Source organism: Streptomyces sp. NPDC039424, from assembly GCF_055639495.1.
In genome coordinates this window covers 114,740-160,075 of the sequence record NZ_JBVKAI010000021.1, presented here as the reverse complement: position 1 = coordinate 160,075, position 45,336 = coordinate 114,740, and the positions used below count along the sequence as shown (strand labels likewise).

The 45,336-nt window shown below is 72.4% G+C and carries 43 protein-coding genes and 1 pseudogene; 22 read left to right on the top strand and 22 right to left on the bottom strand.

Annotated features, from left to right (window positions below; genetic code table 11):
- The coding region (locus ACZ7L0_RS36375) for a maltotransferase domain-containing protein (RefSeq protein WP_471246839.1) at window positions 1-821 on the bottom strand (821 nt) is incomplete at its 3' end.
- A gap of 71 nt (window positions 822-892) precedes the next feature.
- Window positions 893-1,192: a DUF5133 domain-containing protein gene (locus tag ACZ7L0_RS36370; RefSeq protein WP_471246838.1), complete on the bottom strand. Its 300-nt coding sequence runs from the start codon at window positions 1,190-1,192 to the stop codon at window positions 893-895.
- A 303-nt stretch (window positions 1,193-1,495) separates the two neighbouring features.
- On the opposite strand from ACZ7L0_RS36370, the gene ACZ7L0_RS36365 reads away from it, so the two are divergent.
- Both ACZ7L0_RS36365 and glgX read left to right on the top strand, forming a co-directional pair.
- Window positions 1,496-1,999, top strand: coding sequence for a pep a2 (locus ACZ7L0_RS36365; RefSeq protein WP_471246837.1), 504 nt, complete (start codon window positions 1,496-1,498; stop codon window positions 1,997-1,999).
- A complete protein-coding gene (gene glgX / locus ACZ7L0_RS36360; protein WP_471246836.1) occupies window positions 1,996-4,158 on the top strand; it encodes a glycogen debranching protein GlgX in 2,163 nt (720 codons plus the stop codon). The genes ACZ7L0_RS36365 and glgX overlap by 4 nt, the downstream gene beginning before the upstream one ends.
- A 24-nt stretch (window positions 4,159-4,182) precedes the next feature.
- Here the strand turns inward: glgX and ACZ7L0_RS36355 are convergent, their stop codons facing one another.
- Complete coding sequence (locus tag ACZ7L0_RS36355; RefSeq protein ID WP_471246835.1) at window positions 4,183-5,004, bottom strand: VOC family protein; 822 nt, start codon at window positions 5,002-5,004, stop codon at window positions 4,183-4,185.
- 247 nt (window positions 5,005-5,251) lie between these two features.
- Between ACZ7L0_RS36355 and ACZ7L0_RS36350 the strand changes: the two genes are divergently transcribed.
- Entirely contained in the window at window positions 5,252-5,584 is a 333-nt protein-coding gene (locus tag ACZ7L0_RS36350; protein WP_471246834.1) for an ANTAR domain-containing protein, read from the top strand.
- Window positions 5,585-5,597: 13 nt separating this feature from the next.
- Here the strand turns inward: ACZ7L0_RS36350 and ACZ7L0_RS36345 are convergent, their stop codons facing one another.
- On the bottom strand, window positions 5,598-6,389 hold the full coding sequence (locus ACZ7L0_RS36345) for an RNA polymerase sigma factor SigF (protein WP_471246833.1): 792 nt from the start codon (window positions 6,387-6,389) through the stop codon (window positions 5,598-5,600).
- A gap of 256 nt (window positions 6,390-6,645) precedes the next feature.
- Here ACZ7L0_RS36345 and ACZ7L0_RS36340 point away from each other — a divergent pair, with 256 nt between their 5' ends.
- From ACZ7L0_RS36340 to ACZ7L0_RS36325, 4 genes are all read left to right on the top strand, one after another.
- Window positions 6,646-7,101 (top strand): MarR family winged helix-turn-helix transcriptional regulator, encoded by a 456-nt coding sequence (locus ACZ7L0_RS36340; RefSeq protein WP_471246832.1) that lies wholly within the window; start codon window positions 6,646-6,648, stop codon window positions 7,099-7,101.
- Window positions 7,098-7,985 (top strand): ATP-binding cassette domain-containing protein, encoded by an 888-nt coding sequence (locus ACZ7L0_RS36335; RefSeq protein ID WP_471246831.1) that lies wholly within the window; start codon window positions 7,098-7,100, stop codon window positions 7,983-7,985. Before ACZ7L0_RS36340 ends, ACZ7L0_RS36335 begins: the two co-directional genes overlap by 4 nt.
- Entirely contained in the window at window positions 7,945-8,805 is an 861-nt protein-coding gene (locus ACZ7L0_RS36330) for an ABC transporter permease (RefSeq protein ID WP_471246830.1), read from the top strand. The genes ACZ7L0_RS36335 and ACZ7L0_RS36330 overlap by 41 nt, the downstream gene beginning before the upstream one ends.
- A 191-nt stretch (window positions 8,806-8,996) precedes the next feature.
- On the top strand, window positions 8,997-9,524 hold the full coding sequence (locus tag ACZ7L0_RS36325) for a hypothetical protein (protein ID WP_471246829.1): 528 nt from the start codon (window positions 8,997-8,999) through the stop codon (window positions 9,522-9,524).
- 18 nt (window positions 9,525-9,542) lie between these two features.
- On the opposite strand, the gene hemC is transcribed toward ACZ7L0_RS36325, so the two are convergent.
- From hemC to ACZ7L0_RS36290, 7 genes and pseudogenes are all read right to left on the bottom strand, one after another.
- On the bottom strand, window positions 9,543-10,478 hold the full coding sequence (hemC, locus tag ACZ7L0_RS36320; protein ID WP_471246828.1) for a hydroxymethylbilane synthase: 936 nt from the start codon (window positions 10,476-10,478) through the stop codon (window positions 9,543-9,545).
- A gap of 79 nt (window positions 10,479-10,557) precedes the next feature.
- A complete protein-coding gene (locus tag ACZ7L0_RS36315) occupies window positions 10,558-11,337 on the bottom strand; it encodes an NPP1 family protein (RefSeq protein ID WP_471246827.1) in 780 nt (259 codons plus the stop codon).
- A 124-nt stretch (window positions 11,338-11,461) separates the two neighbouring features.
- Complete coding sequence (locus tag ACZ7L0_RS36310; protein ID WP_471246844.1) at window positions 11,462-12,421, bottom strand: ATP-dependent DNA ligase; 960 nt, start codon at window positions 12,419-12,421, stop codon at window positions 11,462-11,464.
- Window positions 12,422-12,531: 110 nt separating this feature from the next.
- Window positions 12,532-13,176, bottom strand: coding sequence for a response regulator transcription factor (locus tag ACZ7L0_RS36305; RefSeq protein ID WP_471246826.1), 645 nt, complete (start codon window positions 13,174-13,176; stop codon window positions 12,532-12,534).
- Window positions 13,164-14,325, bottom strand: a pseudogene (locus ACZ7L0_RS36300) (sensor histidine kinase). The gene ACZ7L0_RS36305 and the pseudogene ACZ7L0_RS36300 overlap by 13 nt, the downstream one beginning before the upstream one ends.
- Window positions 14,326-14,600: 275 nt before the next feature.
- On the bottom strand, window positions 14,601-15,656 hold the full coding sequence (locus tag ACZ7L0_RS36295) for a zinc-dependent alcohol dehydrogenase (RefSeq protein ID WP_471246825.1): 1,056 nt from the start codon (window positions 15,654-15,656) through the stop codon (window positions 14,601-14,603).
- Between the two features lie 181 nt (window positions 15,657-15,837).
- On the bottom strand, window positions 15,838-16,650 hold the full coding sequence (locus ACZ7L0_RS36290; protein ID WP_471246843.1) for an EamA family transporter: 813 nt from the start codon (window positions 16,648-16,650) through the stop codon (window positions 15,838-15,840).
- Between the two features lie 152 nt (window positions 16,651-16,802).
- On the opposite strand from ACZ7L0_RS36290, the gene ACZ7L0_RS36285 reads away from it, so the two are divergent.
- The 7 genes from ACZ7L0_RS36285 to ACZ7L0_RS36255 all read left to right on the top strand — a co-directional run bounded on the left by ACZ7L0_RS36285 (window position 16,803) and on the right by ACZ7L0_RS36255 (window position 23,545).
- Window positions 16,803-17,660: a LysR family transcriptional regulator gene (locus ACZ7L0_RS36285; RefSeq protein ID WP_471246824.1), complete on the top strand. Its 858-nt coding sequence runs from the start codon at window positions 16,803-16,805 to the stop codon at window positions 17,658-17,660.
- Window positions 17,661-17,759: 99 nt separating this feature from the next.
- Window positions 17,760-18,410: a GntR family transcriptional regulator gene (locus tag ACZ7L0_RS36280; protein ID WP_471246823.1), complete on the top strand. Its 651-nt coding sequence runs from the start codon at window positions 17,760-17,762 to the stop codon at window positions 18,408-18,410.
- A gap of 60 nt (window positions 18,411-18,470) precedes the next feature.
- Window positions 18,471-19,223 carry a PIG-L deacetylase family protein gene (locus ACZ7L0_RS36275; protein WP_471246822.1) on the top strand — a complete coding sequence of 251 codons (753 nt, stop codon included), beginning with the start codon at window positions 18,471-18,473 and terminating at the stop codon, window positions 19,221-19,223.
- Window positions 19,220-19,933 carry a 4-carboxy-4-hydroxy-2-oxoadipate aldolase/oxaloacetate decarboxylase gene (locus tag ACZ7L0_RS36270; protein ID WP_471246821.1) on the top strand — a complete coding sequence of 238 codons (714 nt, stop codon included), beginning with the start codon at window positions 19,220-19,222 and terminating at the stop codon, window positions 19,931-19,933. Before ACZ7L0_RS36275 ends, ACZ7L0_RS36270 begins: the two co-directional genes overlap by 4 nt.
- Complete coding sequence (locus ACZ7L0_RS36265) at window positions 19,930-21,060, top strand: 4-oxalomesaconate tautomerase (RefSeq protein WP_471246820.1); 1,131 nt, start codon at window positions 19,930-19,932, stop codon at window positions 21,058-21,060. The genes ACZ7L0_RS36270 and ACZ7L0_RS36265 overlap by 4 nt, the downstream gene beginning before the upstream one ends.
- Window positions 21,041-21,991, top strand: a complete 951-nt coding sequence (locus tag ACZ7L0_RS36260; RefSeq protein ID WP_471246819.1) for a catechol 2,3-dioxygenase — start codon at window positions 21,041-21,043, stop codon at window positions 21,989-21,991. The genes ACZ7L0_RS36265 and ACZ7L0_RS36260 overlap by 20 nt, the downstream gene beginning before the upstream one ends.
- Before the next feature lie 228 nt (window positions 21,992-22,219).
- Window positions 22,220-23,545 carry an MFS transporter gene (locus ACZ7L0_RS36255; RefSeq protein ID WP_471246818.1) on the top strand — a complete coding sequence of 442 codons (1,326 nt, stop codon included), beginning with the start codon at window positions 22,220-22,222 and terminating at the stop codon, window positions 23,543-23,545.
- A 26-nt stretch (window positions 23,546-23,571) separates the two neighbouring features.
- Here ACZ7L0_RS36255 and ACZ7L0_RS36250 read toward each other — a convergent pair whose 3' ends face one another.
- Complete coding sequence (locus ACZ7L0_RS36250; protein ID WP_471246817.1) at window positions 23,572-24,525, bottom strand: alpha/beta hydrolase fold domain-containing protein; 954 nt, start codon at window positions 24,523-24,525, stop codon at window positions 23,572-23,574.
- Window positions 24,526-24,627: 102 nt separating this feature from the next.
- On the opposite strand from ACZ7L0_RS36250, the gene ACZ7L0_RS36245 reads away from it, so the two are divergent.
- Complete coding sequence (locus tag ACZ7L0_RS36245) at window positions 24,628-25,143, top strand: MarR family winged helix-turn-helix transcriptional regulator (protein WP_471246816.1); 516 nt, start codon at window positions 24,628-24,630, stop codon at window positions 25,141-25,143.
- Between the two features lie 136 nt (window positions 25,144-25,279).
- Here ACZ7L0_RS36245 and ACZ7L0_RS36240 read toward each other — a convergent pair whose 3' ends face one another.
- A complete protein-coding gene (locus ACZ7L0_RS36240) occupies window positions 25,280-25,699 on the bottom strand; it encodes a MarR family winged helix-turn-helix transcriptional regulator (protein WP_471246815.1) in 420 nt (139 codons plus the stop codon).
- 127 nt (window positions 25,700-25,826) lie between these two features.
- On the opposite strand from ACZ7L0_RS36240, the gene ACZ7L0_RS36235 reads away from it, so the two are divergent.
- From ACZ7L0_RS36235 to ACZ7L0_RS36220, 4 genes are all read left to right on the top strand, one after another.
- A complete protein-coding gene (locus tag ACZ7L0_RS36235; protein WP_471246814.1) occupies window positions 25,827-26,810 on the top strand; it encodes an aldo/keto reductase in 984 nt (327 codons plus the stop codon).
- Between the two features lie 99 nt (window positions 26,811-26,909).
- Window positions 26,910-27,290 (top strand): DoxX family protein, encoded by a 381-nt coding sequence (locus ACZ7L0_RS36230; protein WP_471246813.1) that lies wholly within the window; start codon window positions 26,910-26,912, stop codon window positions 27,288-27,290.
- Window positions 27,287-27,754: a peroxiredoxin gene (locus ACZ7L0_RS36225; RefSeq protein ID WP_471246812.1), complete on the top strand. Its 468-nt coding sequence runs from the start codon at window positions 27,287-27,289 to the stop codon at window positions 27,752-27,754. Before ACZ7L0_RS36230 ends, ACZ7L0_RS36225 begins: the two co-directional genes overlap by 4 nt.
- A 54-nt stretch (window positions 27,755-27,808) precedes the next feature.
- Window positions 27,809-30,145 carry an ATP-binding SpoIIE family protein phosphatase gene (locus tag ACZ7L0_RS36220; protein ID WP_471246811.1) on the top strand — a complete coding sequence of 779 codons (2,337 nt, stop codon included), beginning with the start codon at window positions 27,809-27,811 and terminating at the stop codon, window positions 30,143-30,145.
- A gap of 8 nt (window positions 30,146-30,153) precedes the next feature.
- On the opposite strand, the gene ACZ7L0_RS36215 is transcribed toward ACZ7L0_RS36220, so the two are convergent.
- From ACZ7L0_RS36215 to ACZ7L0_RS36205, 3 genes are all read right to left on the bottom strand, one after another.
- Window positions 30,154-30,588 (bottom strand): cupin domain-containing protein, encoded by a 435-nt coding sequence (locus ACZ7L0_RS36215; protein ID WP_471246810.1) that lies wholly within the window; start codon window positions 30,586-30,588, stop codon window positions 30,154-30,156.
- An 88-nt stretch (window positions 30,589-30,676) separates the two neighbouring features.
- Window positions 30,677-31,687, bottom strand: coding sequence for a non-homologous end-joining DNA ligase (ligD, locus tag ACZ7L0_RS36210; RefSeq protein WP_471246809.1), 1,011 nt, complete (start codon window positions 31,685-31,687; stop codon window positions 30,677-30,679).
- Window positions 31,688-31,693: 6 nt separating this feature from the next.
- Entirely contained in the window at window positions 31,694-32,302 is a 609-nt protein-coding gene (locus ACZ7L0_RS36205) for a DNA polymerase ligase N-terminal domain-containing protein (protein ID WP_471246808.1), read from the bottom strand.
- 175 nt (window positions 32,303-32,477) lie between these two features.
- Between ACZ7L0_RS36205 and ACZ7L0_RS36200 the strand changes: the two genes are divergently transcribed.
- Entirely contained in the window at window positions 32,478-33,458 is a 981-nt protein-coding gene (locus ACZ7L0_RS36200) for a TauD/TfdA dioxygenase family protein (RefSeq protein WP_471246807.1), read from the top strand.
- A gap of 1 nt (window position 33,459) precedes the next feature.
- Here the strand turns inward: ACZ7L0_RS36200 and ACZ7L0_RS36195 are convergent, their stop codons facing one another.
- Together ACZ7L0_RS36195 and ACZ7L0_RS36190 are read right to left on the bottom strand one after the other, a co-directional pair.
- Window positions 33,460-34,488 (bottom strand): LLM class flavin-dependent oxidoreductase, encoded by a 1,029-nt coding sequence (locus ACZ7L0_RS36195; protein ID WP_471246806.1) that lies wholly within the window; start codon window positions 34,486-34,488, stop codon window positions 33,460-33,462.
- 68 nt (window positions 34,489-34,556) lie between these two features.
- Window positions 34,557-36,059: a metallophosphoesterase family protein gene (locus ACZ7L0_RS36190; protein ID WP_471246805.1), complete on the bottom strand. Its 1,503-nt coding sequence runs from the start codon at window positions 36,057-36,059 to the stop codon at window positions 34,557-34,559.
- A 277-nt stretch (window positions 36,060-36,336) separates the two neighbouring features.
- On the opposite strand from ACZ7L0_RS36190, the gene ACZ7L0_RS36185 reads away from it, so the two are divergent.
- The gene (locus ACZ7L0_RS36185; protein WP_471246804.1) at window positions 36,337-38,736 is read left to right on the top strand and encodes a M4 family metallopeptidase; all 2,400 of its coding nucleotides are present in this window, start codon (window positions 36,337-36,339) and stop codon (window positions 38,734-38,736) included.
- A gap of 68 nt (window positions 38,737-38,804) precedes the next feature.
- Here the strand turns inward: ACZ7L0_RS36185 and ACZ7L0_RS36180 are convergent, their stop codons facing one another.
- From ACZ7L0_RS36180 to ACZ7L0_RS36170, 3 genes are all read right to left on the bottom strand, one after another.
- The gene (locus tag ACZ7L0_RS36180; RefSeq protein WP_471246803.1) at window positions 38,805-40,004 is read right to left on the bottom strand and encodes a glycoside hydrolase family 64 protein; all 1,200 of its coding nucleotides are present in this window, start codon (window positions 40,002-40,004) and stop codon (window positions 38,805-38,807) included.
- A gap of 176 nt (window positions 40,005-40,180) precedes the next feature.
- A complete protein-coding gene (locus ACZ7L0_RS36175; protein WP_471246802.1) occupies window positions 40,181-40,936 on the bottom strand; it encodes a dienelactone hydrolase family protein in 756 nt (251 codons plus the stop codon).
- A 442-nt stretch (window positions 40,937-41,378) separates the two neighbouring features.
- The gene (locus ACZ7L0_RS36170) at window positions 41,379-41,999 is read right to left on the bottom strand and encodes an L-threonylcarbamoyladenylate synthase (RefSeq protein WP_471246801.1); all 621 of its coding nucleotides are present in this window, start codon (window positions 41,997-41,999) and stop codon (window positions 41,379-41,381) included.
- A 330-nt stretch (window positions 42,000-42,329) separates the two neighbouring features.
- On the opposite strand from ACZ7L0_RS36170, the gene ACZ7L0_RS36165 reads away from it, so the two are divergent.
- The gene (locus tag ACZ7L0_RS36165; protein WP_471246800.1) at window positions 42,330-43,865 is read left to right on the top strand and encodes a helix-turn-helix domain-containing protein; all 1,536 of its coding nucleotides are present in this window, start codon (window positions 42,330-42,332) and stop codon (window positions 43,863-43,865) included.
- Between the two features lie 118 nt (window positions 43,866-43,983).
- On the opposite strand, the gene ACZ7L0_RS36160 is transcribed toward ACZ7L0_RS36165, so the two are convergent.
- Window positions 43,984-45,225: a cytochrome P450 family protein gene (locus tag ACZ7L0_RS36160; protein WP_471246799.1), complete on the bottom strand. Its 1,242-nt coding sequence runs from the start codon at window positions 45,223-45,225 to the stop codon at window positions 43,984-43,986.
- Window positions 45,226-45,336 lie beyond the last annotated feature (111 nt).

The following is a 45,336-nucleotide window of genomic DNA, read 5'->3' as shown; positions in this document are numbered from 1 at the left end:
GAGCCGATCGCCCAGGGCACGCCGACGTCGTCGGGGCCGGCGGTGAGGGTGTTGTTGCGTCCCTTGCGGAAGGTGTGGCCGATGGGGTGGACCGGCGGGAGGTAGACCACGTCGAAGCCCATCGCGGCGATGGCGTCCAGGCGGCGGGCGGCGGTGCGGAAAGTGCCGTGGGGATGCTCGGGGATGCCCTCGGAGCGGGGGAAGAACTCGTACCAGGAGCCGTACAGCGCCCGTTCGCGCTCCACCAGCAGCGGCAGCGGGTCGGAGGCGGTGACCAGCTCCCGCAGCGGATGGCGGGCCAGCACCTCCTCCACCTCCGGCGCCAGCGCCGCCGCCAGCCGGGACCGCGGGGGAAGGGAGTCGTCGCCGAGGGCGCGCGCGGCCGTCAGCACGAGGGCGCGCTCCCGGCCCGCGGGCACCCCGGCCGCCGCCCGGGTGAGCAGTCCGGCGCCCTCCTCCAGCACAGGGCCGGCGTCGATCCCCGCCGGGACCTTGATCCGCGCGTGCTGCCGCCAGGTGGTCACGGGATCGCGCCAGGCCTCCACGGAGTACGTCCATCGGCCCGTCGCGTCCGGGGTGACCTCGGCGCCCCACCGGTCGGTACCCGGGGCCAGTTCGCGCATCGGCGTCCACGGGCCGGGGCGGCCCTCGGGGTCGCGCAGCACCACATTGGCACCGACGGCGTCATGGCCCTCGCCGAAGACGGTCGCGGTGACCTGGAAGGTCTCGCCGACCACCGCCTTCGCCGGGCGCCTGCCGTACTCCACGGCAGGCCGGACGTCCCGTACCGGGATGCGGCCGATGGCCTCAGTCGAGCTCATGGGTGTCACCTCCGCCGTGCGCGAAGCCGGGCCCGGGGCCCGGCTCGGAATCCGATGGGTGCCGGAAAGGGTCAGCGCCTTCCCGCCGTTGGACGCCGGTCCGGCGGGGGAGCCCGCCTGGCCCGGCCCTTCACATGCGGCCGTCCGGCCTGCTCCCGCAGGTAGACGGCGAGTGTGGTGCGCAGATAGCGTTCCGCGGCGTCCGCGGCCTCCCGGGCGCAGCGCTTCCCCATCAGCACGCACAGGGTGTATCCCGAGTCCTCGAAGGCGGCCCGTACGGCGCGATCGGAGGGCGAGGCGAGCATCAGGCGTTCCCACGCCCGGTACCGCCGCAACAGCCGGGCCACTTCGGCCTTGGCGGGTAGCAGCATGGCCCTGTCACCTTCCGACGCTCTCGACTGCGGCACGCTTCCCGACGGTCGGGTGGTCTCCGTGCACGGAGAGGCACGGATCCGTTACGGCGATCGAGGCTTTCACCTATGGTGCACGGACGGCCACGGAGCGTCTTGTTGGCTCTTCAACCACCTCAGTGGTGCGCTCGTGTTGCACGAATGGCGTAGTGCCCGCACTGTGGATCTGACTCAGAAGCGATCAGTGCTCACGCTCCGTGTCCGGGCAGTGGGTCCGGACGGGGCGAGGGGAGCGAGAGCTTCGCCGGTGAGGAGCAAGCGACGATGAAGACCGCAGTGCCCTGCTACTACCACCTCGACGTGGAAGTCAGCCCCGAACGGGTGGGACAGGTCAGCCGCATCCTGGCCGCCCATCTCCGCTACTGGGATCTCGAGAACCTCGTCGATCCCGTCCAGCGCGGCAGCGAACTGCTGCTGCGGGCCATCGACGAGCACGCGACCGACAAGCACATCTCGATCGAGATGTGGTGGAACGGCCAGCACCTCATCACCGCGGTCGGCGGCGACGACCGCGACCTGCGCCCCGACCAGGACCTGCGCGTCTGCCTGGTCCACATCGCCGCGATGAGCGACGGCTGGGGCTGCTGCGCCACGGACACCGGCAGCAAGATCATCTGGTTCTCGCAGCGCGCCCGTGCCGGCCAGCGCGAACCGCTGGTACCGACCGCTCCCGCGCCCAGCCTGACCGAGGGGCTGACGGTGCCCCGCGAACTGCCGCTGACCGTCCTGGCCGGCCCGGCGGACGGCGCCCTGGAGGGGGCGCGGTGACCGCGCGGCGACCTCGGAAAGGGGCGCCCGTGTGGAGCGGGCACCCCTACCCGTTGGGCGCCGGCTTCGACGGGCAGGGCACCAACTTCGCCCTGTTCAGCGAGGTCGCCGAACGCGTGGACCTGATTCTCCTCGACGACGCCGGCACCGAGACCCCCGTTCAGCTCAACGAGGTCGACGGTTTCGTCTGGCACGGCTACCTGCCCGGCATCGGGCCCGGGCAGCGCTACGGCTACCGGGTCCACGGCCCCTGGGACCCCGCTCTCGGCCACCGGTGCAACCCCGCCAAACTGCTCCTCGATCCGTACGCGCGGGCCGTCGACGGGCAGATCGACAACCACGCCTCGCTCTACGAACGCGCGCCGAGCGGTCCCTCCCCGGCCGACAGCGCCGGGCACTCCATGCTCGGCGTGGTCACCGACCCGCACTTCGACTGGGGCGACGACCGCCCGCCCCGGCGGCCGTACGCGGACTCCGTGATCTACGAGGCGCACGTACGGGGACTGACCCGCGCCCACCCCGACGTCCCGGAGCGGCTGCGCGGCACCTACGCCGGCCTCGCGCACCCGGCGGTCGTCGAGCACCTGACCTCGCTGGGTGTGACCGCCATCGAGCTGATGCCGGTGCACCAGTTCGTGCACGACGGTGTGCTCCAGGACCGCGGCCTGTCCAACTACTGGGGCTACAACACCATCGGCTTCTTCGCCCCGCACAACGCCTACGCCGCCCACGGCACCAGGGGCGAGCAGGTCGACGAGTTCAAGGCGATGGTGAAGTCGCTGCACGAGGCCGGGCTCGAAGTGATCCTCGACGTGGTCTACAACCACACCGCCGAGGGCAACGAGCGCGGCCCCACCCTCTCCTTCCGGGGCATCGACAACGCCTCGTACTACCGCCTCGTCGACGGCGACTGGGCGCACTACTACGACACCACCGGCACCGGCAACAGCCTGCTGATGCGGCACCCGTACGTACTGCAGCTGATCATGGACTCGCTGCGGTACTGGGTCACCGAGATGCACGTCGACGGCTTCCGCTTCGACCTCGCGGCCACCCTGGCCCGGCAGTTCCACGAGGTGGACCGGCTGTCGGCGTTCTTCGACCTGATCCAGCAGGATCCGGTGATCAGCCGCGTCAAGCTGATCGCCGAGCCCTGGGACGTCGGCGAGGGCGGCTACCAGGTGGGCAACTTCCCGCCGCTGTGGTCGGAGTGGAACGGCCCCTACCGGGACGCCGTACGGGACTTCTGGCGGACCGAACCCGGCTCGCTAGGCGAGTTCGCCTCCCGGCTGACCGGCTCCTCCGACCTCTACGGACACAGCCGGCGCCGGCCGCGCGCCAGCGTCAACTTCGTGACCGCGCACGACGGTTTCACCCTGCGCGACCTCGTGTCGTACAACGACAAGCACAACGAGGCCAACGGCGAGGACAACAGGGACGGCGAGAGCGTCAACCGGTCCTGGAACTGCGGCGCCGAGGGCGAGAGCGACGATCCGGCCGTGCTGGAACTGCGCGCCCGCCAGCAGCGCAACCTGCTGGCCACGCTGCTGCTGTCGCAGGGCATCCCGATGCTCTGCCACGGCGACGAACTGGGCCGCACCCAGCGCGGCAACAACAACGCCTACTGCCAGGACAACGAGGTCTCCTGGGTCGACTGGCGGCTGACGCGGGAGCAGCGCACGCTCGCGGACTTCACGCGGTACGTCATCGGGCTGCGCGCCGCCCATCCCGTACTGCGCCGCCGCCGGTTCTTCCGCGGCGAGACGGTCACCAACTCCGCGCAGCCGCTGCCGGACCTGGTGTGGCTGCGCTCCGACGCGCGCGAGATGACCGACCGGGACTGGCAGCGCGACGACGCGCACTCGGTCGGCGTGTTCCTCAACGGCGACGCCATCGCCGAACGGGACGCGTACGGGCGGCCCGTGGTCGACGACTCGTTCCTGCTGCTCCTCAACGGCTACTGGGAGACGGTGGACTTCCGCCTGCCCGACCACACCTACGGGGAGCGCTGGACCACCCTGATCGACACCTCCGACCCCGAAGGCGTCCCCGACGAACGCGAGCGCAAGGCGGGCACCCGGCTGCGCGTCGAGCCGCGCAGCCTGATCCTGCTGTCCCGCCCGTCGCGCACGGCCGACCGGGCCACCGGGGACGCCTGAACGCCCCGGCCCCGCCGCGGGAGATCAGCGCTCGCGGCGGGCCGTCACCGTGAACTGCGCCCCGTCGGGGTCGCGCAGGATGGCCTCGTCCTCGTCCTCCCGCAGCACACTCCCGCCGTGCTTCTCCGCGGCCCGGGCGCAGTCCGTGACGTCGGCCACGGCGAAGTGGACCTGCCAGTGCGGCCGGATCGACGGATCGGGGGCCGCCTCCACCGCACCCGAGTCGATGCGCGCCACCACGTCGCCCCGGCTGCGCAGCACGACCTCGCCCCCTTCGTACTCCACCTCGCAGCAGCCGCTGCGGCTGGAGGCCCATTCGAAGATCTCGCCGTAGAAGATGGCGGAGTCGAAGGCGTTTCTGGTGTGCAGCCGGATGAAGGTCGGCGCCGCGCGCCGCCAGGTCTCCCAGTTGGAGACGAGCTTGCCCTCCCAGATCCCGAAGGTGGCGCCGTCCCGGTCGGCGAGCAGCGCCGCCCGTCCGGGCGGGAAGGACAGCGGGCCGACGGCCACCGTGCCGCCGCGTTCCCGCGCCCGCGCCGCGGCCTCGTCGGCGTTCGGGACCGCGAAGTACGGCGTCCAGGCCACCGCCATCTGCCACATGGTGGCGACCGCGGCGATCCCCGCGACCGGAACACCGCCCGCCAGGGCGATCCGGAAGTGGTCGCCGAGCCGGGCGTCGCGCCATCGCCAGCCCAGGACGGCGCTGTAGAAGTCCTGTGTGGCCCCTAGGTCGCGGCTGGTCAGACTCACCCAGCAGGGCGCACCGAACACGGAGTGTGTGGAGACGACGTTCTTCGGATTCCGCGGGTTCGTCGTACCGCCGGGGAGGGTGGTGTCGTGGTTCATGGCAGTCGCGTCCTGGTCTCGGCGACCGGCAGCCACCGGTCTCCCACCAGTGTCCAGCCGGAAGCGGTACGGGCGCCTGCGGAGTACCCCGTCCGCGTGTCGCCAAACGGCTCCGCGCACCGTGCGCCGGGCCGGGGAGGCCAGGGCCCCGCTGTCCGGTGGCACATGGCGAGGTGCGGCGTGACGGTGTATTGATGGGCTCAGGGCCGCAAGGCGACGCCGCGCAGGCACAGGGAGGCGACCAGTCATGTCCACGAACGGCCGCCAGGACGAGGCGGAGCCGGACCGGATCTTCGCGTTGCAGGAAGAGGTCCACCAGCTGAAGGAAGCCGTCACCTCGCACGCCGTCGTGGACCAGGCGATCGGAATGATGGTCGCGCTGGGCCGGGTCACTCCGGACCAGGGATGGATGGTGCTGAAGGAGGTCTCCCAGCACACGAACATCAAGCTCCGCAACGTCGCGGAGCTGATCCTCATCTGGGGCCGCACCGGCGACATGCCCGCCGACGTCAGGACCGAACTCGAAGACGCCCTCGACCGGCTCGGCCCCACCCAGATCCCCGGCTCGCCGCCCGAGTGAGGCGGCGGCCGGCTCAGCCGGACTCGGCGAACAACTCCTCCCGCAGATGCGCGAAGCAGCTGCTGAGCAGCCGGGAGACGTGCATCTGCGAGATGCCGAGCTGCTGGGCGATCCGGCTCTGCGTCATGCCACGGAAGAACCGCAGGTAGAGGATCATGCGCTCGCGCTCCGGCAGCGCCTGCAGACAGGGTTTGACCGCCGCGCGGTCGACGACCAGGTCGTAGCCGGGCTCGGGGCCGCCCAGGGCGTCCCCCAGCGCGTAGCCGTCCGTGCCGGGCATCTCGGCGTCCAGCGACAGCGCCGTGAAGCACTCCAGGGCCTCCAGGCCGGCCAGCACCTCGTCCTCGGTCAGCTGCGCGCGCTCGGCGATCTCCGCGACCGTGGGCGCCCGGCCCGGCGTGGTCTGCGCCAGCTCCTTGACGGTGGACCGCACCCGGTTGCGCAGGTCCTGCACCCGGCGCGGCACGTGCAGGGTCCACATGTGGTCGCGGAAGTGGCGCTTGATCTCACCGGTGATGGTCGGCACGGCGTACGCCTCGAAGGCCCGGCCGCGAGCCGGATCGAAGTGGTCGACGGCCTTCACCAGGCCCAGCGCCGCCACCTGGTACAGATCCTCCAGGGACTCGCCGCGGCCACGGAACCGTACGGCGATCCGCTCGGCCATGGGCAGCCAGAGGCGGACCAGTTCCTCCCGCAGGGCCTGGCGCTCCGGGCCGTCGGGCAGCCCCGCGAGCCGCTCGAACGCCTCGGCCGTGTCGGGGGCGTCGTCGTGCGGATGGGGTTTCGTTCTGCTGGTGCCGCGCATCGCGCGCACCTCCCTCAGCGGGTGCCGGTGGGAAGACACCATGGGAGACGCTCGCTCGGGCCGGAGGAAGACACCGGGGTCCGGCGGACCGGCTCCCACGGATGTGCCTCCTGTCCGAAGCACATACATGCTGTTCCCGGGGACGGACTTACGGAAACAAGTCCCCTTATGTAGGGATATCTTATGCCTTGGTGCGAACGCACGCTTGACCTCCACTTGGGAGAGGTACCTCTGTAACAGAGGTAATCTTCCCGGTGTGGAATCGAAGACGTTCCCGGAGGAGCTGGCCGACGCCCTGGTCGGGGTCCAGCGACTGATCCGCCGCCGGTTGCGCGGCGGGCTGACCGTGCCGCGGCTGCGCGGCGCCGAGGTGGAACTGCTCCGTCTGGTCGAGGCCCGGCCGGGCGTCGGGATCTCGGACGCCGCCAAGGAGCTGTACCTGGCGAGCAACTCGGTGTCGACCCTCGTCAACCAACTGGTGCGGGAGGGGTACCTGCTCCGGGAGACCGATCCGGCCGACCGGCGCGCCGCCCGGCTGCGGCTGACCGAGAAGGCCCGCGACCGGCTGCGCGACTGGCAGCGGCGGCGGGCGGCCCTGGTCGCCCGGCACGTGGCCCGGCTCGACGAGGCCGACCGCAAGGCGCTGCGCGCCGCACTCCCGGCGCTGCGCAGGCTGGCCGTCACCCTGCACGAGGAGGCCGAGGAATCATGACGCCGCACACCGCCCCGGACGCGGACACCGCCAACCGCCCGGCCGAGGCGCCCGACGCCGTCACCTGTGCCCGGCTCGCCTACGCCTTCGGGGACACCAACGCGGTCGACGGGCTCGATCTCACGGTGCGCGAGGGCGAGGTCTTCGGACTCCTCGGGCCCAACGGCGCCGGCAAGACCACCGCCATCCGCTGCGTCACCACCCTCCTGCCGGTCCCGGCCGGCATGGTCCGGGTCTTCGGCCACGACGCCGCCGGGGACCGCATGGCCGTACGCAGGCTGCTCGGATACGTCCCCCAGCAGCTGTCGGCCGACAGCGGTCTCACCGGACGCGAGAACGTCGCCCTCTTCGCCCGGGTCTTCGACGTGCCCCGCCGAGAGCGCGCCGCCCGGGTCGGACAGGCACTGGCCGCCGTGGGCCTCGCCGAGGCCGCCGACCGGCTCGCGGGCACCTACTCCGGCGGCATGGTCCGCCGGCTGGAGCTGGCACAGGCCCTGGTCAGCGCACCGCGCCTGCTGATCCTGGACGAGCCCACGATCGGCCTGGACCCGATCGCCCGCACCGGCGTCTGGGAGCACATCAACGCCGTCCGCGCGGCCACCGGCATGACGGTCCTGGTCACCACCCACTACATGGACGAGGCCGACCAGTACTGCGACCGGGTCGGCCTGATGCACCGCGGCCGTATCCGTGCCCTCGGCACCCCGGCCGAACTGCGGCGGGGCCTCGGTGAGCGGCGCCGCGCCGAGGGCGCCCCGGCCACGGACGCGCCGCCCACCCTGGAGGACGTCTTCCGCGACGTCGCCGGCAGCGGCCTGGAGGAGAAGTCAGGAGGTTTCCGCGATGTCCGAAGCACCCGCCGCACCGCGAACCGGGTCGGCTGACCCCGCCGCCGAGGACGCAGCGGCCCTGCTGCTGCGCCCGCCGCGGCCCCGCGCGGGCTGGCGGCTGCTGCCCGCCCGGATCGTCGCGATGTGCGCCGTCGAACTGCAGAAGCTGCGCCACGACCGCACCGAGCTGTACACCCGGGCGGTCCAGCCCGCCCTGTGGCTGCTGATCTTCGGTCAGACCTTCACCCGGATCCGGGCGATCCCCACCGGCGGCCTCCCCTACATCGACTATCTGGCGCCCGGCATCATCGCCCAGTCCGCGATGTTCATCGCCATCTTCTACGGCATCCAGATCATCTGGGAGCGGGACGCCGGCATCCTCAACAAGCTTCTCGTCACCCCGACCCCGCGCTCGGCGCTGATCACCGGCAAGGCCTTCGCGGCCGGTGTGAAGTCGCTGATCCAGGCGGTCGTCGTCATCGTCATCGCCGCGGTGCTCGGCGTGGCCCTGAACTGGAACCCGCTGAAGCTGCTCGGTGTCGCGGCGGCCGTGGTCCTCGCCTCCGCCTTCTTCTCCTGCCTGTCGATGACCATCGCGGGCATCGTGCTCAGCCGCGACCGCCTGATGGGCTTCGGGCAGGCGATCACGATGCCGCTGTTCTTCGGCTCCAACGCCCTGTACCCGGTCTCGGTGATGCCGGGCTGGCTCCAGGCGGTCAGCAAGGTCAACCCGCTGAGCTATCAGGTCGACGCCCTGCGCGGCCTCCTGCTGGGCACGCCCGCGCGTCTCGCCGCCGACTTCGGCGTCCTGGCGGTGGCCGCCGCGCTCGGCATCGCCGCGGCAGCCTCACTGCTGGGCCGGCTGGCCCGCTGATCTTGTCCCCGGACGTGATGTGCGGCACGCGCGCTCACCCCGTCGGCGGACCCGGTGGCGGGATTCCCGCTGCGCACGGCTTGATCGTCGATCAAAGCGGGCGAATCCCCTGGCCACAGCGCATTCTGCTCATTTGACAGTGCACTGAGCGCACAGATAGGAAGCAGGCCTCGGAGGTCGAGAGGGGCATTGTGTACGAGCCGAACGTGGTCGGGGACTGGCAGGAGTACGAGGAGCGTGCCGGTCTGCGGGTCCGCGTCCACCGTCTGGAGGCGGCCGAGCCACCGCGCGGACGCGACGACGCCGCCGCCGGCCTGACGTACTTCTGTCTCCGCGTGACCGTCGAGAACCGGGGCGAGCGTCACCTCGGCGTGCACCTCGAGGACGGCCAGATCGACGTCCGGGTCGGCCCCGACGGCGAGGGCGCCTTCATCGACTGGCGCAACTCCCAGTTCATCGAGGGCTTCGACGTCTACCCGCTGCGCCGCGTCACCGCCGTGCTGTACGCGGCCGGCCCGGAGGCCGCCCTGGCCCAGGTGGACGTGCAGATCCAGCTGCGGGTCGACGAGGAGTGGACCGAGCGGCGGCTGTGGGCGGGCGGCATCGGACTCATCGAGGGGCAGGTCGGCGCGAGTGCCGCCGCGGGCGCCGGACCGGGCAGCCTGGCCCACCAGGTCAGCGCCTTCCTGCGGGACCAGGGCGAGCCCGGCACCGCCTGACCCCCCTGGCCCGGGTGGTCAGTGCGGGATGCCGTCGATGATCTCCCGAGCGCCCTGCCGCAGCAGGGACACCGCGACCGAGGTGCCCAGCGTGGCCGGGTCGAGGCGGCCCGCCCACTCGTGGGCGTTCAGCCGGGTCTTGCCGTCCGGGGTGAACACACACGCCCGCAGGGACAGTTCGCCGCCGTGGTCGACGCGCGCGTATCCGGCGATCGGGCTGTTGCAGTGTCCCTGGAGCACATGCAGGAACATGCGCTCCGCGGTGGCCTCCCGGTGGGTGTCCGGGTCACCGAGCCCGCTGACGGCGTCGATCAGCTCGGTGTCGCCCTCGCGGCACTGCAGGGCGAGGATGCCCGCGCCGATCGGCGGCATCATCGTCTCCGGGGACAGCACCTCGGTGATCACGTCCGGTCGGCCGATCCGCTCCAGACCGGCGGCCGCCAGCAGCAGCGCGTCGGCCTCACCGGCCGCGAGCTTCTCCAGACGGCGGTTGGCGTTACCGCGGAACGGCACGCATTCCAGGTGCGGGTGGGTGGCGGCCAGTTGGGCGACCCGGCGCACCGAGGAGGTGCCGACGCGGGTGCCGGGCGGCAGTTCGCCGAGGGTGAGCCCGCCGGGATGGATCAGCGCGTCGCGGATGTCGTCCCGCTTCAGGAACGCGGCGAACACCGTGCCGGCGGGCAGCGGCCGGTCCGCGGGCACGTCCTTGACGCAGTGCACCGCGAGGTCCGCCTCCCCGGCCAGCAGGGCGGCGTCCACCTCTTTGGTGAACGCCCCCTTGCCCTCGACCTTCGCCAGGTCGCCGAGCCACTTGTCGCCGGTCGTCTTCACCGGTACGACCTCGGTGCGCACGCCCGGATGCAGGGCGGCCAACTCGGCGCGGACCCGCTCCACCTGGGCGAGCGCCATGGGCGAGTCGCGGGAGACGATACGGATGAGTTCCGGGACAGCCATGGGGACACGATAGTCGGTCACGGGCCGTGCGACGGCGTCATCCGGTCCGTGACCGCCGGGCTCTGGCGGAACTAGTCCGTCACACCAGCGCCGGATCGAACGCGATGCCGGACGGCTTGGCCTTGGACAGATGCGAGGAGAAGCTGTCGTCCCGCAGGCCGAAGTGGGCGCTGCCGAAGTCGTACGTGCTCAACTTCTCGCGCACACCCGCCGGATAGCCGTTCCAGCCGACCAGCGGCGGGTACTGCCAGGTGTGCTCATGGTTCTCCGGCGGCTCGTCGTTGGAATTGCCCAGCCGGAAGCAGTGGGTGCTGATGCCGTCCTTGTGGTAGACGACCTTCGCGTGGGTGCCCTCGAAGCGGACCTCGGAGACCGGATGCACGGTGAACGAGCCGTGGTTGGAGGTCGACACGTACTGGACCTGGTTGTCGCGCACCCACACCACGACGTGCTCCCAGTCGTGCCGGTGGCCGCCGATGCTGCTGCCGGCCAGGGCCTGGTCCTTCTCGAAGTACAGGCCGTACATATAGGCGCACCAGCCGTTGTTGCACGTGTAGCGCGAATAGCTGTTGGTGTTGTCGAGGTCGGAGGCGTCGTGGCACGAGCCGTTGAGGGCGCCGGTCGGCTTCAGGCCGCCGTTGACGGTGCCGTCCGGGCCGATCGCGGGCGTCGGGTAGCAGCCGTCGGTGTCGTAGTCGAAGGCGGGCTGGTACGTCAGCTCCGCCGCCTCGGCGTTGGCGCTCAGCGCCGTCGGCGGGGCGGCGAAGGCGACGGTGGGGAAGGCGACGACGAGGGCGGCGGCACCGGCCAGGCCGGCCAGCCATCTCCGGCGCCGGATGCGGAACGTGACTGACGACAACGCGTCCTCCAACGACTGCGGGGGGCAGGGGAGTTCAGCATCCACGTCCGCTCCCGCGTTGCCAAGACGTCACGAGCGTCCCCATGGTGAAACCCAGCCCGACTCCGGGTCTTCCGACACCGTGTCAACTCGCGTCGCCCTCCGGCAGGTCGGCCGCCGACTCCTCCGGCGTGAGGTCCGGGCGCAGCCGCAGCCAGGACGGCTGGCGCAGCATCCCGGCCCGGGTACGGGTGCTGTAGCTGACCTCGCCGACCAGCCGGGGCAGCACCCAGTGCGCGCCGGACACCGGCGGCACGGGGTCGAAGGGGCACACACCGGTCTCGGCGGCCCGCAGCAGCAGGGCCAGTTCGGCCCGTTCCGCCGCGCTCCAGCCGGTGCCCACCCCGCCGACGTACCGCAGCCGCCCGGCGGCGCGCTGACCGACCAGCACCGCGCCCGGCAGCCCGGTGAGCCGCCCCTTGCCGGGCAGCCAGCCGCCGACGACCACGTCCTCGCTGCGCATGTTCCGGATCTTGATCCAGGCGCGGGAGCGCACCCCGGGCTCGTACACCGAGTCCAGCCGCTTGCACACCAGGCCCTCCAGGCCGTGCTCCCGGGTGGCGCGCAGCGCCTCGGCGCCGTGCCCGGTGACGGCGGCCGGGGTCGACCAGGACGGCCCGTCCAGACCGAGGCCCTCCAGCAGCGCGCGGCGCCGGACGTAGGGGAGGGTGAGGAGGGAGTTCCCCTGAAGGTGCAGCAGGTCGAACAGCACCAGGTGGACGGGGACCTGGGCGGCCCGGCGGGCCGCGCGTGCGGGCGAGTGGGCCAGGCCCATCCGGCTCTGCAGCAACTGGAAGTCGGCGCGCCCGTGTTCGTCGAGGGCGAGGACCTCGCCGTCCAGGATCGCGGGGGTGGTGCCGAGGACGCCGCCGAGCGGCCGCAGTTCGGGGTAGGCGGCGGTGATGTCCTCGCCGGAGCGGGCGCGCAGCAGCAGGCTGCCGTCGCCGGGCAGGTAGACCACCACGCGCTGGCCGTCCTGCTTGGTCTCGTAGGCCCACCGGGCGTCCTGCGCGGCGGGCGGCAGCGTGCCGGGCGTGGCGAGCATCGGCGGGATCAGCGGCAGCGGCGCGGCGGTCACGGCTGAAGGTGTCGACCGCGCCCGCCCGGCTCACGCGCCTTTCGGGGCCGGTTCCCCTGAACGGCCGGTGCGGTCCCTCAGGTGTGGCGCAGATAGGCGAGCACTGCCAGCACCCTGCGGTGCCCGCTGTCGCTCGGCTCCAGCCCCAGCTTCAGGAACACATTGCCGATGTGCTTGCTGACCGAGCGCTCCGTGATCACCAGCGTGGTGGCGATGGCGGTGTTGCCGTGGCCCTCGGCCATCAGCTTCAGCACCTCCCGCTCGCGCCGGGTCAGCGAGTGCAGCGGCGAGTCCCCGCGCCGGGTCATCAGCTCCTTCACCACCTCCGGGTCCAGGGCGGTACCGCCGTCGGCGACCCGCTTCAGCGCGTCGAGGAACTCGTCCACCCGGCCCACCCGGTCCTTGAGCAGGTAGCCGATCCTCTCGGCGCCGCCGCCCAGCAGTTCGGCCGCGTACGACTCCTCGACGTACTGCGACAGCACCAGCACCGGCAGGCCGGGCAGGACCCGGCGGGCCTCCAGCGCCGCGCGCAGCCCCTCGTCGCGGAAGCCGGGCGGCATCCGCACGTCGAGCACGGCGACGTCGGGGCGGTGCTCCAGCAGCGCCGGGAGGATCTGCGGACCGGTGCCGGCGACGGCCGCCACCTCGTGTCCGGCGGACGCCAGCAGCAGCACGAGGCCCTCCCGGAACAGGGCGTTGTCCTCGGCGATCACCACACGCACGGCAGCTCCACGTCGATCACGGTCGGGGCCCCCAATGGGGCTGGTCACGGTCATGGTCCCGTCGAGCGCGGCGACCCGGCGCCGCATGCCGAGCAGCCCGGAGCCACCGGAGTCGTCCGCCCCGCCCCGGCCCTCGTCCCGCACCCGGACGCGCAGCCCCCGCGGCACGCGCGCGAGGCGCGCCTCGGCCCGCCGGGCGCCGCTGTGCTTGGCGGCGTTCGTCAGCGCCTCGGCCACCAGGTAGTACGCGGCCGCCTCGATCGCCGCCGGGGCCCGTGGCCCGTCGTGCCCGTCGGTCAGGCCGTCCACGCGCACGGTGACCTCCGGTCCGCTCGCGGCGGCCAGGGCGCGCACGGCGCCGACGAGACCCCGGTCGGTGAGGATCGGCGGGTGGATGCCGCGCACCACGTGCCGCAGCTCGGTCAGCGCCTCCTCGGCCAGCGTCTGCGCGTCCTCCAGCATCCGGCGGGCGGCCTCGGGATCGCAGTCGTACGCGCGTTTCGCCAGGCCGATCCGCAGGGACAGCGAGACCAGCCGGGCCTGGGTGCCGTCGTGCAGATCCCGTTCGATGCGGCGCAGTTCGGCGCCGTGCGCGGCGATCGCGTCGGCGCGGGTCTCGGTCAGCTCCGCCACCCGCTCGGCGAGCCGGGCCCTGGGCGAGGGCTTGAGCAGGGCGGTGGACCAGGCTGCGTCCAGGTCGGCGAGGAGCCCGATCAACGGCAGGACGACCGCCCCGCGGCGCAGCAGCCCGCACCACACGCCGTCCACCACCAGCCCCAGCGGCCACAGCGGCAGCATCAGGCAGGGCAGCCAGCCGTAGAGGTAGTGGGCGAGCATCCAGATCAGGTCACGGTGGGTTCCCGGGTCGCGGACCGCCGTGCGCACCCGATCCCGGACGCTCCCGTCGAGCGGCGGATACGCCTCCGGGATCTCCCGCCCGGTCCACGTGCTCACCTGCCGCCGCTTGGCCCCGGCGATCCGGCGGATCAGCAGCACGGTCTCGGGCAGCAGGAACGCGCCGACCACCGAGACCGTCGCGCACGCGGTGATCAGCAGCACGGTGACGAAGAGGTACGACCCGAAGGCCGTCGCGGCGGCCAGGACGAGCCGGACGGTGGCCCGCCCGGCGTGCCGCAGCGTCCCACGCATGCCGACCGGACCGGGCGCGTCGGAGCGCGTGCGGTGGCCGGGGCCGTGGCCGGCGGGTGGATTCACGTGGCTCACACCCTCGTGACGAGGAGGAAGGCGGGGACGGTGGCCGGGGCACCGAGGGCCGGGACCATCCGAAACCGTTCGGCACGGAGGCTTCCGCGGCTGGACCTCACCGCCCCGGCGGAGAGGCTGTTCGCCGAACGCGGTGTGTACGCCCGAGGAGTCCCTCGGCTCGCCGTCGCCGCGCCGGGTCGTCGACGGGCCGCACCGCACTACGCGTCAAAGGTCACGACCACCTTCTCCGCGGCCCCCGGGGTCAGGGTGAGCTCGAAGGCCCGGTCGGCCTCGGAGAACGGGACGCGGTGGCTGATGAGCTGGGCGAAGCGCTCATGGTGCTCGACGAGTTCGGGGGTCACCTCGAAGATCTCGGTGGGATAGCCCTGCGAGGCCACGAGGGTCAGCTCGCTGCGCAGCATCCCGCCGAGGTCGATCTCGGAGCCCTTCTTCTGCACCGCCACCATGACCAGCTTGGCGCCCCACTTCGCCGACGCCACCACGGTGTTGAAGACCGCCGCCGCACCGGCCGCGTCGATGTAGATGTCGGTGCCCGGCCGGGGCTGCCCGAGCGCGTTGGCGCTCTGCCCGTGCAGCTCGGTCAGCCGGGCGGCCACGTTCTCCTGGGCCGAGTCGATGACCGCGTCCGCCCCGACGGCCAGTGCCTTCTCCAGCCGTGCGGGGATCACGTCGGCCACCACCACGTGCTCCACCCCGCGCAGCTTCAGCCAGATGGTGGCCCCGAGACCGATCGGCCCGGCACCGAAGACCACCACCTTGTCGGCGGGCTGCGCCTCGGAGCGGTTGACGCAGTGCCGGGCTACCGCCATCGGCTCGTTGAGGGAGGCGACGTCGAAGGGCACGGTGTCCGGGAAGACCGCCACGCTCCTGCCGACGACGGCGTTCTCGATGAGCAGGTACTCGCTCATGCCGCCGTACTCGCCGCCGCAGCCGATGATCCCGGTGGGCGCGTCCTGCGGATTGACCACCACCCGGTCACCGGCCTTCAGGCCGGTGACCTCCGCGCCCACCTCGACGACCTCGCCGGCCGGTTCGTGGCCCAGCGCGACGGGCACCAGTTCGCCGCCCAGGTGCGCCCGGGCCGGTATCCCGCCCATGTGCAGGAAGGTGACGTCGGTGCCGCAGGCACCGCAGGCGCGGATCCTCACCAGCACGTCCTTCGGGCCGGGCACGGGACGCTCGACGTCCACCACGCCGACCTTGCCGACGCCTGCGGTCCGCACGGACTTCATCGTGGACGTGGGGTGACTCATGGGTGACTCGCTTTCCGGTGCGGCAGACCCGCATCTGCTGGTTTGCTTGAGTTAGGCAAGCACATGTGATTTACTTGAGTCAAGCAAGCGAACCGCCTCCATTCGATCAGGCAGGCGCCGGGCCGTCGCAGTGGGGGCGGCGTGGCGGGAGGCGGTGGCCTGACGTCGCGGAGGGCGGGCGTCAGGCGCGTGTCGTCAGGATGCTGAACGCGTTCGCGGCGACGACCGCCGCGATGCCAGCCCACTCCCAACCGCCCAGGCCCTGACCGAGGACGACCCAGCCGACCGCGGCGGCCAGTACCGGGTTGACGCTCATGAACAGCCCGAACGTCTGCGCGGGCACATGGCGCAGGGTGAGGAGGTCGGCGAGGTACGGCACGGCCGAGGAGAGCACCCCGGCGGCCACCGCGCACAGCACCGCCGCGGCCGTGGGCGGGTGACGTACGGCCACGGCGACGCCCACGGGCAGAAAGGCTAGCGCGGACAGGACCGCGGCGGCCCCCGCCCCCTGCGCCCCGGGGAGACGCCGCCCGACGATCCGGTTGAGCAGGATGTACGACGCCCAGCAGCAGGCGGCCACCAGCCCGAGGCCCATGCCCGTGTAGTCGGCGGAGGGCCGAGGGCGCATCAGGACGACCACTCCGGCCGCGGCCAGCAGCGCGCACCCGGCGTCCAGCCGGCGGCGTGAGCCGGCCAGCGCGACGGCGAGCGGCCCGAGGAACTCCAGGGTCACCGCCAGCCCCAGGCCGACCCGGTCGACGGCGCTGTACAGGGTCAGGTTCATGGTGCCGAACACCCCGGCCAGCAGCAGCACCGGCCACCACTGCCGCCAGGTGAAGCTCCGCAGGCGGGGGCGGGCGACGGCCAGGAGGACGAGGGCGGCGACGTACTGACGTACCGCCACGACACCGAGCGGCCCGAGCACGGGGAAGGCCAGCGCGCCGATCGCCGCACCGGTCTGGTTGGACAGGCCGCTGCCGAACATGACGGCCACGGCGGCCGGCCGCCGTCCGTCGCGCGCGGGGACGGCGGCGGGCGGGACGGCCGGGGTGTCGGGGTGGTCGAGAGTACGTCGCATGCCGGGATCGTGCGTCCCGGCGACCCTTGCGCAAAATGCATACGCCTGTCGATCTATACGCTGGGCGCATGAATGACCTGGAGCTCCGGCAGTTGCGCTGCCTCGTGGCCATCGTCGACGAGGGCACCTTCACCGACGCGGCGATCGCCCTCGGCGTCTCCCAGGCGGCCGTCTCCCGGACCCTCGCCTCGCTGGAACGGGCCCTCGGGGTGCGGCTGCTCAGGCGTACCTCCCGCGAGGTGACCCCGACGGCCACCGGGCTGCGGGTGGTCGCGCAGGCGCGGCGGGTGCTGTCCGACGTGGCCGACCTGGTCCGAGAGGCCACCTCGGGCCACACCCGGCTGCGGATCGGCTACGCCTGGTCGGCGCTGGGCCGCCACACGGTCGCCTTCCAGCGCCGCTGGAACGAGGCCCGTCCCGGCACCGACCTGCATCTGACCCGCGTCAACACCGCGTCCGCGGGCCTCGCGGAAGGCGCCTGCGACCTCGCGGTCGTCCGCAGACCGCCGGAGGACCGGCGGTTCGACTCCGCCATCGTCGGACTCGAACGCCGCCTGTGCGCCCTGGCCGCCGACGACCCGCTGGCCCGGCGCCGCTCCGTCCGGCTCGCCGACCTCGCCGGACGCAGACTCCTCGTCGACCGCCGGACCGGCACCACCACCCCGGACCTGTGGCCCCCCGACTCCCGCCCGGTCACCGAGGAGACGCACGACGTCGACGACTGGCTCACCGCGATCGCCGCCGGACGCGGCATCGGCGTGACGGCCGAGTCGACCGCCAACCAGTACCCGCGGCCCGGTGTGGTCTACCGGCCGGTGCGCGACGCCGAGCCGGTCGCGGTCCGCCTCGCCTGGTGGCGGGACGACCCGCACCCCGCCCAGCAGGCGGTGATCGAGCTGCTCACCGAGCTGTACCGGACGGGGTGAAGCGGCCGGATCACTGGCCGCAATACGGCGGACAAAATTGTTGACAATCTTGTTTGGCTAGATTTAGGTTCGACAGGCACTCATTCAGGGAGGGCAACGATGCCGAAGGAAGCCGGTCCCACCACCGGAGAGCAGGCCAAACAGCGTGCGCTCGCGCAGCTGCGGCAGGCGATCCTGCACGGCGAGATGGCACCGGCCCAGCGGCTGGTGGAGAACGAGCTCGCCGAGCAGTTCGGTGTGACCCGGGCCAGCATCCGGGCGGCGCTCATCGACCTGGAGGCCCAGGGCCTGGTCGAACGCATCCGCAACCGCGGCTCGCGGGTGCGGGTGGTGACCGTGGAGGAAGCGGTCGCCATCACCGAGTGCCGCATGGTCCTGGAAGGGCTGTGCGCGGCCAAGGCGGCCGTCGCGGCCGACGACGACCAGCTCGCCGAACTCACCGCGCTGGGCACGGCGATGACCAAGGCGGTGGCCGACGGCGAGCCGATGACCTACTCCGAGCTCAACCAGGAACTGCACGCCAAGGTCCGGGAGTTCTCCGGCCAGCGGACGGCCCTGGATCTGCTGGAGCGGCTCAACGCCCAACTGGTGCGCCACCGTTTCCAGCTGGCGCTGAGGCCGGGGCGTCCCCAGCACTCCCTGAACGAGCATCTGGCGATGATCGAGGCGATCACCGCCAGGGACCCGCAGGCGGCCGAAGCGGCCGTCCGCGCCCACCTCACCAGCGTGATCGAGGCGCTGCGCGACTGACGCACCACGCGCCGGACGCGGGGGCGGGCGTCCACCTGTCCATTCAAGGAGATCTGAGCAATGACCCAGGCCAACGCGCCCGCCACCCCACCACGGTCGACCCTCGTCGTCACCGCGCACGCCGGGGACTTCGTGTGGCGGGCGGGCGGAGCGATCGCCCTGGCCGCCTCCCGGGGCGAGAGGGTCACCATCGCGTGCCTCACCTTCGGCGAGCGCGGCGAGTCCGCCAAGGCGTGGCGCGAGGGCAGGAAGCTGGAGGAGATCAAGGCGATACGCCGGGAGGAGGCGGAGCAGGCCGCCGCCACCCTCGGCGCCGAGGTCCGCTTCTTCGACGCCGGCGACTACCCGCTCCTCGCCACCCCGGAACTGACGGACCGGCTGGTCGCCGTCTACCGCGAGACGCAGCCGGACGTCGTCCTCACCCACCCGGTCGAGGACCCGTACAACGGCGACCACCCGGCCGCCAACCGCATGGCGCTGGAGGCCCGCGTCCTCGCCCAGGCCATCGGCTACCCGGGCGAGGGCGAGATCATCGGCGCCCCGCCGGTCTTCTACTTCGAGCCGCACCAGCCCGAGATGAGCGGCTTCAGGCCCGAGGTGCTGCTCGACATCACCGAGGTGTGGGACACCAAGCGCAAGGCGATGGAGTGCCTCGGCGCCCAGCAGCACCTGTGGGACTACTACACCGACCTCGCCGTCCGCCGCGGCGTCCAGCTCAAGCGCAACGCCGGCCCGAACCTGGGCCTGGCCCACAAGACCATGGCCGAGGCGTACATGCGCCCCTACCCGCAGATCGCGAAGGAGCTGGCATGAGCGGCGTGATCGTCACTAGCCCGCCGAAGGCCGAGGCCAAGGACGTCGAGGCGCTCGCGGGGTTCGGTGTGGCCACGGTCAGCGAGGCCATGGGCCGCACCGGTCTGCTCGGGCCGGAGATCCGCCCGGTCCAGCAGGGCGTACGGGTCGCGGGCACCGCGGTCACCGTGCTCAGCTGGCCCGGCGACAACCTCATGATCCACGCCGCCGTGGAGCAGTGCGGCGAGGGGGACATCCTGGTCGTCACCACCACCTCGCCGTCCACCGACGGCATGTTCGGCGAGCTGTTCGCCACCGCCCTGCACCAGCGGGGGGTGCGCGGCATCGTCATCAACGCGGGCATCCGTGACACCCAGGAGCTGCGGGAGATGGGCTTCGCCGCCTGGTCCCGCGCCGTCTCCGCGCAAGGCACCGTCAAGGCGACCGGCGGATCGGTCAATGTGCCGGTCGCCATCGACGGCCAGGTGATCCGGCCCGGTGACGTGATCCTGGCCGACGACGACGGTGTGGTGGTCGTGCCCCGCGAACGCGCCCGCGAGACCGCCGAGAGGGCCGAGGCCCGCGAGGACAAGGAGGCCAGGTCCCGCGCCGCGTTCCTCGGCGGCGAACTGGGCCTGGACCGCTACGAGTTGCGGGGGACCCTGGAGCGGCTCGGCGTCGAGTACAAGACCTACGCGGAGTACGCGCGGGACGCGGGGGAGCGGTCGTGACCGGCGGGCCCGTGGAGGTGCGCTGCACGCTGATGCGCGGCGGCACCTCCAAGGGAGCCTACTTCCTGGCCGGGGACCTTCCCGCGGACCCCGCCGCACGCGACGACCTGCTGCTGCGCGTCATGGGCAGCCCCGACCCGCGCCAGATCGACGGCCTGGGCGGGGGGCACCCGCTCACCAGCAAGGTGGCCGTGATCTCGGCGTCGGACGACCCCGACGCGGACGTCGACTACCTGTTCCTCCAAGTGGCCGTCGACCGGCCCGAGGTGACCGATCGTCAGAACTGCGGCAACATCCTGGCCGGAGTCGGCCCGTTCGCCGTGGAACGGGGGCTCGTGGCCCCTGGTGACGGCGAGACGTCCGTCCGGATCCGGATGCTCAACACCGGGGAACGGGCGGTCGCGACCTTCCCCACCCCGGGCGGGCGAGTCGACTACACCGGCGACGCCCGGATATCCGGGGTGCCCGGGACGGCCGCGCCCGTGGTGATCGAGTTCCCGGCCGGGGACAGCCCGCTGCTGCCCACCGGCAACGTCCGCGACACCGTGGCGGGGACGGAGGTGACGTGCGTGGACAACGGGATGCCGACCGTGCTCATCGCCGCCTCCGCCCTGAAGGTCACCGGGTACGAGCAGCCCAAGGACCTGGAGGAGGACCTCGCCCTCGCCGACCGGCTGCGCGAGATCCGCCTGGAGGCCGGCAAGCTGATGGGCCTCGGCGACGTCGAGACCGCCACCGTCCCCAAACTCACCCTGCTCGCCCCGCCCCGGCACGGCGGCGCGGTCACCACCCGCACCTTCATCCCCGTGCGCTGCCACACCTCCATCGGCGTCCTGGGCGCCGCGAGCGTCGCGGCGGGCCTGCGACTGCCCGGGGGAGTGGGGGAGGGCGTCGCGGACCTCGCCGAGCGGGGCGACCGCGTCCGTATCGAGCACCCGACCGGATTCCTGGACATCGACACCACCGTCACCCCCGGCTTTGACGGCTCCCCTCCGGTGGCCCGGCGCACGGCCGTCGTCCGCACCGCACGCAAGATCTTCGACGGCACCGTCTTCCCCGGGCCCGCCGGTACGACCCCCACCCCCGCACGCCCCCAGGGAGGCAACGATGGCTCCGCCCCTCGGTGACATCGCCCATATCGGCCACGCCCAGCTGTTCACCCCGGACCTGGACGCCAGCGTCGCCTTCTTCACCGACTACCTCGGGCTGACGGTGAACGGGCACGACGGCGACACCGTCTACTTGCGCACCTTCGACGACTACGAGCACCACAGCCTGGTCCTCACCGCCCGCGAGCGGCCCGGCCTCGGCCGGCTCGCCCTGCGCACCTCCAGCGAGGAGGCCCTCCAGCGCCGTGTCAAGGCGGTCGAGGAGGCGGGCGGCTCCGGCCACTGGACGGAGGACGAGCCGGGCCTCGGCAAGCTGTACGTGACCACCGACCCGGACGGCCACGAGCACGCCCTGTACTGGGAGAGCGAGCACTATGCCGCCCCCGACGAGCTCAGGCCCGCGCTGAAGAACCAGCCGCAGGCCAAGCCCAACCGGGGCGTGGGCGTGCGCCGCCTGGACCACGTCAACTTCCTCGCCGCCGACGTGCCCGCCAACGCCGAGTTCCAGGAACATGTCCTGGGCGCCCGGCCCACCGAGCAGATCCGGCTCGACACCGGGAAGATCGCCGCACGCTGGCTGACCTTCACGAACAAGTCGTACGACGTCGTCTACACCTCCGACTGGACGGGCTCGACCGGGCGGCTGCACCACATCGCGTTCGCGACCGACACCCGCGAGGACGTGCTGCGCGCCGCCGATCTGGCCATCGACACCGGGGTGTTCATCGAGACCGGTCCGCACAAGCACGCCATCCAGCAGACCTTCTTCCTTTACGTCTACGAGCCGGGCGGCAACCGCATCGAGCTGTGCAACCCCCTCACCCGCCTGGTGCTGGCGCCCGACTGGCCGCTGATCACCTGGACCGAGGCCGAGCGGGCCAAGGGGCAGGCCTGGGGCCTGAAGACCATCGAGTCCTTCCACACCCATGGCACACCACCGGTCGGCTGACTTCCGGGCACACGGGGGGTGGGTGGCGTACCGCGGTGCGTCGCCCGCCCCCTTGCGCGTGTCCGAAAGACGCTGGTGGCATTGTTGCTGAGATTGTTGACAAAAGCGTTGACACTTATCGAGTGGATCCTTAGCGTCTTGCGCACCACGGGTCAGCCGCACGAGCCGCCTCGACCCGCCTCATAGATCCCCTCCAGGGAAAGCCTCCTGGACGAGAGGAAAACGACGATGTCCTCCTCCCCCGCCCTGTCCGCTCGCGGCAGCAGACTGGCTCTGCTGGTCGTCGGTCTGTGCTGGCTGGCAGTCCTCTTCGACGGCCTCGACATGTTCATCTACGGGTCGGTGCTGCCCCACATGCTGGCGAGCGAGGCCCTCGGGATCACCCCCGACCAGGCCGGCGACCTCGGCAGCTACGCCACGTTCGGCATGCTGGTGGGCGCCCTGACGGCGGGCACGGTCGCCGACCGGATCGGCCGCAAGAAGCTGATGGTCGCCTGCGTGACGCTCTTCTCGCTGGCCTCCGGCATCTGCGCCCTGTCCGGCTCGGTCGCGGTCTTCGGCCTCGGCCGGACCCTGGCCGGCGTGGGCCTCGGCGGCCTGCTGCCGACGGCGATCAGCATGGTCTCCGACTACGCCAAGGGCGGCCGGGCCGCGCTCACCATCGGCCTGCTGATGACGGCACACCACGCCGGCGGCATCCTCTCCGCGTACGTGGCCAAGTGGCTCGTGGAGCCGCACGGCTGGCGCTCCGCCTTCTGGGTCTGCGTCCTCCCGCTGCTCTTCGCCCCGGTGCTCGCCAAGGTGATGCCCGAGTCGCTCAGCTTCCTCGTCGCCAAGGGACGTACCGAGGAGGCCCGCGAACTGGCCGGCCGCTACGAGGTCGAGATGCCCGCCGCGGCCGGCAGGAAGACTGCCGCCGACCGCTGGGACGGGCTGCTCGCCCTGTTCCGGGGCGGCGAGTGGGCCCAGACCCTGCTGTACTGGCTGGCCTCCTTCGGCGGACTGCTCCTCGTCTACGGCGTCGCCACCTGGCTGCCCACCCTGATGCGCGCCGAGGGCTACAACCTCGGCTCCGCGCTCACCTTCGTGGTCCTGTTCAACCTCGGCGGCATCGTGGGCATGCTGGTCGCCGGCCGCGCCTCGGACCGCTTCGGCGCGCCGCGCATCTCGGCGATCTGGTTCGCGCTCACCGCGGCCGGTGTCTTCCTGCTCAGCGTCCACATGCCGCTCGGCGTGACCTTCCTGGTCGTCTTCCTCACCGGCGTGTTCCTCAACAGCGCCCAGACGATGATCTACGCGACGGTGTCCATCCGCTCCACCCCGGACAACCGCGCCACCGCCGTCGGCTGGACCTCCGGCATGGGCCGCTTCGGCGCCGTCTTCGGCCCGTGGCTCGGCGGCCAGCTGCTCGCCGCGAACAACGGCGACTGGGGCTTCACCGCGTTCGCCCTCGCGGGCGTGTCCTCGATGGTGTTCATCGGCATCGCGGCCCTGCGCTCGGCCCGGCAGCCGGTGCGCGGCGACGCCCCGCAGGAACTGATCACCGCAGGCTGACCGCCCCCCGGGCCGACGCCTGCGGCTCAGGCCCCGGAGACCTCTTCGCCCACCGCCTGCCGTAGGTGGCGGGCGATGAGGGCGTAGACCTCCCGGGCCATGTCGTCGTCCTTGCCGTCGTACCCGTGGTCGGCCCCGGCCACGTCGTGGAACCCGGCCAGGGCGCCCGCCGCCCGCAGCCGCTCGGCGTAGCGCTCGCCCTCCGCCCGCAGGAGGTCGTGCTCGGCCGTGACCACCAGGGCCGGGGCGATGCCCTTCAGGTCGGTGGTGTCGGACGGGTGCGCGGGCGAGACCAGTGGATCGGCGCGGCGCTTCGGATCCGGGACGTACGAGGTGTCGAAGATGTCGGCCATCCACGGTCGCAGCATGGGCCGGGGCACGGCGGCGCGCTTGTCCCGGGCGCCGGTCGCCAGGTCGAGCGGGGGATAGTGCAGCACCTGGAGGGCGATCGAGGGGCCGCCCTCCGTCAGCGCCTGCCGGGCCACCGCCGCCGCGAGCCCGCCGCCCGCGCTTTGTCCGCCCACGGTGAGCCGAGCGCCGTCCCAGCCCTCCGCCGCGCCGTGCGCGGCGATCCAGCGGACGGCCTCGAAGGCCTGCCGGGGTGGCGCCGGGAAGGGGTGCTGCGGGGCGACGACGTAGTCCACGTTGACCACCACGACCCCGGCCTTCGCGGCCAGGAAGCGGCACAGCGGGTCGTCGAGTTCCGTGAGGTCCATGACGTAGCCGCCGCCGTGGAAGTTCACGTGCACCGGGGGCGGCGACCCGTCGGCGGCGGCCTCCGGCAGGTAGACGGTGGCGCGGGCCGGGGCGACGGACGTAGGGATGGTCAACTCTCGTGTGCGGCGCGGTAGTTCCGGGAACCGGGCGTGTCGTGAGGCGTCGGAGCCGGAGCCGCTCGCCCGTCGGCCGGCCAGCCGGGTGAGGGTCTGCATCCCTCTTGCGGCGAGCGCGGCCACCGCCGGGCGGGACAGGAGGGACATACGACTCCCGTCGACAGGATTCCTGATGATTTCGGGCGACCCTAACACGCCCCGCCTGCAGTACTTACTTGAGTTACGCAACGATATGGTAAAGTGGGTCGCATGTCCACAGAACCGCTGCCCCCCGCCTCCCCGGAAGTCACCGAGATCGAGCGCGCCCTGACCCGCATCACCTACCTCAGTACCCGGGCCCGGCAGCACGACCGGCTCATGGCGCTCGCCGGTGTACCGCTGGACCGGGCCGCGGTGGCCCTGCTGCGGCAGGTCGCCGACTCCGAGCCGCTGCGGCCGGGGGAGCTGGCCCAACGTCTGGGTGTCGAGGCGTCCCATGTGACCCGGACGGTGCAGCAGTTGCAGAAGGCGGGCTATGTCACCCGGGTTCCCGACCCCGACGACCGGCGCGCCCAGCGTATCGAGCTCACCGACGCCGGCCGTCGGGCCGTCGACAGCGTCCGGGACGCCGGGGCGCGTGGCATGCAACTCGCCCTGGCCGAGTGGTCGCCCGACGAACTGCGGCAGCTGGCCACTCTTTTCCACCGCATGGTCGACGACTTCCTGTCGTACTCGATCGAGGACGAGTCGGGTCAGGAGGCCGGTACGTCGGTGACCACGGCCTGATCCACGGGCGCGAGCCGGGGTCACCTCGCCCGACGGCAACCCCGGCTCAACTGGCATGAATCATCGAAGTGTTATTGCCGCACCCTTCCCGGGCTGACGAGCGGTGGAGCGGCCCACCAACCCGGGGGACCTGGCTCTATTCCTCGGTCATCAGCTGTAGCAGGTCGCGCAGGTTGCGGCGCTGGTCCTCGTCGAGGGCGGCGAGCGGGTCGCGGGCGAAGCGCAGGCGGCTGCGCAGGTCTTGGGCTGCCGCTTTCCCGGCGTCTGTGGTGGCGAGAAGCTTGACTCGCCGGTCGTTGGGTTCGGGCCGGCGTTCGACCAGACCCCGGTTCTGCAGGCGGTCCACGATGCCGGTGAGGTTGGACGGTTCGGCTCCCAGTCGTTCGGCGACACGACGCATGGGCAGGGGGGCCTCGTCCAGGGCGATCAGTGCCTTCACCTGCTGAGGGGTGAGGCCGTGGTGAGCCGCGGCGGTCTCGTACTCGCGGGTGTAGCGGTCGGTGACCTTCGCGAAAAGGTTGATCACCTCGGAGGCCAGGGGGTCGTCTGCCGTCATTGCCCCAGGTTATGAAAAGTTATTCGGCCTGACAACGATTGACTATTATGATTATGCATTATAACTTTCTCGCTGTGCGGCTCCGGCCGCATACCCACCTCCCTCCGCCGCGGCAAGGAACCCCCTCATGAAGCAGCGCACCCTGGGCATCAACGGACCGTCGGTTTCCGCCATAGGACTCGGCCTGATGGGCATGTCCGAGTTCTACGGAGCCACCAACGACACCCAGTCCATCGCCACCATCCACCGCGCCCTCGACCTGGGCGTGAACCTCCTGGACACTGCCGACGTCTACGGCGCCGGCCACAACGAAACCCTGCTGGGCCGCGCCCTGGCGGGCCGACGGCGGGAGGAAGCCGTCGTGGCCACCAAGTTCGGCTCCCGCCTGCACGAGGGCTCCTTCACCGTCGACTCCACCCCGCAGTACGCCAAAAAGGCCGTCGACGCCTCCCTCGCCCGGCTGGGTCTGGACCACATCGACCTGTACTACCTCCACCGGCGTGATCCCGGCGTTCCCATCGAAGACACCATCGGCGCCCTGGCCGAACTCGTCGCGGCAGGCAAGATCCGCCACATCGGACTGTCCGAGGTGAACGCGACCACCCTGCGCCGGGCGCACGCCGTTCACCCCATCACCGCACTCCAGAGCGAATACTCCTTGTGGGAACGCGGCCTGGAGGCCGAGATCCTCCCGACCACCCGCGAGCTCGGGATCACCCTTGTCCCCTACTCGCCGGTCGGCCGAGGCTTCCTGTCCGGCGCGATCAAGGACACCGCTTCACTCGCCGCGGACGACTACCGCCGCTTCGACCCCCGCTTCCAGGGCGACAACCTGCGCCGCAACCTGCATCTGGCCGACCAGGTCCGCACCCTCGCGGCAGAGGCCGGCCTCACACCGACGCAGCTGGCCCTCGCGTGGCTCCTCCACCAGGGCGACGACATCGTCCCCATTCCCGGCACCAAGCGCATCAGCTACCTGGAAGAGAACGCCGCGGCCGCCGACGCCCGTCTCAGTGCCGACCACCTCGCCGCCCTGGACGCAGCTCTCCCTCCCGGCGCCGCCGCCGGACCGCGCTACCCCGACCAGCTCATGAACCGCGTCAACAACTGACTCCAGCCCTCCGGTCCGTCGGCTGTGCCCGCCCCCTAGTGACCTGAGTCCGCGGCTACCAGGGAGTAATATCCGGGGCCAGTCATCAGAGGAGGAACCGTGCCCCGGTCCGAACGCTCGCCCCTCTTGCTCGCCGGTCTGCTGGCCGCCGCGGGCGTCGCCCACTTCGCCAGGCCACGCCAGTTCGACGCGACGATTCCCCGGGCCCTGCCCGGGTCGCCCAGGACGTGGACGTACGCGAGCGGGGCGGTGGAACTGGCACTGGCGGCGGGCGTGGCACTGCCCCGCACGCGGCCCGTGGCGGCACGGGCCGCGGCGGCCTTCTTCGTCGGCGTGTTCCCCGCCAATGTGCAGTTGGCGGTCGACTGGCGGCACCGGCCCGCCCCGCTCAAGACCGCCGCCCTCGCCCGGCTGCCCCTCCAGGTGCCCCTGGTGCTGTGGGCCCGCGGGATCGCGCGCGGGGCGGAGGCCCAGGCATGAGCGGGCGCATCGGCGTCGGCGACAAGGCCGAGGACTTCGCGCTGCCCGACGAGACGGGCGCCACGCGGCGGCTCACGGAACTGCTCGCCGACGGCCCCGTCGTGCTGTTCTTCTACCCCGCCGCCCTGACCCCCGGCTGCACCGCCGAGGCCTGCCACTTCCGCGATCTCGCCGCCGAGTTCGCCGCCGCCGGCGCGCGGCCCGTGGGCATCAGCGGGGACTCCGTCGAACGCCAGCAGGAGTTCGCCGGGCGGCACACGCTCGGCATGCCGCTGCTGTCCGACGCCGACGGGGCGGTCCGCGAGCGGTTCGGTGTGAAGCGGGGCTTCTCGCTCGCGCCCACCAAACGGGTGACCTTCGTGATCGCCGAGGACCGCACGGTCCTGGAGGTCGTGCACAGCGAACTGCGCATGAACACGCACGCCGATCGGGCCCTGGCCGCCCTGCGCGCCCACAAGGGGTGAGGTGCGCCGCGCCCGCGCTTGATGCGGTGGGGCAAAGGGATCACCCTGGGGCGTATGGAGCATGTCGCGGCTGCGGCGACCCTCGACGCCCTGGGCAGGGTGACCGGGTGGAGTGAAGGCGCCCGGCTGCTCACGGGCCGCTCGGCCGAGGAGGTCGTGGGGCGGCCGGCCGCCGACCTGCTCGCCGAGCACCCGGAGCCCGCCACCCTCGCCGCCCGGACCGGCCCCGTCGCGCTGCGCCACCGGGACGGCCACCGCGTCGAGCTCACCCTGACGGCGTGCCCGGTGCTCGGCCCCGACGCCCGGCCGGCCGGATTCGTCGTCACCGCCCAGCCGCCCGGGGACGGCGAGCCCACCCTCGCGGGCCGGGCCTTCCAGCAGGCCTCCATGTCGATGTCGGTCTTCGACACCCGGCAGCGCTATCTGCGCCTGAACGACGTGGCCTGCCAGGTGATGGGCGTACCCGAGGAGATGCTGCTCGGCCGGCACTTCCCGGACACCGTGGAGGACGCCGAGCACAGCCGCGGCTTCCTGCGCCATCTGCGCCAGGTCGCCGAGACCGGCCGGCCGGCCCGCTACGAGAGCTTCACCGGCGCACCCGCCCTGAACCGGGAACACGCCTGGAGCATCGAGATGTGGCCCGTGCGCGACCCCTCCGGCGAGCTCACCGGGGTCGCCCTCGCGGCGCTCGACAGCACCGAGCAGTACTGGGCCCGACGGCGGCTCGCCCTCCTGAACGAGGCCGCGACCGCGATCGGCACCTCCCTGGACGTGGTGCGCACCGCCGAGGAGGTGGTGGAACTGCTGGTGCCGCACTACGCCGACTTCGCCAGCGTGGACCTGCTCGACTGGGTCCTCGGCGCCAACGAGCCGCCCATGGTCCCGGAGGGGGGCATCCTGCTGCGCCGCGTGGCCCACGGCTCCGTCACCGAGGGCACCCCGGAGGCCGCCGTGCACCTGGGCGAGGCGGCCGTCTACTCGCAGTCCACGCCGCCCGCGCGGGCCCTGCGCGAGGGACGGGCGGTACTCGGCCAGGCCGGTGAACCCGACTTCGTCCGCTGGGTCGCCGAGCGCAACGCCCGGGCCCCCGCGGGCCGCCCGCAGCGGCTGGGCGTCCACTCGGTGATCGCCGTCCCGCTGCGGGCCCGCGGCACCACGCTGGGCGTCGCGGTGGGCGTCCGCGTCGCCCACCCCGACGACTACGGCGCCGACGACGCGGTGTTCGCCGAGGAACTCGCCAGCCGGGCCGCCGTCTGCATCGACAACGCCCGCCGCTTCGCCCGCGAGCGCACCACCGCCCTCGCCCTGCAGCACAGCCTCCTGCCCCGGGGCCTGCCCGGGCAGGCGGCGGTCGAGGTGGCCCACCGCTACCTGCCGTGCGGGTCGCTGGCGGGCATCGGCGGCGACTGGTTCGACGTGATCCCGCTGTCCGGCAGCCGGGTCGGACTGGTCGTCGGCGACGTGGTCGGACACGGCATCCAGTCCTCCGCGACCATGGGCCGTCTGCGCACCGCCGTACGGACCCTGGCGGACGTGGACCTGTCCCCGGACGAACTGCTCACCCATCTGGACGACCTGGTGACCCACCTGGCGGCGGACGGCAGCGGCGAGGAGGTCGCCGAGCTGGGCGCCACCTGCCTGTACGCCGTCTACGACCCCGTCTCGCGCCTGCTCACCCTGGCCGCCGCCGGCCACCCGGCCCCGGCCCTCGTCCTGCCCGGCGACCCGGCCCGGCTCGTCCCCATGACCGCCGGACCGCCGCTCGGCGTCGGCGGCCTGCCGTTCGAGGCGACGGAACTGCGGCTGCCCGAGGGCGCGGTCCTCGCGCTGTACACCGACGGCCTCGTCGAGGACCGCGACCGCGACGTCGACCGCACGACCGAGGAGCTGTGCCGCGCGCTGAGCGCCCCCGCCGACTCGCTCGAGGCCCTCGGCGACAACGTACTGAAGGCCGTCCTGCCCGAGCAGCCCAGCGACGACGTGGCCCTGCTCCTGGCCCGCACCCGCGCCCTCGGCGCCGACCGGGTCGCCACCTGGGACGTCCCACCGGACCCGGTCCACGTGGCCGCCACCCGGCAGGCGGCCACCGAGCAGCTGGTCGCCTGGGGACTGGACGAGGCGGCCTTCATCACCGAACTCGTCGTCAGCGAACTGGTCACCAACGCGATCCGCTACGGAGTGCCGCCCATCCAGCTCCGCCTGATCCGCGACCGGGCGCTCATCTGCGAGGTCTCCGACGGCAGTTCCACCTCACCGCACCTGCGCCGGGCGCACGCCTACGACGAGGGCGGGCGCGGACTGCTGCTGGTCGCCCAGCTCACCCAGCGCTGGGGCAGCCGGCAGACGAGCGCCGGCAAGACGATCTGGGCCGAACAGCCGCTGCCGGACTGACCGAACGGTCACTGGAAGGAGCAGCCCGGGTTCGGCGCGTCCTCGGAGAAGGGGGCGCCGTGCGGCAGGACGTAGAGCACGTCCAGCACCACCGGCGTGTCGCCCAGGTTGCGGCCGATGTGCACATGGTCAGGGCCGGGCGGTTCCTGGATCGTGCTGCCCCTGCGGTACACGCCGTCCGCGGCGCAGCCGGAGTCGAAGTGGCTGAGGGTGCCCTGCTTGACGAAGCCGTACAGGGGGCCGTCGTGGTAGTGCCATCCGGTGCTCTGGCCGGGCGGAATCGTGATCTCCCGCAGGGTGTAGTCGGTGCCGTTCACGGTGGTCTGGCTGATGAGCCGGGCGGTCACCCCCGGCCCCGGCGGGGTGGCTATGGCGGTGTTGCAGGTCAGGAAGGTGGCGGCGGTCACCGCGCCGATGACGGCGGTGCGGAGTGCGGTGCGCATGCGGGAGCCTCCAGGGACGCGAGCGGATACCCGCCGCGAACATAGAGGCAGTGCGGGGCGGTTGGGGGCGGAACCCGGTGATCCGGATTCAGCCGGCCGGGCGCTCCCGCACGACGGCCTCCGGCATCTTGTCCTCGCGCAGCCCGAGGAACCGCGGATGCCGCAGCATCCCGTCCCGGGTCCACTCGGTGAAGGCGATCTGCGCCACCAGTTCCGGCTCCGCCCAGCGGGCGCGCGCCTCCCGCACCGGCCCCGCGAACGGGCAGGTGTCCCCGCGCAGTCCGTCCAGCCGCTCGCGCAGGGCCAGCAGGGTGCGCCGGTCGAAGCCGGTGCCGACCTTGCCCGCGTAGCGCAGCGCCCGGTCCTCGTAGTAGCCCAGCAGCAGGGCACCCAGCCCCACGCGGCTGCCCGCGGGCTCAGTGAAGCCGCCGACCACGAACTCCTGCCCCTGCTCGCACTTGAGCTTCAGCCAGTCCGTCGACCGGCGCGGCTGGTAGGGCCCGTCGGCCCGTTTGGCGATCAGACCCTCCCAGCCCCGGGCGCAGGCGTTCGCCAGCAACTCGGCGCCGCCCGCGTTGCGATGGGGCGTCAGACGCAGCGGAGCGCGGTAGCGCAGCGCGCGCCGCAGCAGGGACTTGCGGGTGCGCAGGGGCAGCGACCGGATGTCGGCGCCGTCCAGCCCCAGTAGGTCGAAGACGTAGTACGTCACCGCCACCCCGGTCGCCTCGATGTCCCGACGGCGGGTCAGGCCCATGCGCCGCTGCAACCGGGAGAAGTCCGTCCGGCCGCCGGAGAAGGCGACGACCTCCCCGTCGATGGTGAAGTCGTCGCGCTCCTGCGCGGCGAGCGCCTCGGCGACCTCCGGGTAGGCGGCGTCGAGGTGCTGTCCCGTGCGGGACAGCAGCCGCACCCGGCCGCCCTCCCGGACCGCGAGCAGCCGCACCCCGTCCAGCTTCCGCTCGAAGACCCATCCCTCGCCGAAGTCACGCCGGTCGCTGAGCGTGGCGAGCATCGGGTGGGCGGCGAGTTCCGCGCCCGGGCGGGCGGGGCGCAGCAGGGCGCGCTGCCCGTCCGGGACCGCGTCCAGCAGGCCGGTCACCGCCGGTCATCCCTCGCCGTCGTCCGTCGCGACCTGGGCGAGCGTCCGGCCGGTGCGCACCGAGCGGGCCCGGCGGGGGTCCGGCGTGCCGTGCCCCGCCGCCCGTCCGTCGCCCTTCCTCACCAGCAGCCAGGCCTCCTCCTCGCCCTCTCCGGAGCGGAACCGGGTGAGGGCGTACGCGCCGCTCAGCTTGGCGCCGTGCAACCGGAAGGTCGCGTGGCCCCGCTCCAGCGACTCCGCGAAGTCGACGGGCCGCCCCCCGCGGTCGTGGCTGAGCGGCTCGTACGTCCCGTGGTCCCAGACGATCACGGTGCCGCCCCCGTACTCGCCCTCGGGGATCACGCCCTCGAAGTCCTCGTACTCCAGCGGGTGGTCCTCGGTGGGCACGGCCAGCCGCTTGTCGTGCGGGTCGGTGGACGGACCCTTGGGAACGGACCAGGACTTCAGGACATCGCCGACCTGCAACCGGAAGTCGAAGTGCATCCGGCGCGCGTCGTGGATCTGGACGACGAACCGGGGCCGCTCCCCGGCGGACGGCGCCTGTCCCGACGGCTCACGGGTCCGCTCGAAGTCACGCTTGCCGCGGTACTCCCGCAGCCGGTCCTCCGCACCCACCTGCGACTCCCTTCGCACGGTCCGTACGACACCTCGCGGGCCCGGGTACCCCGGCGGGACCCCGGGTCACGCGCCCCGGCGCCTGTGGACGCGGGCAGGGGCCCTGTCGCCACCCGGCCGGTTCGCTGACACGATCTCCCTGGAACCGGTACGGGCGGACGGCATCGGAGCGCGCATGACGACGGACAGGGGCACAGTGGACCGGGCGGAGACGGCGGAGGCCGACGGGGTCGAGGTCAGGCCGGTGGCCGGGCACATCGGCGCCGAGATCACGGGCGTCGATCTGGCCGGTGACCTGGGGGACGCCGTCGTCGACCTGATCAGGCAGGCCGTGCTCCGCTGGAAGGTGGTGTTCTTCCGCGGGCAGCGGCTGGACCACGCCGGTCATGTCGCCTTCGCCCGCCGGTTCGGCGAGCCCGTCGTCCTCGGGCGGCGCGGGAGTGCCTCGCCGCCGGACTTCCCCGAGGTGGAGACCACCGCCGACCGGCTGGAGCTGGGCGGACGGTTCGGCATGGACCACGAGGAGTGGCTCCAGCGGCGCCGGCACACCCTGCTGCGCGGCTGGCACTGCGACCACGGCGCCCGTGTGGATCCGCCCGCCGCGACCATTCTGCGCGCCGAGACCGTCCCGCCGTACGGCGGTGACACCACCTGGGCGAACCTGGCCGCGGCCTACGCCGGGCTGTCCGCGCCCGTGCGGGCGTTCGCGGACGGGCTGCGGGCCGAGCACCGGCTCGGTGTCGGCTACCAGCCGCGCCCCGGCGACGACGCGTACCTCCGGCACCTCCTCGACCGCCAGGTCGCCTCCGTGCACCCGCTGGTCCGCGTCCACCCGGAGACCGGCGAGCGGGTGCTGTTCGTCAACGGCTACTACCTGGAGCAGATCACCGACGTCTCCCGCCCGGAGAGCGCCGCCCTGCTGGAGATGCTGCTCGAACAGGCGGTGCGGCCCGAGTACACGGTCCGGTTCCGCTGGGAGCCCGGCAGCGTCGCCTTCTGGGACAACCGGGCCACCATCCACCTGGCCCCGAGCGACAACGCCCACCTGGGCTTCCCGCGGATCATGCACCGCGTGATGCTCACCGGTGACGTGCCGGTGGGCGTGGACGGCAGGCCGTCCGAACCGGTCACCGGCACGGAGGTGGGGCGCTGGTGAGTCAGGCGGCGGGCCGCCATCCCAGTGCCGGGCCCAGCTTCGTCGCCATGTCGGTGAGGATCTGCACGTAGTCCTCGTGCCCGAAGGTGAACGGCAGCGCGAACGCCACCTCGTCGATCTCGCGGAACGCGGCGTGCGCGTGCAGGCGTTCGGCGATCTCGTCCGAGGTGCCGACCAGGTCCGGCGCGAACAGCAGCCGCGCCGGGCCCTGCGGGGACGCGGTCCGGGGCAGGCGCTTCGCCGCGTACTGCTCGTACCTGGCCCGCTGCTCGGCCGTGGCCGAGTCGGTGGGGATCACGACGAGCCCCTGGGAGACCCGGGCCGCCTCGCCGTCGGGGTGGTGGGCGCGGAACTCGCGGATGTGGGACAGCTGGATCTCCGCGAAGTCCAGTGCCCCCTCCGGATTCTCCGCCTTGACGACGCTGCTGGTCAGGAGGTTCATCCCGTGCTCGCCCGCCCAGCGCGCCGACCCGAGGCTCCCGCCGCCGTACCACAGGCGGCGGCCGAGCCCGGGGGAGTGCGGCTGCACGACATCGGAGAACACTTCGAAGCCCTCCACCCCGCTGAAGTCGGTGGCCGGTTCGCCGCGCACGAGGTCCAGCAGCCGCCGGACCCGCTCGTACGAGAAGTCCTCGGCGTCGCCCGTGTCCGGGTACAGGGCGTGCTTCACCTGGTCGTAGTGCATGGGCGGGCCCACGCTGATCCCCGGGTTGAGACGGCCGCCGGAGAGGATGTCCACCGTCGCCAGGTCCTCCGCGAGACGCAGCGGGTTCTCCCAGCCCAGCGGGGTGACCGCGGTGCCGAGTTCGATGCGGCGGGTGCGCTGCGAGGCCGCGGCCAGGACGGCGACGGGGGAGGAGATGCCGTACTGCAGGTGCCGGTGGCGCACCCACGCGCTGTCGAAGCCCAGCCGCTCGCCCAGCTCGATGATCTCCAGCGTGGACTCGTGCCCCCGGCGCGGATCGGCGGCGTCGAACAGGCCGATGGTGAGGAAGCCCAGCTTGCGCAGGGGGCGGGCGGCGGACGACATGGGCTCCTCCGGGCGGTCGTGCGTCGGTTCCGAGCCGATTGTGGCAGGTGAGTGTTGCGCGCGTGTGATCAGATCAGCGGGATGGTGACCTCGTCCTCGACCGGCGGGTCGGTCTCCTGCGCGCGGTTGCCGGTCGCCGCGAAGCAGCGCAGCCGGACCGCCTCCGGGGTGACGTCGAGGCGCAGGAAGCACTTGAAGAACGGCGGGCTGTAGGTCGCCGACCCCGGCGAGAACAGCTGGGTGTAGATCTTCCGCACCGGCAGCCGCAACCGGTTCCGCCGATCGGGCCGGCGCCCGGCACCCAGCAGGCTCGCCACCAGCCGGACCCGGCGGGTGAGCCGGACCGGCGCGCCCGGGGTGCGGGTGGGCGGGATGCCCAGCCGCTCGGCGACGACGGCCGTCGCCTCCGCCTCGGTGAGGGTGAAGAAGCGGCGCAGCCGCAGGCGGTGGCCGTACAGCCGGCTGTAGAAGGCCAGGGAGTCGCCGCGCAGCGGGTAGCAGCGGAAGTCCCGCTCGGTGACGCCCCCGACGGAGACCCGGGGGATGGTGTGCGTGGCGTGCATGAAGGCCCCGCCGCCGCCCGCGACCACGTACTGGACGGTGCGGCCGTCCACGTCGACCGGATACCGCTGGTAGTTGTGGATGTCGCCGCCGATCGCCGCCACGTAGTGGTGGCCGGGGTCGCGGACGATCTCGTCGACGGTGCCGCCGCCCTCGATGGGGCAGGGGTGGTGCTCGCCGTCGACGTACAGGGGCGAGCCGGTGACGAGGATCTTGGGACGCGGCCCCTGCGACACCTCTCGCAGCCACGCGCCCTGTTCGGCGTCGATCGTGCCCAGCAGACCGGTGTCGATGCCGATGATCCGCACCGGTCCGGTGTCGATCGCCCAGTACGGGCCGGGCTGTACCGCCCGCTGCTCCGGGGCCGGCCGCAACGCCCGTGCGGCGGCCAGGCGTTGCTCGTCCACCGGGCGGGGCCTGTGCCACAGCAGGGAACGCCACCAGGCGCGGCCGAGCGGGCGGGGCGCCGGCTCGGGGGCGAGGGGCGGGGCGTCGTCGCAGAAGACGCGCATGAACCCGCCGAGGTCCTCGTACCAGTCGTGGTTGCCGGGTATGGCGTAGATCGGCGCCCGGTAGTCCTGGTACGGGCGGAAGAACTTGGTGCCGTAGTCGTCGGTGCTGCCGACCGGGTAGATCACGTCGCTGGCGATCACGGAGAACGCCGTATCCCGACCGACCTTCAAAAAGCCCGGGACTACCGCGTACTGGGAGTCGTCGCCCTCCCCGGTGTCGCCGATGACCATGAAGGAGAAGCGGTCCCCGTCGGCGCGCTGGATCACCCGGTCGGCGGGAGCTCCGTCGGCGGCCCGCTGTGCCGTCCAGCGGCCCCGGGTGCGGCCGGTGGGATCGCCGAACCAGGAGGCGAGCACGCCGTTGCGCGCGGCCCACAGAGTTCTCGGATTCAGCCATGACAGCTTCTCGACGTGGTCGGGCATCAGCCGCCGGTAGTCACCGGGTTGGGCGGCGCCCCAGCCGGCGCCTTCCGCGGTATCGCGTGAGGAGTCAGACACGCGGTGAACGGTAACAACGGTGCGGCGCGGGCCCGGTGGCGGGACCCGCTCGCCCGCCGGGCCGGGCATCCTCACCCGCGCGTAGGGAAAACCCTTGATTCCCCCGACCTCTGATGACATGTGCCGGTCAAAAATGTCATCCTCCGTCAGCACACGGATCCTCCCCCGTCTCTCCACGCAACACGGTCCCGCACAGCTCAGCTCGTTCCGGACAGCACACCCGTCTGCCCGGTCTGTCACCGGCCGCGTCCCGGCGGCCGCAGCAGGAGGAGTACGAGTGAGACGCCTTCCCCACACCCGGGTCACGGTCGGAGCCGCCCTGGTCTCCACCGCGGCCTTCCTGGCCGTCGGCCTTCAGGCGGTCCCGGCCGCCGCCAAGCCCGCCGCCCCCCACCCCAGCCCACTGCGCACCGGCGGGCTGGAGGCCGAACTGACCCCGGCCCAGCACAGCGCGCTGGTCAAGACGGCCAAGCAGAAGAGCGCCGCGACCGCCCGCACCATAGGTCTCGGCGCCAAGGAGAAGCTGGTCGTCAGGGACGTCGTCAAGGACAACGACGGCACCCTGCACACCCGCTACGAGCGCACCTACGACGGCCTCCCGGTCCTCGGCGGCGACCTCGTCGTGCACACCCCGCCCGCCTCCCAGGCGGCCGGCACGGTGAGCACCACCTTCAACAACAAGCGCACGGTCAAGGTCGCCTCCACCACCGCGGCCCTCACCAAGTCGGCCGCCCGGACGAAGGCGCTGAAGACCGCCAAAGCCCTGCATGCCGAGAAGCCCACCGCCGACAGCGCCCGCAAGGTGATCTGGGCCGGCAACGGCACCCCGAAGCTCGCCTGGGAGACGGTGGTCGGCGGCTTCCAGGACGACGGCACACCCAGCCAGCTGCACGTCATCACCGACGCCACCAGTGGCAAGGAGCTCTACCGCTACCAGGCCGTCAAGACCGGCACCGGCAACACCCAGTACAGCGGCACGGTCACCCTGAACACCACGCTGTCCGGGGCGACGTACCAGCTGTACGACACCACCCGCGGCGGCCACAAGACGTACAGCCTCAACAACGGCACCTCGGGCACCGGCACCCTGATGACCGACGCCGACGACGTCTGGGGCACCGGATCCGGCTCCAACACCCAGACCGCCGGCGCGGACGCCGCCTACGGCGCCCAGACCACCTGGGACTTCTACAAGAACACCTTCGGGCGCAGCGGCATCAAGAACGACGGCGTCGCGGCCTACTCCCGCGTCCACTACAGCAGCAGCTACGTCAACGCCTTCTGGGACGACGACTGCTTCTGCATGACCTACGGCGACGGCTCCGGCGGCACCCACGCCCTGACCTCGCTGGACGTGGCCGGCCACGAGATGAGCCACGGCGTCACCTCCAACACCGCGGGCCTGAACTACACCGGTGAGTCAGGCGGGTTGAACGAGGCGACCTCCGATATCTTCGGCACGGGCGTGGAGTTCTACGCGGCCAACTCCAACGACGTCGGTGACTACCTCATCGGCGAGGAGATCGACATCAACGGCGACGGCTCGCCGCTGCGTTACATGGACGAGCCGGACAAGGACGGCGGCTCCGCCGACAGTTGGTACTCCGGTGTCGGCAACCTCGACGTGCACTACTCCTCGGGCCCCGCGAACCACATGTTCTACCTGCTCTCCGAGGGCAGCGGCACCAAGACCATCAACGGCGTCACCTACAACAGCCCCACCTCCGACGGCGTCGCCGTCACCGGCATCGGCCGGGCCGCGGCCCTGCAGATCTGGTACAAGGCGCTGACGACGTACATGACGTCGAGCACCAACTACGCCGGTGCCCGCACCGCCGCCCTCAACGCCGCCGCCGCGCTCTACGGCACCAACTCCACCCAGTACGCGGGGGTGGGCAACGCCTTCGCCGGCATCAACGTGGGCAGCCACATCACCCCGCCCAGCACCGGCGTCACGGTGACCAACCCGGGCAGCCAGTCCTCGACCGTCGGCACCGCCGTGAGCCTCCAGATATCGGCGAGCAGTACCAACAGCGGCTCCCTGACGTACGCCGCGACCGGACTGCCCACCGGTCTGTCGATCAGCGGCTCGACCGGCGTGATCTCCGGGACGCCCACCACCGCGGGCACCTACAGCACCACCGTCACGGTGACCGACTCCACCGGCGCGACCGGCACGGCCTCCTTCACCTGGACGGTGAGGTCCAGCGGGGGCGGCGGCAGCTGCACCTCCACCCAGCTCCTGGGCAACCAGGGCTTCGAGTCGGGGAACACCACCTGGACCGCGTCCAGTGGCGTCATCACCAATGAGAGCGGCCAGACGGCCCACGGCGGCTCCTACTATGCCTGGCTGGACGGCTACGGCTCGACCCACACCGACACGCTGTCCCAGTCGGTGACCATCCCGAGCGGCTGCAAGGCGTCGCTCACCTTCTACCTGCACATCGACACCGCGGAGACCACCAGCAGCACCGCCTACGACAAGCTGACGGTCACCGCCGGTTCGACCACCCTGGCGACGTACTCGAACCTCAACAAGGCCTCCGGGTACACGCAGAAGACCTTCGACCTCTCCTCCTTCGCGGGCTCGACGGTCACCCTGAAGTTCAGCGGCGTCGAGGACTCCTCGCTGCAGACCAGCTTCGTCGTGGACGACACCGCCCTGACGACCAGCTGACCCGCACGCGCCGCAACGGCACATGTGTCCCGCACGCGGAAGCCGTCCGCGTGCGGGACACGCGCGTGTCAGCTCAGCGGGTCCAGCGTCAGATACGCCTGCTGCGGACTGCCGTCGTGCACCAGCGACTCCTGGTTGCCGACGTCGTCGAAGGCGAAGGCGTAGGCCTTTCCGTCGGCCATCTGCGCGTGGATCTTGCGGGCGTAGTGGTTGGTCACCACGTCCTGGTAGAAGTTCGCCGGCGAGGTGTCCGGCTGACTGGGGTTGGTCAGCAGCGTCGACCGGTTGAAGCCGGCGCACAGCGTGCGGGAGATGGGCCCGCGCACCGCGTCGTTGGGCGCGTCCAGCAGCTTGTGACAGCCGAATACGCTGGCCGCGTCCGGCTTCTGGAAGCTGGTGACGACCGCGCCGGAGGAGTTGGTGAAGTTCATGACGTTCCCCGAGACCCGGCCGTAGTACCTGGTGTTCGGCTGGTCGGCGAACGGGGTGACCGTCAGCGTCGTCGTCGCGTACTTCTGCCAGACCCGGTTCACGTAGTCGTCCATGACGTTCGCCGGAAGCGCTCCCGTCTCCACCCCGTACAGCGGTGACAGCGCCCGCAGGACGGTCCCGTCGGACCGCGTCTGGATCAGACCGGCCCAGCCGCCCGGCTGTCCGCGCAGCGCGTTGAAGAAGCCGGTGTAGCCGCCCGCCTTGAGGTGCCCGGTGCTGCTCACGCTCCCGTCCGCCCGCTGCACGCCGACCGCGTAGGGCGCGGAGAACATGTCGACCTGGGTGCTGTTGAGCCACAGCCCGGAGTCGTTCAGGGTGTACTCGGACCAGTTGAAGAGGATGTTCCGGTTGGGGTCGCTCGGATTCTGCACCGCCGGCTGCACCAGCCCGCCGGTGGTCAGCCTGAAGTCCAGCTTCTGGCCGTAGGAGAAGTAGATCCGGCCGGAGAACTTCGGGATCCGGATGGTCTTCGACTGCCCGGCGGCCGGGCCGGGGATCGACGCGTCCGGCGCGGGGGTCGGCGGGTTGCCGCCCGCGGGCCAGGGATGGAAGGCGCCGTTCGCGTCCGCCCAGCCTTGTTGGCCCGTCGACAGCAGGGTGCCCAGGTCGTACACGTAGACCGGGCCGCCGCGCCCGGAGTTGTTGGTCAGCTTCAGCGGGATCGTGGCGGGCACCGCCGCGTCCGCCCGTTCCGGGGTTCCCAGCGTGAGCAGCGCGCCGACCAGGGCGGTCGCGACCGCCGCGGGCAGCGCGTGGCGCAGGAGTCTGCGGAGCACTCTCCACCTCCGTGTGGGGTCGGGGTGGTACGGGCATTGGTCCGTACCAGTTTTGAGAGCGCTCTCAATGTCGTGCCGAGGCGCGTGCATGTCAATAAGGTGAACACGGAACGACTCGCGCCGCGCCCCACACGTCCGGGGCGCGGCGCTGCCGAGTCAGAGGGTCAGCGGCGGAATCAGAAGGCGCGCTTCAGCAGGTCGAGCAGCGCCGCCCAGTGCCGCTCGTCGGCCTCCCGGTCGTACGCGGGGGTGTCGGCCTGCGTGTAACCGTGGTGCGCCCTCGGGTAGACCTCGCAGCGGTGTCGTACACCCGCCGCCGTCAACGCGTCCTCGAACCGCTTGACCTGCTCCTCGGGCAGGGACGGGTCCTGGTCGGCGTGGCCGAAGTAGACCTCGGCGGTGATGTGTTCGGCGGCCAGGTGGGGGCTGTCGGGGCCGTCGGTGGCGAGCCGCCCGCCGTGGAACCCGGCCGCCGCGGCGACCCGGTCCGGGTAGGCGCCCGCGGTGACCAGGACCAGCCGGGCGCCCATGCAGTAACCGGTCAGCGCCACCGGGCCGTCGGCGACCAGGGGGCTGTCCGCCAGCCACCTCAGATAGGCGTCCGCGTCCCGCCGGGCGAGGTCGGGCGTCAGCGAGTGTACGAGCGGGCCGAGCCGCTCCCAGATGCTCGGGTCGGCGGCGGGGTCGATGAACTCGGGCAGCTCCACGACCGGGGCCCGGCCGTCGCGGTAGAAGACGTTCGGCACGAGGACCGTGTACCCGGCCCCGGCGAGCCGGTCGGCCATCGACCTCAGGTGCGGGCGCAGTCCGTAGGCGTCCTGGTAGAACAGGACGGCCGGACGGGGCGTGCCGTCGCCGGGATGGGCCAGGTAGGCGTCGGCGGTGCCGTCCTCGGTGGGGATGTCCACGGCGGTGCCCTGTACGGCGGTCATGGCGAGAGTGCCTCCATGCGAAGCGGTCGCCGGGGTGCCTCCCTCCCCGGCACGGCATACACGACCATGCTGTCACGCAAGCCCCCGACGACCCCACCGGCCCCACCCGACGCTCCGCTCGGCAACCGGGCCGGGGCGGTGAAGGTGAGCGGTCCTTCTCCGGAGGCTGCGTGCCGGGCCACGCGTCCGGGGCGGGGTTCGCCGGACGGTTCCGCGTCCGGTGGTCTGTTCGGTGGCCGGGCGGGGGGAGTGGCGGCGGCTGATCGGTGTGGTGGCGAGGTGGAGATGCGTGCCGAAAAGCGCTGCGCGTCCCGCGCGCGGGTGCGGCTGGGCCGGGGTGGTCGGTCCCCGGCGGTGACGCGGGCGCGGGTGGGCGGCTCTCCGGGAGATCACGTGCCGGGGCACGCGTCCGGGGCGGGGTTCGCCGGACGGCCGGCCGGGGTCACTCGAAGCGTGACGTGTCGCCCGCTCCCCGGCGTACGATCTCCGCCTCTCCGCCGGAGAAGTCGACGACCGTGGTGGGCTCGGTGCCGCAGTCGCCGGAGTCGACCACCGCGTCCACCACGTGGTCGAGCCGGTCCTTGATCTCCCAGCCCTGGGTCATCGGCTCCTCCTCGTCGGGCAGCAGCAGCGTGCTGGACAGCAGGGGCTCGCCGAGTTCGGCCAGCAGGGCCTGGGTGACCACGTGGTCGGGGATGCGCACGCCGACGGTCTTCTTCTTCGGGTGCAGCAGCTTGCGCGGCACCTCCCGGGTCGCCGGGAGGATGAAGGTGTAGCTGCCGGGCGTTGACGCCTTGACCGCCCGGAACACGTCGTTGTCGACCCGCACGAACTGGCCGAGCTGCGCGAAGTCCCGGCACATCAGAGTGAAGTGGTGCCGGTCGTCCAGGCGGCGGATCGAGCGGATCCGGTCCATGCCGTCACGGCTGCCCAGCTGGCATCCCAGCGCGTAGCAGGAGTCGGTCGGATACGCGATGAGCGCCCCCGAGCGCACGGCGTCGGCGACCTGCGCGATGCTGCGCGGCTGTGGATTGTCGGGGTGCACGTCGAAGTACTTCGCCATTGGACGAGCTTATGCCGTGGTGCGGGCGGTCGCGGCACACGCGGGCCGCGACCCGCAGACGCACGGGCCGAAATCACGCCGGAACTTCCTGGTGTGGCCGGTGCGTTCCGGGGCACACGAGAAACGAAGCGCCCGGGGACTTCCCCCGGCCCCGGGCAACGCGTCTCCGCCGGCGGCCACCTCCCCCCGTGCCCGCCGGCGGAGCCGTACCCTCCGGCAGCGCCGGAGCGGAAAAGGAATTCCGCTGGCCCCGAGCCGCGCGTGGGGTACCTTTCCCCTCCGTACGCCGAGGTCAACGCGTGACGCGAGAGGCGAGGGGAGAGGCCCGAGGTGGCTGGGCGAGCGGACGAGGGGCCGCACACACCGATGCCGCGCCGCGGCACCTGGGCCGAAGAACTCCTCGACCAACTGCGCCCCGCGGCCCGCGATCCCCGCCGGCTCGCCGCATGGCTCGCCCGCACCGTGGACGCGACGGTCTGTCTGCGGGGCGGCGACGGAGCCCTGCTCGCCGGAGAGCCGATGACGCTGGACGACACGCTCGTCGCGGACGTGGCCGCCGGCCGGATCTCCGCCGCCTCGCTGGAGGACGCGGGCCGCCATGTCCGCCTCGTCGCGGTGCGCCACCAGCACCAGCCGCACCCGGGCTCGACGGGCGTGCTGGCCGTGGCCCGCAGGGCCCCCTTCGACCGGCATGCCGCCGAGATAGTCACCCACGCCGCCGGAGTCGTCGAACTGCTGCTCAGGGAGCGCGCGCTGACGGCCGCCGGGCGCAGGCTGCGGCGGGCCACCGCCGACCTGCGGCTGGCCATCCTGCAACTGCTGATGGTGGAGGACACCGTCGCCGCCCGCCGGGTCGCCGCCGGACTCTGGCCGGGCCTGCTCGACACCGACAGCGCCTGCGTCTACGTCGTCGAGAGCTCCCCCGAGGACCGGGACCGGCTCGCCGAGGAGTGCCTGGCCGCGACCGACGGCGAGGCCCTCGTCGTGCGCTGCCCGGCGATGGACGGGCACGTCATCGTGGTCAGCCCCGCGGCCCCGGCCGAGGAGCGACTGCGCGCCCTCGTCGGCGGACGCCCCGGGACCTACCTCGGCGGCAGTCTCCGGCTGAGCCTCGCCCAGACCGCCGGCGCCTACGGGCAGGCGATCAGCGCCCTCGCCGTCGCCCGGTTCCGGCCCGACCAGGCGGCGGTCTACGCCGAACGCACCCACCCGGCGCGGCTGATGGACCCGGCGGCGCTGCACGCCTGGTCCGCCGAGGTGTTGCGCCCCCTCGACGCCCTGCCCCACCACACCCGGGCCGAACTGCTCGCCACCACCCGGCTGGGCCTTGAGTTCACGGCCGTGAACGCGGCCAAGGTGCTGGGCGTCAGCCGCAACACCGTGCGCGCCCGCATGGATCGCGTCGAGGGCCTGCTGGACACCGACTTCTCCGACCTCACCGTCCGCGCCGTCGCGCACCTCGCGCTGAACACCCAGGCGAGCCGCGCGCACACCCCCGACGACGCGCGGGCGACCGGGACGCGTGCCGCGCGGCTGGACGGCCTGCTCACCGGGACCGCGCTGCGCACCTGGGCGCACGACCTCCTCGGCCGCCTGACCCAGGACGGGCGGGACCTGCGCGGCACCCTGCGCGCCTGGATTGCCGCCGGCGGCAACGCCGAACGCGCCGCTCAGGACCTCGGCGTGCACGCGCAGACCGTACGCGAGCACGTCCGCGGCGCCGAACCCGTCCTGGAACACCGGCTCCTCGGCGCCGGTGCCGACCTCTACGAGGTCGTCCTCGCCCATCTGGCCGTCGGTGACCTGTCCGCACCCGCCCTGGACGGGGCGAAACGGGGCCCTTCGGACGCACCTGTGCACGGGTGAGCCCTCCGCGTCCCCCGGCGGGCATCGGCACGATACCCAACAGGCCTGCCCCCACGTACCTTCGGCAGTCCCGGGGGCACGACCGGAACGGGGGACCGGTCGGGCCCCCACCGGGGGTTCAGCTCCCCAGGGTGACCGGCACCTCCTGCCACCCATGGGCGATGAACGACGGAACCTGCCGCAGCTCGCCGTCCGCCACCGCCAGCCGCAGACCGGGGAAGCGGTCGAACAGCGCGGGCAGCGCGGCCAGGGCCTCCACCCGGGCCAGCGGCGCGCCGATGCAGCGGTGCACCCCGATCCCGAACGCCAGATGGTCGTCCGCCCCGCGCGCCGCGTCGAACGCGTCCGCGTTCGGCCCGTAGCGCGCGGGATCCAGTCCGGCGGCGGCGTACGTCGTGATGATGGCGTCCCCGGCCGCGATGGTGACGTCCCCGACCTTCAGGTCCTCGACCGCGAAGCGCAGCGGCAGCGAGGCGACCGAGGGGTGCACCCGCAGCGTCTCCTCGATCACGCCGTCCCAGCCGATCGCGCCGGCCCGCACCGCCGCCAGCTGCTCCGGGTCCCGCAGCAGCGCCACCGCCGCGTTGCCGATGAGATTGACCGTGGTCTCGAAGCCCGCGCCGATCACCAGCAGCAGCGTGTACAGCAGCTCCTCGTCACTGAGCCGGTCGCCGTCCTCGTCCCGGACCCGGATCAGCTCGGTGGTCATGTCGTCGCCCGGCCGCTCGCGCTTGTACGTGATCAGGCCGCCCAGCACCGTGCCGATGCGTTCCTGCACGCGCGCGGCGTGCTCCGGGCTCGTGTCGGAGGTGTCCATGATGGCCGCGACGAGCCACGCGGTGTCCTCCCGCATCTCCTCGGGCACACCGAACAGTTCGCAGATGAACCGCAGGGGCAGCGGATGCGCGAGCCCCGACCGCAGGTCGACCACCCGGCCCCCGGCCCCGGCGGACTCCAGCCCGTCGAGCAGGTCCGCGGCGATGGCCGTCACGCGCGGGCGCATCGCCTCCGTACGGCGGTGCGTGAAGCTCGGTGCCACCAGCTTGCGCAGCCGGGTGTGGTCGGGGCCGTAGGCGGAGAGCATGTTGATCACGCCCACCCAGCCCAGCACCCAGCCCCAGGAGGGGTGCTCGCCGATCTCCGGCCACAGCCGCCAGTGCCGCCGTGGGTCCTTGCTGACCCGCGGATCGAGGATGAGCTCCTTGAGGACCTCGTAGCCGGTGGGCGCCCAGGCGGGGATGCCGCCGGGCAGGTCGACGGGCACGATCGGGCCGAGGGCGCGCAGCCGGGCGCTCTCGGCCGGGATGTCGGCGCCGAACGAGTCGATGACGAAGCGGTCGATGCGGTCGGTCACGGTCACGGCGACTCTCCTGGCGGTCCGGTCCTTGGGTCCTCGCAGTACACACCGTTGACCACCGATCTCGCCCGGATGAGTGAGAGTTGGCTTCGAAAAGGCCCCTGATCTGTCTGT

Coding starts and splice junctions, on each gene's coding strand:
- ACZ7L0_RS36355 (WP_471246835.1), bottom strand. CDS start 5,004: ATGAACCACGACACCACCCTCCCCGGCGGTACGACGAACCCGCGGAAT.
- ACZ7L0_RS36285 (WP_471246824.1), top strand. CDS start 16,803: ATGAATGACCTGGAGCTCCGGCAGTTGCGCTGCCTCGTGGCCATCGTC.
- ACZ7L0_RS36240 (WP_471246815.1), bottom strand. CDS start 25,699: ATGACGGCAGACGACCCCCTGGCCTCCGAGGTGATCAACCTTTTCGCG.
- ACZ7L0_RS36200 (WP_471246807.1), top strand. CDS start 32,478: ATGACGACGGACAGGGGCACAGTGGACCGGGCGGAGACGGCGGAGGCC.
- ACZ7L0_RS36250 (WP_471246817.1), bottom strand. CDS start 24,525: ATGTCCCTCCTGTCCCGCCCGGCGGTGGCCGCGCTCGCCGCAAGAGGG.
- ACZ7L0_RS36225 (WP_471246812.1), top strand. CDS start 27,287: ATGAGCGGGCGCATCGGCGTCGGCGACAAGGCCGAGGACTTCGCGCTG.
- ACZ7L0_RS36345 (WP_471246833.1), bottom strand. CDS start 6,389: ATGCGCGGCACCAGCAGAACGAAACCCCATCCGCACGACGACGCCCCC.
- ACZ7L0_RS36270 (WP_471246821.1), top strand. CDS start 19,220: ATGAGCGGCGTGATCGTCACTAGCCCGCCGAAGGCCGAGGCCAAGGAC.
- ACZ7L0_RS36330 (WP_471246830.1), top strand. CDS start 7,945: ATGTCCGAAGCACCCGCCGCACCGCGAACCGGGTCGGCTGACCCCGCC.
- ACZ7L0_RS36335 (WP_471246831.1), top strand. CDS start 7,098: ATGACGCCGCACACCGCCCCGGACGCGGACACCGCCAACCGCCCGGCC.
- ACZ7L0_RS36195 (WP_471246806.1), bottom strand. CDS start 34,488: ATGTCGTCCGCCGCCCGCCCCCTGCGCAAGCTGGGCTTCCTCACCATC.
- ACZ7L0_RS36260 (WP_471246819.1), top strand. CDS start 21,041: ATGGCTCCGCCCCTCGGTGACATCGCCCATATCGGCCACGCCCAGCTG.
- ACZ7L0_RS36220 (WP_471246811.1), top strand. CDS start 27,809: ATGGAGCATGTCGCGGCTGCGGCGACCCTCGACGCCCTGGGCAGGGTG.
- ACZ7L0_RS36280 (WP_471246823.1), top strand. CDS start 17,760: ATGCCGAAGGAAGCCGGTCCCACCACCGGAGAGCAGGCCAAACAGCGT.
- ACZ7L0_RS36245 (WP_471246816.1), top strand. CDS start 24,628: ATGTCCACAGAACCGCTGCCCCCCGCCTCCCCGGAAGTCACCGAGATC.
- ACZ7L0_RS36170 (WP_471246801.1), bottom strand. CDS start 41,999: ATGGCGAAGTACTTCGACGTGCACCCCGACAATCCACAGCCGCGCAGC.
- ACZ7L0_RS36235 (WP_471246814.1), top strand. CDS start 25,827: ATGAAGCAGCGCACCCTGGGCATCAACGGACCGTCGGTTTCCGCCATA.
- ACZ7L0_RS36350 (WP_471246834.1), top strand. CDS start 5,252: ATGTCCACGAACGGCCGCCAGGACGAGGCGGAGCCGGACCGGATCTTC.
- ACZ7L0_RS36310 (WP_471246844.1), bottom strand. CDS start 12,421: ATGCTCGCCACGCCCGGCACGCTGCCGCCCGCCGCGCAGGACGCCCGG.
- ACZ7L0_RS36215 (WP_471246810.1), bottom strand. CDS start 30,588: ATGCGCACCGCACTCCGCACCGCCGTCATCGGCGCGGTGACCGCCGCC.
- hemC (WP_471246828.1), bottom strand. CDS start 10,478: ATGGCTGTCCCGGAACTCATCCGTATCGTCTCCCGCGACTCGCCCATG.
- ACZ7L0_RS36175 (WP_471246802.1), bottom strand. CDS start 40,936: ATGACCGCCGTACAGGGCACCGCCGTGGACATCCCCACCGAGGACGGC.
- ACZ7L0_RS36255 (WP_471246818.1), top strand. CDS start 22,220: ATGTCCTCCTCCCCCGCCCTGTCCGCTCGCGGCAGCAGACTGGCTCTG.
- ACZ7L0_RS36365 (WP_471246837.1), top strand. CDS start 1,496: ATGAAGACCGCAGTGCCCTGCTACTACCACCTCGACGTGGAAGTCAGC.
- ACZ7L0_RS36275 (WP_471246822.1), top strand. CDS start 18,471: ATGACCCAGGCCAACGCGCCCGCCACCCCACCACGGTCGACCCTCGTC.
- ACZ7L0_RS36370 (WP_471246838.1), bottom strand. CDS start 1,192: ATGCTGCTACCCGCCAAGGCCGAAGTGGCCCGGCTGTTGCGGCGGTAC.
- ACZ7L0_RS36295 (WP_471246825.1), bottom strand. CDS start 15,656: ATGAGTCACCCCACGTCCACGATGAAGTCCGTGCGGACCGCAGGCGTC.